Origin of the sequence: Vibrio ouci (assembly GCF_004551525.1) — a bacterium.
Classification (GTDB): Bacteria; Pseudomonadota; Gammaproteobacteria; order Enterobacterales; family Vibrionaceae; genus Vibrio; species Vibrio ouci.
The window spans coordinates 1-57,671 of the sequence record NZ_SATR01000030.1 but is presented as its reverse complement, the minus strand read 5'-3'; the positions used below and the strand labels follow the sequence as shown (position 1 = coordinate 57,671).

Genomic DNA, 57,671 nt, shown 5'->3' with positions numbered 1-57,671 from the left:
GTTCCGGGCTCAATTGGATTTACCATGTATGAGTCGGCGACGTTTGGTAGTGATTTTTACGAACAAAGCGCAAGTGTATTGATGTCTAGCGATCGTTCTAGTGGTGTTGCGTTAACAGGGGTGAATCGTACATGGGACGGACAAACTTCATTTGCACTCGCATATAACTCCACCCACGTTCTCGTTCAGAGTGTGAGCGGTGATTTTGCTGATCTACCTTATAAATCAGGAGTCAACAGCGGACAATGTCTGAGCAGAACAAGCTTTGATAGCTTCGTTCATCAATATGACTTATTTAACTCAACGACAGGAGCGCAAGTCCAAATTAACAGCGGATTCCCTATCAAGTATGACAGTGATGCGAATGGAAGCTATGACAGTTATGGTCATATTGGTTACTGGGGTGTTTGGACTGAAACTGAAGGTGCATTAACGAGTGGTGATACAGTGGTTCGTGACAACAATGGTGTCGAGACGAGCTATACCTACGTGAATGCCCCTGGACGTTTAATTAAAAATACGGTCAAGACATTAGCATTAGCGAATGCACGTGGTATCCGTTTCTCTTACTGGGACGATGCAATTTTCGCTGATAACAATTATGACCAGTGGGTAGTGAATTACTTAACGGTGGCGGATGATGCAGTTGGTAGTGACGGTTTCTATAAAACAGGCAAGCTATCGTGGGGAGAAAATGGTCCTGAGATCACAGAGCAAACACCAGATCAGATATTGCTGTCTGCGTTTGACTCATTGTACATGTACTCAGAACAGCTGGGCGGGGAAGTCAAATTCCTTCAAGGCCAAACTGCGTTGACATATTACGAGCAATCTTTTGTTAATGGTAGTGAGACGGGCAGTGGTGAGCTACTTCAGTCTGGTAGTGTGACTTTAACTTGTTATGACAACTGTCCAATCGGTACGTTGGAGCTGGCTGACCTAACTAACTACAGTGGGGCAGGGAGTCCATTTGAGACAACCTCTGGGCCATTCACTTATACCTTTTCTTCTTCTGGTGGTAATGCGTTGACGTTGGTCAGTACAAATAGCAGTGAGCCAGTTCGCTATGCAGCTTCTCTGACTCAGAGCAATATAGATTCGACACCGCATAGCTGGGGAGTACGCAGTGGACCAATGATTACGGGCTCTGTAAGTAATAGTTATGATATCTATGATCCAAGTATTGTTACGGAGTTCTACGTGTGGGAAACGGGTATTCAAACTTGGAATCAGTTGTCTACTGTACGTGATAGTTCGAATAATATTGTCAGCTTTGAAAAGCCGCTGCAATTGGTCTATCAGCACACTGATGCTAATGATCGTAGCGGCAATGCAGGCGATTATGATGGTCAAACTTTCCTAATTAATTATGGCGGTAACGGTAGCTTGTGGGGCATACCAAATGATTCCGGTTCAGGTCAATATCGCCCTGCTTTCTCGTTAGCCGATGGTGTGTTACTTGGTAGTACAAACCAATATGCTGTTAAGGCTCTCGACATTGAGCAAACGATGCAATTGGCATCCGGCCAATGTGGTGACTTGACGTTAACTGATCCTGCCGTTGACGTGCCAACAGGTGTCACTGGAAGTGCTGATATTGGAGATATGCCAATAGTAGAAGGTGATCCATCAGTCATAGCTGGTGTGACTCAATAATCGATCCCATACCCAACATGAGAACCAAACCACTGTGGCCGAATAGGCGACAGTGGTTTTTTTGAGAGGAAATGTTGGCTTAATATTAACGAACCTTGTCTTTTAAGCCAGTTCTTTTGTTTGAAGTTTCTCCGCATCATAGATGGTGTCGAAAGCAAACAAGGAGAAATGACATGGGAAGTGCAGTATCAAGAGTGGCAGCGGCAACCAGTGAAGAAGCACTGGCGCATTTTGAATCACTACTAAAATATGAGACAGATTGTTGGGATGTGCACCATGCGTTAACCAATGATTTGCAAAACTTTGTGTTGGTCGATGTACGCGGTGAAACCTTATATGAACAAGGCCATATTCAAGGCGCGATCAATATTCCTCACCCAAGGCTCAATGAAAAGCGACTTGCTGAATTTCCTCACGACACCTTGTTTGTCGTCTATTGTGCGGGACCGCATTGCAACGGCACGGAAAAGGCGGCGATTCGGTTAGCTAAATTAGGTAGACCCGTTAAGAAAATGATTGGTGGAGTAACGGGCTGGCTAGATGAAGGGTTCGAATTACAGTCACTAACCGATGTATGCAAAAAACGCATAGCCTAATTGATTAAAGATCATTTGAGTCATTGTGCGGAGATCTCTACACTTCGCGCTCTTTTTAAACCCATGCTGAGATTTAGAATCATGTTTTCTCAATCACTTTTCGCTCAGCTGATGAGAATGACCCTGCTATTGGGCTTGTCTCTTGTTGTTGTTCATCACTCTCCAACATTACTGGAGTTGTTAGCGCAACAGGCGATCAATAGCGGCTGCCACCAGACGACTGGTGGTGAACACGGCCATTCTCACCACCATCATCACTAAGGTTATGCGATGAGCATTTTTCGATTTCCAATCATTGTCTGGCTAGGGATCGCCATATTAATTACCTGTCTAGGTATCAGACAGTCTTTTGGCATTTTTATGATGCCGATTTCGGACCATTTTCAAACGGGCCGTGAGTTCTTTAGCTTTGCAATTGCCCTACAAAACCTATTGTTTGGTGTCTTCCAACCATTTGTTGGTATGGCTGCTGATCGATTTGGCGCTAAGCGTATCATCATCATGGGCGCGATCGCTTACGGGGTAGGTCTATATTTAACATCTATCGCAGTAGAGCCAAGCATGTTGTACCTATCGCTAGGCGTGTTAGTAGGCCTTGGTCTAAGTGCGACAAGCTATGTGATCGTGCTTGGTGCCGTCGCGAAAGTAGTCCCTGCTGAACATGCTGCAAAAGCATTCGGTTTGACGACCGCTGCTGGTTCGTTTGGTATGTTTGCGATGATTCCAGGCGCACAGACTATGTTGACTGAGTTTGGTTGGCAGGGTGCACTGCAGGGTTTTGCTATTCTTTGTTCGACCATGATTGCCTTTGCGCTGTTTATGCGCTCGCCTAAGCCGTCAGATAACACTGCGCAAACAGAAGAAGCACAACAAACGCTTAAGCAGGCGTTAAAAGAGGCATTTAGCCACAAAGGTTACTGGCTAATTCATGCGGGTTTCTTTGTGTGTGGCTTCCATGTGATGTTTATTGCAACGCACTTACCAAGTTACTTAGCTGATAAAAACTTGTCGGCTCAGACTGCGGCCATGGCGTTAGCTTATGTGGGTATCTTTAATATTTTCGGCTCTTATTTCTGGGGCGTGATGGGAGATAAATTCAGTAAGCGCCACGTGATGTCAGCCCTATACCTAATGCGCACAGTTGTGATTGGTGCCTTTGTAACGTTACCAGTTACGGAGCACACCGCCGCTATCTTTGGTGGTGCGATTGGTTTCTGCTGGCTCGGCACAGTGCCGTTAACATCAGGCTTAGTTCGTCAGATCTTCGGCGCGAAATACCTATCGACCTTGTATGGTTTGGTGTTCTTTACTCACCAAGTTGGCAGCTTCTTGGGTGCTTGGGCAGGAGGTCGTATTTATGATTACTACGGCTCATACGATCCGATCTGGTGGTCAACGGTAGTGCTTGCTTTTGCCGCAGCATTGATTCATTTGCCGATTAACGACAAACCAATCGAAAGAACTCTGTCTCCTACCACTGCGTAAGAAAACTGAATAATTTGTAAGCCCATCATTTTCATTTCGATTATGATGGGCTTAGTTTTTTCTATGATAATAAATACTTTATATGCTTGCTGAATGGATGACTCCCGAAGCATTGATCGCGGCCTTACTCATTTTCTTAGGCTCTTTTGTACAGACTGCGATTGGCTTTGGTTTAGCGATTGTCGCTGCCCCGTTATTGTTTTTGATTTCACCTGACTACGTGCCAGCACCGATTTGTCTTGTCGCGTTGTTTATCTCCATTCTTAATGCGATGAAGCATCGTGATAGTGTTGAGATTGGCGGGCTGAAAATGGCGCTTATCGGCCGAGTTCCTGGCTCGATTGCTGGTGGTGTACTGCTAGTGATGGTTTCAACAGACTTGCTAGCTCTATGGCTGGGCGCATTGGTGCTGTTTGCAGTGATCGTAAGCCTACTACCGTTTCGTATTGAACCAACGCCAGCGCGCATGACGATAGCCGGATTTTTCTCTGGTTTCTTTGGTACCAGTTCAGGGATTGGCGGCCCGCCGATGGCGCTACTGTTGCAGCATCAAGAAGCGAATCAGTTGCGTGGTAACTTATCCGCATTCTTTGTTTTTAGTTCGATGATATCCTTGATCATTCAGATGCCAGCGGGTTTCCTAACTATGCACCATGTGTGGATTACTGTGCCTTTGATTCCTGCAGCTTGGTTGGGGTATAAATTAGCAAGACTCACGACACAAACATTACCTAAAGAGAAGATTCGCATTGGTGCTCTGCTGCTTTGTTCTATTAGTGGAGCAACCGCAGTGTGGCAAGGTTTGCAATAAATTAGGTGATATTCATCTTACGTTAAGGAAAGATCATGATACTGGAAGTCGCAATCTTAGATGTAAAGCCAAATCTTGAGACAGAGTTTGAACACAATTTTGCAAAGGCACAGGCTATTATTTCAAGTATGAAAGGCTATGTGTCGCATCAGCTACAACGCTGTATTGAAAACCCAAGCCGCTACATTTTGTTGGTAAACTGGGAAACATTAGAAGATCACGAGCAGGGCTTTAGGCAGTCTGCTGAATATCAGGAATGGAAGGCTCTTTTACACCATTTTTACGATCCATTCCCAACTGTAGAGCATTATAAGCCGGTCTACAGTTAGACTTTGATAGGAGAAATAGAGTGCTTAGAGTTCTCGGTAATATAATTTGGTTTTTGTGTGGTGGTGTGATCATGGGGCTAGCTTGGTGGCTAGTTGGTTTGATTTGCTTTATCAGTATTATTGGTATCCCTTGGGGACGAGCATGTTTCGTTATCGGTAATTTCTCTTTCTTCCCGTTTGGTCAAGAAGTGATTAGCCGTGACGAGTTAACCAAAGAGATGGATATTGGTACCAGTCCACTTGGGACGATAGGTAACATTGTTTGGTTCTTATTGGCTGGTATTTGGCTTGCTATTGGTCATATTATGTCGGCAGTGGCGTGTTTCATTACCATCATCGGTATTCCATTCGCGCTACAGCATTTGAAACTGGCGTACATTTCATTAGCACCAATTGGTAAAACAGTGGTGTCGAAGGAAGAAGCGGCTATCGCGCGCTACAGTAAGTAATTTTAGAGTATTTTAAAGCCCGCTTAGAGCGATCTAAGCGGGCTTTTTTGTATCAACTTAATAGGCCTTAATACCAAATGCTTTTAGCCGCGCAGGTAGCACATCATCCAATTGGGCTACTTCTTCTGGCAGAACTTCAATTAAGGCGAAGTTGTGCTGCTCATAGATTTGTCGAATGGCCTGTCGCTCGGTTTCAGGTACCTCTCCGGTATCACTGCCCCAATATTGTAAATAGACTTTCCCGCTTGGTAGGTAGAAATCGCTCAATACATCTTGTTCGATCGGAAGTTGTCTATCGTATGCGTGGACGACGCCATTCATATACAGCCAATTGTCGATGATGAGCTCACCTTTGGAGCGAACATAATGGCCGTCTAAGGTGCGGTGTTTCGCTTCAAATTTTTGCCTGAAGCTAGAGAGTGACTTGTCGGTAGCATGTGCTTCGGCATCTTGCCCTGAGAACTCGACTACAGATTGGCGTAATCGCTTATTGCGTGCAATAGAGTCGTGCCAAACAGCGAATTTTTGACCACTCTCTTTGTCTTCGCGTTGATAACCACCAACAGTAAGCCCTGAGGCGGTGACATGCCAACCATCGTCGGTTTTTTCTATCCAGCCGAGTTCTTGAAGTAGTTGATTGATCTTCTTTGCGTTTAAAGAGAAGCGTTGGCCAATTTGAGTCGCACTTAGCGTCTTACCGCTGGTGGCATCGGTATCGATCAGCAGGTTCTCAGGCCAGACAATAAATTGACCAAACTTGGTGTGATTCACGTATTCGCCACCAAACTTACTGCCTAGTTCGGTAAGCACCCAGCCATCTTCACCACGATTAATGTAACCAGCGGTTTTTAACTCGTTGAAGAGTTCTTTTGCTTCTAGGCTACGTAGTTTGGCTAAAGCAGTGGTTGAGATTTTGTCAGACATGGATACCTCCGATTCGATATCGATATTGTTGGAGCAAAGGCCAATTTAATCAAGCAGATGAGTGCAAATATTGGAGAGGCGTAGCCCCAGTTTGCTGCTTGAAGAAGGTAATGAATGCACTGTCGCTGGAAAACTCTAGCTGATAGGCGACGTCATTGACTTGCAGACCTTGTGATAACAGTTCAATCGATCTCAATAATCGCCATTGTTGCCGCCAAGATTGGTAGGGCATACCGGTTTCTTTGTTAAAGATGCGGCTGATAGTTTTGCTGCTTGCGCCTACTTGATTGGCTAATTGGTTGAGAGCGGGAGCAACGGAGGTGGGGTGACCGAGTGAGTTAATCCACGTTATAAGCCTTGGATCTGTTGGAAGTGGCAATGAGAGAGATTGCTCTGGCGCTTGTTCGAGCTCTTCGATAAATAGGGCGAGCGTATTGCGCATTTCTGGCTCTGGCTTATCCCACGGCCAAAAAGCCATGCGCTCGATTAGCGCTTGCAGTAAGGAGTTCACTTCTACAACTTTGATTTGCTCAATAGGTGGCGTGATAGCGGGCGAGAAATAGAGTGAACGATACTCGACGACATTATTCATGGTTGCGCAGTGCTCAACACCCGCAGGAATCCAAGCTGCGCGCGTGGGTGGTAAAACACTTTTCTTCCCTTTAAGTTGAATGCTCATACACCCTTGTGGCGCATAGAGTAATTGAGCTTTGTTGTGGGTGTGCATGCCAGAATCATGCTTGCCAATTCTTACTGCAATACCAATAACTGGGCTACATAACTCGTCCGCATTGAAGCGAGTTGACTCATCAATTAGTGCCATTTGTCTCTATTTTGAAGTTTATTGTTCCAATGTCGTTATTTGGACTTTAGCACTCTTCATTAAACTGCGCTCACTTTTTAGAAACTTAGTGAGTAAGAGATGAATAAAATCCCTTCTGTTTGGCTCATGGTGGCGTTGATGATGTTTCCGCAAATCATTGAAACGATCTACAGCCCGGTATTGCCTCATATCGCCCAAGCGTTTGAGGTGAGCAGTAGTATGGCTGGCCAAACATTATCCATTTATTTTACTGCGTTTGCGGTTGGCGTGGTTTTTTGGGGTATTGCGGCAGACTATCTTGGTCGTAGGCGCGCGATGCTACTTGGTTTAACCGTCTATGGGTTGGCGGCGATAGGTGCTTTGTTTGCCAATCAATTTGAATGTTTGATGTTATTTAGAGCGTTGAGTGCTTTTGGTGCAGCTGTGGGCTCTGTGGTGACGCAAACCATGCTGCGTGATAGCTATGATGGGCCAGGACTCGCCAAAGTGTTCGGTTACATGGGAATGGGTATTTCGATTAGCCCAGTGCTTGGCTTAATGTCTGGCGGCTTGTTGTCTGAACTCGCTGGCTACCAAGGCGTATTTACTGCTTTGTCGTTATTGGCTTTAGTGTTACTGCTAGTATGTTGTTGCTGTTTACCTGAAACCAAAGCGGAACATATTAGCAAGCCTGACATCGTCGCTTTAGCTAAGCAGATGATACTTGATAAGAGCCTTTGGCTCGATGCTGTGATGGTTGCTGGCTTTAACATCTTGTTGTTCAGCTATTATCTTCAAGGTCCGTTTGTGTTTGAAACTATGGGACTAACCAGCCAACAATTTGGTTACAGTGGCGCAGTATTAGCCTTAGGCACTTTTATCGGTAGCATCATCAATAAGAGTTTATTGCAGCGTGAATGGCGATCTAGTTTGTTGGTCAGGCTAGCGGTCAGCGGGGCATTAGTCGGTGCGCTCGGTGTATGGGCACTGCAATCAAGCTTATGGTTCTTGGCTCCTATGTTAGTGATTGTTGCCTCGTTTGGAGTGGGAATTCCCAATCTATTAAGCGGCGCACTCATCAAGTACAAGGCTCAGGCTGGCAGTGCAGGTGCTCTGTTTGGATTGATGTACTATTTGATGATTGGTCTTGGCTTGTCAGCTGTCGGGGTAATGCAAGACCTTGGTATGGCGCTTAGCGTATTTGGCGCGGTATTGCTGGTGGCGAAGCTGGCTCGATAAACAAAAAAGGAGGCGATGGCCTCCTTTTTTAGTACAGCTTGCCATCTACGAGCACCGCCTGACTTCGGTAATCTTGGTCTAATACGGTCGCGGAGGCGCGGAAGCCACTCTTTAGTTCGCCAAGCTTTTCGCATTGCAGCGCTTGTGCGGGGTAGGTTGAAGCCATCTTGAGCGCTTCGTCCTCAGAAATCCCCCATTCAATGACGTTTGCGACTGACTCATCCATACCAATATGCGCGCCAGCGAGGCTGCCTCTACTGTTGACCAACTTATTGTCTACAACACGGATCACTTCGCCATCTAGCTCGAAATAACCTTTTTCGCTACCAACTGTCGCCATCGCATCAGTGACAATCAACATTTTACCTTGCGGTTTGGCTTTGTGGGCAAGTAGGAAGCTTTGCGGATGAACGTGGATATTATCGGTAATGATTGAACACCAAGCACTATCGGTATTTAGCGCTGTTCCTACCACACCAGGCTCTCTGCCTTCAAAGGGTGACATGGCATTAAATAGGTGGGTAAACCCGTCGACATAGCTGAGTTTTTCTTCGGTTAACTGTGATGCTTTGGCGTTGCTATGACCACAAGATAAGGTGAAGTTTTGTGCTTTCATCCAGTTCAAGGCACTTGGTTCGATGTTCTCTACTGCAGCGGTAACTAAAACCTTCCCCTGACTTGGCCAAGTAAACTGGTTAAGGTCTTCAACGCTTGGCGCATAAAACAAATTGGGATCGTGGGCCCCTTTTTTATCCTTGTTTAGCCAAGGCCCTTCAAGGTGGACACCCAGTAGACCGGCAATCTGATCGCTCATCCCTTGCTCTGTTGCATTGAGTGCCAATTGAATGTTTTCCGGTGTAGAGCTGATCAAAGTCGGTAGCAAATAGGCAGTGCCGTGTTTACGGTGAGCAGAGCAGATGGTGTCGATACCTTGTGGGGTAATGGTATTATTAAACATTACCCCTCCGCCGCCATTAACTTGAATATCGATAAAACCAGGGGCGATAAGTGCATCAGCAAAGTGTTGGTGCTCAATATCATCGGTCAACTCAGATATCGGGATGATGGTGTGAATATGTTCTTCATCCCAAACTAATGCAGCATCAGTATGGTTTTGATTACCGTCAAAAATACGTGGGGCCGAGATGGCTTTGAGTCCCATTCTTTACTCCTTAAATTGATAGGCTGCGCCAAGTAGACAAGCATCGTAGTTGCCGACTGCTTCAGTTACAGGGATTTGAAACGCATTTGGTCGCGTTTGAATCGCTTGTCTTACACGCTCTAAATAGCCTTTGGCGAGTCCAACACCACCACCTAGAACAATCACATCCAGATCCAGCGTCGCTTTTAAGTTACAGCATAGTGTAGCAATGGCTTGGGCACTGTGAGCGATGATCGCTTCGGCGATAGGGTTGTTGTCCGCTCGCTCAAAAAGGTCGATATTGCTAATGGGTGGATTAAACTCAGCATTGCTGGCTTTTTTAATCGCGGTACCAGAAGCGATCGCTTCCACACACCCTATCTGGCCACAACCGCATTGCGGGCCTTGGCTATCAATAGAGATATGACCGACATGCCCCGCTAAGCCTGCGCCGCCTTTATGTAATTTACCATCAATGATAATACCGCCACCAACCCCGGTAGAGACAGTAATGAACGCCATATTTTCCACCGCTGTATCAAGTTTAATAAACTCGTACCATGCCGCAGCTTGGGCGTCGTTGAGCATCGCGACTGGTTTATTGGTCAGTGACTCCAGCGCTTGGGCAAGTGGGAAAGGGCTTGGAAAAGCTAAGGTATCTGGGTTGATGGCTGAGATCCCGCCTTTGGTGACCAAGCCCGTTGTCGACACCCCGATATTGTTTATTGTTGGCAGCCACTGCTCTGCGCGCGCCAGTATGACTTGGGCAAACTGAGCTGCACTTTGCGCTTTAGGCGTCGGGATCTGAGCGCGTTCGATGAGCTCACCATTTTTGACTAAGCCTATGGCTATCTTGGTTCCGCCAATGTCGATGGCTAGTGTGTGCATTGCTTTTCCCCTACCGCTTGCGTTGCGGCATTAAACCAGTTGGTGACCACTTCTAGGCGAGTAATCGCTGAACCAACAGTGACCGCTACTGCGCCGGCTTCTATCGCTTGAGCCGCTAGCTCTGGTGTGTTGTAGCGACCTTCTGCCATTGTAAAGAATCCCGCTTGGGAAAACTGTTTCACCAATTGCAAATCTGGCTCTGTAGGCTCTACATCGCCAACATAGCCAGATAGCGTTGAACCAATGATTTCAACACCTTGTGAGTTGGCCCATTCGCCATCTTCAAAACAAGAACTGTCTGCCATCGCAAAGCAACCAGAGTTCTTAATCGCTTGTGCAATGTGTTCGCGGCTTTCTGGACGAACGCGATCGGTAGCATCAAAGGCAATGATCGTGGCTCCCGCATTCGCAAGGTTATCAACATCGCGGGCAAAAGGTGTGATGCGAACAGGACTGTCCTGCAAGTCACGTTTCACGATTCCAATAATTGGTACACTGACCGCTGCAGCCACAGCGGCGACATTTTCGACACCTTCGATACGAAGGGCTTTCGCTCCTGCTTGTTCTGCAGCCAGCGCCATCGCGACGATAAATTCTGTTTTTTCTAATGGACTACCAACAACAGGCTGGATAGAAACCACTGTTTGACCTAGCAAAGATGACTTTAACTCATTGATATTTGGGTTTTTTGTTCTCACGACGGGCCTCATAAATTAAGCGTTGAATTGCGGAGTGATGGGAAGAAAACGATCCATCACAATTCGTCTAATCAGTCTGCCAATTGATAACTCTGGCGAATTTTTGTCCGCGATCACATTTTGCAAAAAGTTGGTTTGAAAATAATCTTCACGGCAATAATAATCCATAACGAAGATTTTTTTCAAACAAAATAAAAGTTTTTTTTGAAATTGGTGAAACAAGGTAAAAATCGAATAAAAGGGAATAATATGAAAGCCATCAACAAACTTACTATCGCTATGCTGGCTCTTGGTTGCGTTGCTACAGTTAATGCTGAAACGACGCTAAAAATGGGTATGCAAGCTTCTGTTGGTTCTGTCGAATACACGTCAGCGAAGCTTCTAGCGGACACAATCGAAGAGATGAGTAATGGCGAGTTGAAGCTAGCACTGTACCCAAGTGCCCAGCTAGGCGATGACCGAGCAATGCTTCAACAACTAAGTATGGGTGATTTGGATATCACTTACGCTGAGTTTGGTCGAATGGGTCTTTGGATCCCACGTGCCGAAGCGGTAACACTGCCTTATGTTGCGCGCGACTACGATCACCTGCGTCGTATGTTCGACTCGGAATTTGGTCAAGGTGTTCGTGAAGAAATGCTGACTAAGTTTAACTGGCGTGCGCTAGATACTTGGTACAATGGTACGCGTGAAACCACTTCTAACCGCCCTCTAAATAACATTGAAGACTTTAAAGGTCTTAAATTACGTGTTCCAAACGCTAAGCCAAATCTGAACTACGCAAAACTGTCAGGTGCATCTCCAACACCGATGGCTTTCTCTGAAGTTTACCTAGCACTGCAAACTAACGCTGTTGATGGTCAAGAGAATCCGTTACCTACCATCAAAACCATGAAGTTCTATGAAGTTCAAGGCAACTTGGCGATGACTAACCACATCGTTAATGACCAGATGGTGATCATTTCTGAGCCGACGTGGCAAAAGCTTTCAGCAGAAGAAAAAGAGATCGTAAGCAAAGCTGTTGCTAAAGCGGGTGCTGCACACACTGCATCTGTGAAACAGCAAGAAGCTGATCTGATTTCATTCTTTGAGAAAGAAGGCGTGAACGTTACTTACCCAGACTTAGCGCCATTCCGTGAAGCAATGCAGCCGCTGTACGCTGAGTTTGAAGAAAAGATCGGCGCGCCTGTGGTTAAGAAACTCGCAGCTATGTAAGGAAATAGACGAGACAGTTTATTTCGATTATTCAGGCTGGCCGCACTTGGCCAGCCATGGAGCTAAAGATGTTTAAGAAGATAATTGAAAATATTGAAGAGATCATAACCGTACCTTTAATGGTGGTGCTGTTGGTTGTTCTGACCTGGCAGATTGGTACCCGTTGGTTACTCAATGACCCTTCTCTTTGGAGTGAAGAACTCGCCCGAGTTCTGTTTATGTATATGTCGTTAATTGGCTGTGCGATTGCGATTAAGCGCAATACACACGTCAACATCACTTTTTTCTCAGACAAATTGCCTGAAAAAGCCCGCTTGGCATTAGTGCTGTCATTAGAAGTTGCGGTGCTGTTTTCTATCATCGCCATCATCTATTTAGGCTACCAACACGTTCAGCGTACTGCTTTCTTCGAGTTGATTACTTTAGGAGTATCAAGCAGTTGGATGAACTATAGCTTGCCTTTAGGTGGACTATTTATGGTGTTCAGACAGCTTGAGAAAATGTTTGGACTTTCAAAGCAACTGTTTGGTTGCACTAAAGATGCTCAGGCATCTAACTCGCAAATGGCACAGAGGTAGGGAATCCTTATGGCAGGTTCAATTTTTGGCTGGCTAGGGCTGCTGTTTGCAGGTATGCCAGTAGGCTTTTCACTGATTTTCGTTGCGTTGGTGTTCTTGCTTGTTACCAATAGCACAGGTATTAACTTTGCTGCTCAACAAATGTTGGGTGGTATCGACAACTTCACATTGTTAGCGGTTCCGTTTTTTGTGTTGACTGGTCATTTGATGAATAGTGCAGGCATCACAGAGCGAATCTTTAACTTTGCTAAATCTATGGTTGGCCATATTACGGGCAGTTTGGGCCACGTAAACATCATGGCGAGCTTACTGTTTTCTGGTATGTCGGGCTCGGCTTTGGCTGATGCGGGTGGTTTAGGACAACTCGAAATTAAGTCGATGCGTGATGCAAAGTATGACGATGATTTCGCCGGTGGTTTGACTGCAGCCTCTTGTATTATTGGTCCATTGGTTCCCCCTTCAATTCCTTTGGTCATCTATGGTGTGGTTTCTAATACGTCCATCGGTGCTTTATTCTTGGCAGGTGCGATCCCTGGGTTATTGTGTTGTGCTGCTCTGATGACGATGAGTTACTTTATCTGTAAGAAGCGTGGGTATATGACATTGCCGCGTGCATCACGTAAAGCGCAGTTAAAATCTTTTAAAGAAGCGTTCCTATCTTTGCTGACGCCTGTGATCATTATTGGCGGTATCTTCTCAGGTAAGTTCACGCCAACGGAAGCGGCGGTCGTTTCTTCTCTATACGCTTTGTTCTTAGGTACAGTCGTGTACAAGCAACTTACGTTAAGCGGCTTTGTTGAAATCTTAAGAGAAACGGTTAACACCACGGCAGTGGTTGCGTTAATGGTGATGGGTGTAACGGTATTTGGTTGGATTGTTGCACGTGAACAGTTGCCACAAATGCTGGCGGATTACTTCCTAACCATCAGTGAGAATCCACTCGTTTTGCTACTACTTATCAACTTACTGCTACTGTTCTTGGGAACCTTTATTGAATCATTGGCGCTATTGCTGCTGCTGGTTCCTTTCCTAGTACCTGTGGCAGGTGCGGTGGGCATCGACCCAGTTCACTTTGGTGTAATGGCTATCTTGAACCTGATGATCGGTATCTTAACTCCGCCGATGGGCATGGCGTTATACGTCGTATCACGTGTAGGTGACATTCCATTCCACGTGTTAACGCGCGGCGTGATTCCATTGCTTGTGCCACTATTTATCGTGCTTGCACTTGTTGCCGTTTTCCCTCAATTCACTCTGTTGCTTCCTGAAATCTTCTTAGGCTACGGACAGTAGAAACAAAATTATTAAAGGTATTAAAAATGAATAAGTTAACTGGCCTAATTGCCGCTCCCCACACCCCGTTTGACGCAAGCAACAAAGTCAACTTTGCGGCAATCGACCAAATTGCCGAGCTACTGATTGAGCAAGGTGTAAAGGGGGCGTATGTATGTGGCACAACTGGAGAAGGGATTCATTGTTCGGTAGAAGAACGTAAAGCGATAGCCGAGCGCTGGGTGAAAGCGGCTGATGGTAAGCTTGATTTGATCCTGCACACTGGCGCTCTGAGTATTGTTGATACGCTGAACTTAACTGAGCACGCGGAGACTCTCGATATTCTAGCGACGTCAGCAATCGGGCCATGTTTCTTCAAGCCAGGTAGCGTTGATGATCTCGTTGAATATTGCGCGCAGGTTGCGGCTGCCGCCCCATCGAAAGGTTTCTATTACTACCACTCTGGAATGTCTGGGGTAAACCTCGATCTTGAGCAGTTTTTGATCAAAGGTGAGCAGCGAATTCCAAACCTTTCTGGTGCTAAGTTCAATAATGCTGATCTGTATGAGTACCAACGATGCGTCCGCGTTTCGGGTGGCAAGTTTGATATTCCTTTCGGTGTCGATGAGTTTCTGCCGGCAGGCCTTGCAGTAGGCGCCGTTGGTGCGGTTGGCAGTACGTATAACTATGCCGCGCCGCTTTATTTGAAGATCATTGAAGCGTTTAACCAAGGTCAGCATGATGAAGTGGCCGCATTAATGGACAAAGTCATCGCGATTATTCGTGTGTTGGTTGAGTATGGCGGTGTTGCTGCAGGTAAAGTTGCGATGCAACTGCACGGCATTGATGCTGGTGACCCTCGCCAACCAATCCGTGTACTAAGCGCAAACCAAAAAGCCGATGTATTGGCGAAACTGCGCGACGCAAACTTTCTCTAATTAAGTCATAGGGGGAGGTTTGCCTCCCTCATATTGATGCTTCTAATTCTCAGAGGTTTATATGCAGGGCATTTACCTTCCCTTGATGACACCATTTTCATCTAATGGTTTGCTGCAACTTGATAAAATCCCCGCGATGGTCGAGCACCATATCACGCAAGGTGTACATGGGTTCTATATCGGCGGCAGCTCATCTGAATGTTTTCTGATGAGCATTGATGAGCGTAAACAGGTGCTTGATGCGGTTTCATCAGTCAATAATGGACGTGTACCACTGATTGCGCATGTTGGCGCTATTGCATTGCATGAGTCTTTACAGCTAGTCGATAGTGCGGTTGCTGCGGGCTATGACTCCATTTCGGCAACGCCCCCCTTCTATTATGGTTTTAGTAAGTCGGAAGTGATTCATTACTACAAGAGTCTTGCTCAATACTCGCCGATTCCCTTGTTGCTCTACAATATTCCGGGTACGACGGGTGTTAACTTTGATCACAAAGAACTCCTCGAACTGTCAGAGCTAGAGAACGTGGTTGGTATCAAACATACCACTAACGATATGTTTTTTGTCGAGAGATTACGTCAGGCAAAACCGGAAAGTATTATCTTCCATGGTGAAGATACCATGCTCGTCAGTGGCTTACAGATGGGAGCCAGTGGCGGGATCGGCAGTACCTATAACTTGATGTCAAAGCAATACGTTGAACTTTACCAAGCGGTGCTTGAAGGTGACTTAGACAGAGCACTAGAAAAGCAAAAGCAGGTCAATCGAGTGACGGAAGTCTTGCTTGATGTTGGTGTTTACCAAGGCATTAAGTATGCGATGGGAGAACTCGGTATCGACTATGGCGAATGCAGAGCGCCATTCCTAGGGCTAGATAGTGAAGGTAAAAGCAAGATTAACACGATGATTGAAACTTTTAGTTTCAATAACTTTATGTGATTATCAAGCCTATGCTGGTGTTCAAAACAGACTGAGTTTGATACTTTTAGCTCAGCCAAATAAATGTAAAGAGGCCCTAGTGAATTCGCCTAAAAATCTATTAGTTCGATTGCGTTCTAATATTGAGCCGTTGAGCAAAAAACTAAGACTAGTTGCGGACTACGTGCTAGAAAACGCTCATGACGTTCAGTTCCAAACAATTACCGATCTTGCTCGTAATACTCAAACGAGTGAAGCAACGGTGGTGCGTTTATGTCGCGATATGGGCTACAAAGGTTATTCTGATTTCAGAATGGCACTGGCGGTTGATTTAAGTCAGACGGCCTCGCAGAATCAAACCCCAGTTGAAGGTGATATCTGCGATATCTCTGCGCAAAGTGCCGTAGACAGCCTGCAAGATACGGCTAAGCTGATTGACCGTAAATCATTGGCACGTATCTGCGAGTTGGTTCATAACGCTCGTTTCATCGGCTGCGTCGGTGTTGGTGCATCAAGTATTGTCGGGCGCTACTTAGCTTACCGTTTAGTGCGTATTGGCAAAAAAGCCATCATGTACGAAGACACGCACTTGGCCGCAATGAGTGCAGGCCGCAGTGACAGTGGTGATATGTGGTTTTCTGTGTCGAGTTCAGGTTCGACTAAAGAGGTTATCCACGCAGCGACACAAGCTCATCGACGCGGTGTTCCGGTTGTCTCATTGACGAATATTAGCCACAGCCCGCTATCGGCCATTTCCGATGAACTGCTGGTCGCAGCAAGGCCAGAAGGTCCATTGACCGGCGGTGCATTTGCTTCCAAAGTCGGCGCGCTCTTATTGGTTGATGCTTTGATCAACACCTTATTAGACAGCTACCCAGAATATACCGAATCAGTAATGGAGACGGCGGAAGTGGTTCTGCCATTAATGAAGTAACTCTATTTTATTGATTTAAAAGTCATTATTAAAAGCTCATCGAAATGATGGGCTTTTATTTTATTCAATGGTGAAAATATTTTTTATTGTTAAGTTGATCAAAGAAATATTTTTTCATTGATCAATAATTAGTATGAATTTTGTACAAAGGCGCAACAGGAAATGACTGCGCCAATCCATGACCGAATGAGTGGTAGGGTCACCCAATAAGGAAATAACAATAATGACTATCAAAAACTCAATACTTCATACACCTTTGCTTGCTGCTTCTCTGGCGTTGAGTGTTAACGCACTGGCTGCCAATGAGTGGCCTGATCTTCCTGTAGGTATTAAAAGTGGCGTGAGCGCCCAAGCGGGCAATAAAGTCTTCGTTGGACTCGGTTCGGTGGGACAGGACTTTTATATGCTTGATTTAAATAACCTATCTCAAGGTTGGCAAAAAAGAGCTGACTTTAGTGGTCCTGCCCGCAATGGGGCAACGGCATCTGTGATTGGCAACGAAATTTATGTCTTTGGTGGCTCGGGCAAAATCAACGCGTCTGATGCCGCGCCAATCTTGTTTGATAGCGTATATCGATATGACGTTGAGTCAGACTCTTGGGCGCAAGCGAATACGACTTCTCCCGTGGGTCTACTAGGCGCTGCGTCCTACTCGCCGGATAGCAAACAAGTGGTCTTTTTTGGTGGATACAACAAAGCTTACTTTGACCAGTATCTTCATGACGTACTGACGACGGACAAAAAAGCGGAGCCAGAAGCTTGGCAGAAAATCGTCGACGATTACATGGGGATGAAACCAACAGATTATAAATGGAATCGCCAAGTTTTAAGCTACCAACCTGCTACAGGCAAGTGGAGTGATCTTGGTCAGTCACCCTATCTACCAAATTGTGGTAGTGCGCTAGTCGCTAAGGGTGAACAGGCGCTTTTGATTAGCGGGGAAATAAAGCCGGGTCTAAGAACAGCGGAGGTTAAAACCTATCAATTTGGCCAACAGCAACCGTGGCAAAGCTTACACGCGATGCCTGCACCTAAGTCTTTAGATGTGCAAGAAGGGGTCGCAGGGGCGTTTGCAGGTGAGAGTAATGGTGTGGTGATTGTTGCTGGTGGAGCCAACTTCCATGGCGCTAAATCTGCTTTTGAGAGCGGCAAAATGTTCGCTCATGATGGATTCAGTAAAGCATTCAACCCAGAGATTTATGTGCAAAAAGAAGGCTTGTGGACACAAGTGAATAACCTGCCAGAGGGCCTTGCTTATGGTGCGTCATTCAATGCGTCGAAAGGGGTATTGATTGCAGGTGGTGAAAAGAGCGATCGCCGCGCAAGCAATAAGGTTTATATGCTGTCGTGGAATGGTTCATCAGTAGACATTAACGATTAAGGGGCTCATACAATGTCGTTACTCATTGAAGATTTTCCACCCTTGCCATTTGGGGTGAAAAACGGGGTAGGAGGTGTTATCGGCAACACACTCTATGCTGGTTTAGGGAGCGCAGGGAAGCGCCTATTTTTCTATGATTTAGATTGTCCTGAACATGGCTGGCAAAGCGCTGCAGAGTTTCCCGAAGTGGCTCGAAATGACGCGGCTTACACAGTGAGTAATGACAGACTGTATGTTTTCTCTGGAGCTGGATGTTTAAGTGCAGAACAGCCACCTGTGGTGCTTGATGATGGTTATGTCTATGACCCGAAAATCGATAAATGGGACAAACTGACCACCCAAACACCAGTGGGTTTCTTAGGCGCTTCAGCATGCGAGTTAGAGCCGGGTCGGTTGGTGTTTTTCGGTGGTTACTGTAAAGAGACATTTGATACGTTTCTCGCGGCAATTTCACAGGTTGATCCTAAGACTAAACCAGAAAAACATCGCGCTATGCTAACGGAATTTATGTCTCGTCCGATTGAAGCCTACGGGTGGAATCAAGACATCTGGCAGTTTGAAACGACTCTGCAGAAGTGGTCGATCGTCGCGGATAATATTTTTCCAGCTAACTGTGGTGCAGGGATCGTTCGTCAGGGTAACAGTATTACGCTGGTTGAAGGTGAAGTTAAGCCAGGGCTTAGAAGCTTAGAGACCAAGCGATTTGAGTTTCAATCTCCACATAGCCTTAGCTCTACAAAATTGCCCTCAATACAGCAAGCCGCTAACAACCATGAAGGCTTAGCAGGTCACTTCTGTGGCATGGTGAATCACCAGATTATTGCAGCCGGCGGAGCGTTCTTCATCGGCAGTCAACGAAATTTCCTGAAAGGGCAGTGGTACAGCCATCAAGGATTGACCAAACACTACAACAATCAAGTATGGCGATTCGATGGCAAAAAGTGGCACCAAGCGACCTCAATACCTGAAGGTGTTGCTTATGGTGTGTCGATTTCAACTAACAACAAAATGTACTTATTAGGAGGTGAAGGTAGTAACGGACAAGCTCAATCAAGTTGTTACACGCTAAGTTGGCGATAGTTTTCTCCCCCTATAGATAACTCGCTAAAACAGTCAAAGACCTAACAATTCTCCTCTGCATCATATTCGTATGATGTAGGGGCTTTTTACACCTTTTATTTGTCTTTGACACATCGTTCGAACACGGAAATAGTAAGAGGACATTCAGTAATGGAACAATTTCAAAAGAAGGGACTTTTGGCATTAGGACTACTAACTCTTGGGATGACTGTCGCCCCAATGAGTGCCCATGCCGTTGCACCTAATTTACGAGATGTAGTGGTATTTAAAGGTGGTGAAGGTGGAAGTAGCCACTATCGCATACCATCAATCGTTGTTGCTCAAGATGGGTCTTTAGTCGCTTTTGCTGAGGGGCGTGCTTCAAATAAAGATCCCGGTAGTGGCTATCCGACTAGCATCAAAAGTCGACGTTCCACTGACAATGGCGTGACTTGGAGTGATTATACCGTTATCCATGAAGTGGCTAATGAAGCCTATTCGGATCCTCGACCATTTGTTGATAAGACCACAGGGAGAATGTTTGTTTTCTACACTAAGTGGGATAACAACTGTGCTCAAAACGGAAATTGTGTTCCGTTTGATGATCCTAAACACAAACTGTTTTATCGAACCAGTGATGACAACGGACAGACATGGTCCGCAGCGATTGATGTGTTAGATCAAGTGAAAGACGTTAACTGGATGGCGAATGGGACCAACAGTATTGATGGACGTGCAACTTGGTCTGCGACACCGTCACAAGCCCAGATCGATCAAGCGAATAGTGATGGTTGGAGTTTGAGTTGGAATTCCCGTGTTGCAGATGGTTCTTGTAATGTGCAGTACTACGGTAACGGTAGTAAACGCTTCTTAGCCGACCTTCAAGTCAATGCTGATAAATCAGTAAAAGCCGTGTTGTACTCTGACGGTGCTAACCTTGAGTTTCCAATGGACTTCGATATCTCCGCCTACCATGATTATAAAATTGTCGGTCAAGGTAGCACGGCTAGTTTCTATGTCGATGGAACTCTCGTTGCGACAAATTGGTCTGGTCAAAGCCATTCTAGTAAAACAGTGACGTGGGGGAATGGATGTTCATCTACCAAAGGTGCCTCTGCTTATCACACGATAGATTTTTCCATTGCAGACAATCAGCAGTTCTATTTTGATGCGAGCTTAATGGAGCGAGTCAATGGGACTATTATTAAACACCCTGCTGAACAAGGCTGGGCGAAAACCAGTGCACGAAATGGTCGTGGTGATCCGGGGTGGAAGAGTATCAATGCTGGCCCAGGTCAGGGTATTCAGTTAACCAATGGCCGGCTGATCTTCCCTGCAATTATATTAGATGCGTTTACTCAGCTGTCGGTTGTATCCATTTATAGTGATGATCATGGCGTGACTTGGCACGCTGGGAATCAAACCCCAACCTATGCACTTGAGCCAAGTGAAGCAGATATGGTTGAGCTCAACGATGGTCGACTTTTGATGTCTGCTCGCAATGATGGAGCAACGGGCACTGGTAATTTTAACCGTTATCACTTTGTGAGTTCAGACCGAGGTGTTAACTGGACGATGATTGAAGAAGAGCGCCACTCAACAAATGGTGCGTTGTTCTTCAAGTTAGATCAAGTGGATATTGGTTTACTGCGCTACGGAGAGAATCGCGTCTTAATGTCAGGTCCTCAAGGAAATTCAGCCGTGAGTTCAGACCGAAATGATCTAGCGATTTGGAGTGCGGTAGATGATGGAGCAGGTAACTATAATTTTACTCAGAGAACTCAGTTTAGAGATGGCTATAGTGCCTATTCGGATCTCGTTCAGCTCCAAGACAAAGGGGCTTCAGGAAACGAAGATATTGGTGTGATTTATGAGGCGACATCTAGTACCGAGATTCGTTTTATGGTGATTGATATCGACAGTGTGAACTAAACGAAAAAGGGAAGTGCTCACTGCACTTCCCTTTATTTTTATGCTTGGAAGGTATTTAACACCACCTGGTTTCGACCCAATCCCTTGGCTTGATAAAGCGCTTTATCCGCTCGACCAATCGAGATGTGTTGGCTGTCTCGGTTGAGTGTAATACCGATACTGACGGTGTACTGCACAGGAACATCATCACAAATAAGCTTTGATTGCTCGACTAAGTGCCTAAACATTTCGCATTGTTCATAGGCATCATTTTCATCATTGGCTCTAAACAGGACACAGAACTCTTCGCCGCCAAAACGTGCCACACTCAATGAGTTGGGTTTTGGAAAGCACTTCTTCATTAAGTCAGCAGTGTGGATGATCACCTGATCGCCAACCAAATGACCTAAGCTATCGTTCACACGTTTGAAGTGATCAATATCGACGATGGCTAAGTAAACGTCTTCCTTATCGATGTGCTTATCAAGCTTTTCTCTCAGCGTGAGTTTATTGTCTAAATGAGTCATAACGTCTTTACTGCGCAACTTTTTGTGCAGCAGTAAATTGGTTAGCGCCACTTCCGAGTAATCGCGGATCATACGTAAAATGCTGCGATAGGTCGGGAAGGTGGCTTTCATGTAGATAACCCCAATCAGACTCTCTTTATCAAACAGCGGAATGGTGTAGTGACGCGAGTTAATCTGCAGCTTCTTCGCTAGAGGATCGGCGTATCGCTTCCCCGTGTAACTTAAAGAGCTTGGCGAAAAGTGCTTAGCAAGATTTCGATCTCTGAGAATAATATTAGTGTTGCCATGATAATCGACGGTAGTGAAGTGTCCGTAATCAGCATCGTAGAAGCAAAGCTGGACACCTTTGTGGTGGCAAAAGCGATCTAAGATCTCTCTTAAGTTGTGCTTAAAGTCGACCAGCTCTTCTTTGTTGTTAAGTTCGGCCAAACTGGTGTTTAGCTGATAGGTTAAATAGTTGATGACAATCGCCAAAAACAGCAGTGACGCTATAACGATGGCAGTCAATGAAAACTGATAAGAAGAAGAGAGAATATCTGAGCGATCTGTGCCTGAGATGAACACCCACTTGTATGGGTTGTCACCATCATAGACAGACATCTTGAACTGACCTTTGTAGTAGTACTCATACTTGCCAAACAACAAGCCGTGGTTGATTTGTTCACTGATCCCGGCGTGGTAGCTTACCGAAGGAGTGCCTATTCGGTTAGGATCTGGATGGAAGGCGAGTCTGCCTGTGGTGCTATCCACGACGAAAACGTAACCCTCATTCAATGTACGTAGTCCACGTAAACTTTGTGTGGTGTACTTTAAGTCGAACTCCAACCAAATTTCGTTAGCGTTGTCTTGGGTGTATTTGACTGCGAATACCCACTCTTTGGGTGTTTTTTGATAGATGGATGAGACGGCTAAGTGCTCAGCGATACCGTCGAGAGGGCGCCAAGTAATATCAGGATTTTTTTCAGCATCAGTAGAGTTGAGTAGTGCAGAACGATATTGGTTAGTTTCACGATTGACATAGATAATGTCACTGTATGTGGGCGTGTGTTTCAATATCCGTTTGGCGATGGAGTCGAACTCAGAGACTGAAGACGTGTCGTCCAATAAGTAGAGTTTACTTGAAGCCGCTTCAACTTGGGAAAAGATAAGCTCAGAACCGGTTTTGAGATTGGAATAGGATTGCTGATAAGCGATGTGTTCTGATTTATTGAGCTGTTGATAGGCTGCGTAAATCATTCCTATCACGAGCAGTATGATATACGGCCTGAGCGTGCGAATAAGAAACTTGGGTAAAGCCATTGTGTGCCAACCGATTGATTAGAAAGTATTGTAATTATGCGCCGTATAGTAAACGGATCTCGCAAGCACATCAATGCATATTAATCTAGCGAATGGGCTTTCTTTATTCATAAATTGAGTGATATGTCACCATATCACTCAATTTTGTGAAGTTAGGCGTTGGCGAAAAAGATCGCTAATGAAGATGGGGCAACAAGAACTTGTTTGTTATCAATGGTTTTATGCAGCTCGTGATCATCTGTATTACAGATCATCGTCCACTCTTTACCTTCAGAGGTAGGCAGAGTAAAACGAGCAGGGGCATTGGTTTGGTTGATGCAGTAAAACAGCTCATCTCCCTCTTTACCAATCCCTAAGTGCAGTGCGACAGAACTTAAGCGATTCCAGTCATCATGTTCCATGAAGCTACCATCAATTCTGCGCCAGAAGATACGGTTGTTATTACGACTTTCGCCACTGAACGCGCGAATAAATGGCACCATAAATTCTTGACGAGCTTTGACCATCTCGGCCAACCAAGCTTTAAACGTATCTTTCGACTCTGAGTTAGACCAGTCTAACCAGCTGAGTTCATTGTCTTGGCAGTAGGCGTTGTTATTACCTTGCTGACTGTGAGAAAGGACATCTGCAGTCAAGATATGTGGAATACCAAAAGCAAAAAGTAGACTCGCCATAAAATTACGTTTCTGCTTTTCACGCTTTTCCAAAACAGTTGGGTTTTCTGTTGTTCCTTCTATACCATAGTTATCTGAGCGATTGTCACCATGGCCATCGCGGTTTTGCTCACCGTTTGCTTCATTATGTTTGTGCTTGTAAGAAACTAAATCTTGCATGCAGAAGCCATCATGGTAAGTGATGTAATTGACGGTAAGTTTATAAGGCCAATTTGCTGCGCTATAGAGATCGCGAGAACCCATTATTCGAGTCGCAAACTCTTTTAGGAAGCCTTGAACGCCACGCCAGAAACTACGTGTTATATCGCGTAGACGGTCATTACACTCGTTCCAGCCAAACGGGAAGTTACCCACTTGATAACCGTTTGGGCCGATATCCCATGGCTCAGCAATTAACTTCACTTCACGTAGAACCGGATCTTGCGCCACGGCTTTAAAGAACGCAGACTCAGGGCTAAAGTGCTCGCCATGTCGACCTAAGGTGGCGGCTAAGTCAAAGCGGAAGCCGTCAACTTGATACTCATTGACCCAGTAGCGCAGCGTATCCATCACAAGGTTTAATGAAGGCTGGTAAGAAAGATCAACCGTGTTACCGCAACCAGTATAGTTAGCGTAATGTTCACCATGTTTGATGTAGTAATGATCGTCTAGTGCTTTTAAGTTGAAAATAGGCCCATCGGCTCCGCCTTCAGCGGTATGGTTGTAGACGACGTCCAGAATGACTTCGATACCGTGGCGGTGGAGCTCGCGTATCGCGGTTTTTAATTCGGTGACCGCATCTTTTTCGGCATACCTTGGGTCTGGCACCATAAACAGGTAAGGGTTGTAGCCCCAGTAGTTTACCTTGTCCATTTTAAGTAGGTGAGGCTCATGCATACACGCCGCGACCGGTAGCAATTGCAAAGTATTGATGTTCTGCTGTTTGTAGAACTCAAGCATTGCAGGGCTGACAAGACCAAGGTAGCAGCCTTGTTCTTGCGCAGGGATTTCTGGGTTGCGCTTTGAAACGCCTTTTACGTGTGTTTCAAATAAGACCATCTCTTCACGAGGGCGGTTCGGCTTCTCTACTCCTTGCCAATCAAAACTATCATCTACCACGACGCATTTTGCCAAGGTAAAGCTGGCTTCATTGTCAAAAGGGAGAATGTAGTGAAGCGGTTTTTCTAGTGCTTTGGCATAAGGGTCGGCAATGAGGAGTGGCTTACCGTTTTCCTCAACAACATAAGCGTATTTCTGGCCAGCTTTAATATTCGGTAAATAGGTGAACCGAACGCCTGCGTATTCTTGCTCTAATGTGAAGGTTTGGAATTCTCCGCTATCGTCAAAAATAGCGAGTTGGATGTTCTTAGCCTTTGGAGCGAATATGGAAAAGTTACACCCATGACTATCTGGTGTGGCACCCAAAGGGTACGGACGAGAGCACTGCATCATTATGGCTTACTAATAATTAAATTTATTACTTTAGCTTTAGTTAATAGGTTTGCTAACAGTAGGTCAAGCACCATTCTAAAAAAGAATAACTGTAATTTTGTTTCACTAATTTGATGTTATTTATATAAATAGTGAGCTACTTGGCATTTTGATCTAACTAATTTTCCTCTGGCGTTCGAACTCACCCCTATTATTGTGATTTAGTGCGTAAAAATATCGTTCTGTAAATTTTCTCATCCCTTCTCATCCCCCTAAATTATTTCTCATCTGGATGAGTTGGTTTTTCTACTCCCCAGTTAATCTTGCTGCAGTTGAAACAGAGAGGGACTAAGTCATGAGCCCTAGTCCCGCCTTACCTCTCTTTAGCAACACTCTGTTACTGCCTTACAGAATGGACCGAAAGAGAGCGAAAAATAAAAATCTCTAAATGGAGTTAATAATGAAAAAAGTAAGTGTAATTGCTGCTGCAGTGGCTGCGACTCTAGCTGCAGGTTCAGCATTCGCAGTGGATTTTAACGGCTACTTCCGTGCTGGTACTGGCATTAGTGGCAATGGTGAGTCTGATCTTTCTGTCAACAAAAATGGTGTTGGTCGTCTAGGTAATGAAAACGACAACTACTATGAGTTTGGCTTTGCTGAAGAGTTGAAAACAGGTGAGCAAACTTGGCGCGTAGAGTCGATGATTGCACAGGGCAATAGCGGTGCAAGCGGCTGGGAAGATGGCGATTTCAACGTTGCTCAGTTCGCTGTTAAAGCAAAAGGCTTAATTGCTGCTGATACAGACGCAACAATGTGGGCGGGTAAGACTTACTACCAACGTAAAGACATCCACATCACTGACTTCTACTACCTAAACACCTCTGGTACTGGTGGTGGTATCGAAAACCTATCAATTGGTGATCAAAAGCTATCTCTAGCACTAATCCAAGATGGTGAAGATGACAATGGCGCAGGTTACATCTTTGACGCTCGTCTAGCGAACATTGGCCTATGGTCTGACGCTTCACTAGAACTAGCACTTGCGTACAACTTCGCGACAGAAAAAGATGACAAGAACTACGACGGTGACGATGGTGTTCTTGCTACAGCAGTTGTCCACCAAGGTATGAGCAATGGCTTTAACCAAACTGTATTCCAATACGGTACAGCGGGTTACGGTGTTCAGGCTGCTAACTTCTGGGGTGCTGGCACTTACTACGACCGTTCAGGCGCTCATAACGACGCGACTGGCTTCCGCATTATTAACTGGGGTGTAATGAACCTTGGTGAAAGCTGGGAAATGGGTCATCAGCTAGCTTATCTAGCAGGTTCTGATATCGGTGGTACTGACTCAGATGGCAACATCACAGGTCAAAAACTTGATATCGACCAGTACTCGGTTGTTGTTCGTCCAATGTACAAGTGGAACGATACAATGCGCACTGTCTTCGAAGCGGGTTACAACGCGGGTGAGAAGATCGCAAGCAACGGTATGGAGAAAGAAGACTTCGGTAATACTAAACTGACTGTTGCTCAAGCATGGGCAATGGGTGACAGCTTCTGGGCTCGTCCTGAACTGCGCGTTTACGGTTCATACATTACTGATACTGAAAACGACGATGCATTTGGCACTGGCGAAGATTCTGAGTACGTAGTAGGTATTCAGGTTGAAGCTTGGTGGTAATAGACGGATTACTGTCCTAATCGTCTAGTCCATAATTTATTAGCCGGCTCTAATGTGCCGGCTATTTTCCTAAGTATTTGCAGGTAGGGTTTGATTGCTACAAGTTAGCCTCCCTTCGAGTTCTTAGCAAAATAACAAAAGGACAAACTATGTATTTACGTGCCCTCGTTCTTAGCAGCTGTGTTGCATTAACTGCTTGCCAAACAGCCCCGACTCCTGAACATGTTCAGCTATCCCAAGCTGAGCAAGTTAGCTCGATTTCCAATTTACAATCAGTCGTATTGAAGCTGCCAAGCTCTGCTACGGTAGAGATCACTGACAATTCTCAACATTTTAAAGGTATTGGCATAGATAGCCCGGTTGCGGTTTTTGAGCTGCCAGCAAACCGCGGTGAGTTTTCGATTGAAATCACCAGCCAGATCGGTGATACGGCATTTTCTCCACGAGCTGTTATCGTCGATAAATCGGGCAAGGTGCTAGAAACCTACGACAAGAACCACTTTGTTTATGAGAAACCGCGCTTAAATTTAGGTAATCGCTTAGTCGCTGAATTCGACTTTTTCCCGCCGACGGGAACTGAGTCGGTATATTTAGTGGTTTACAGTGATGATTCGGAATTGGGCAAGTTTACTAATGTCATCCACCCCGCTCGATTGGATGCAGAAGGTCGCGGTAACTATTTACCTGAAGTCAAAGACATCCCTATTCCAAACGCATTGGTGGGTAAAATAGAAGTTTCAATTGATCGTGTCAGCTTGTTTTCACTCTCTAGGCCGACAACAGATGATGCTCCACTCAAGCCGTCATTAGCATCAACGCCAGAAGTTATTCAGCCTGAAACACAAAGCTATTATCACAACGCGATCACTGCCGCAGTGAAATCTAATGATTTAGACAAAGCTTTGGCTCTACTTGAAGAAGCAAAAGCACTAAAAATTGATGATGCCCAACAAGTGTTTATTAAAGCGGTTAACGCTCAATAACGTATGAAAAATGTAGAATATTGAGTCGTGATATTGATTTATTGCGACTCATATTCTAGGAAAGTTCCCATAAAATAACAAAAACGTGACATGTGTCACTTTTTATTTTTGGTGCAAATATGACTCCAAAAAATCATAGATAATTCATATGGTTAAAAAGTACTGATATTTTTGCTGATTAGGTTATTTTGCGAAATAATCATTAATAAGCGCTTGGTTGCACTTCATTTTTTTTGTTTCCGTACTACGTTTTAGTTGTTCGTGCAGTTTTCGGTCGCTAGCGACTGATTCGAACGTGGTTAAACCAAATACGGACATTAAAAAATGAATACTAAATTATTAGCCGCAACCATCGCGGCAACAGCATGTGGTACAAACGCTTTCGCAGCCGAAATCTACAACAGCGAAGGTTCAACAATTTCTCTTGGTGGTTATGTCGATGTCGGCATCGGTGAATATTCCAGTGACGAAGTCGAAGTCCACCAAGTATCTCCTCGACTGAATGTGTCTGGAACACAAGATGTTGGTAACGGCATCACGGTCGATGCAAAAGGGGAATGGGCACTCAAATACCTTGATGGTGGTGATACTTCTTTCACAACTCGTCTTGGTTACATTGGTATGACGCATGATCAGGCGGGTCGTCTAGCGTTGGGTACACAATGGGCCCCTTACTATGACGTCGCAGGCGTGGCTGATATGCCAATTGCGTTTGCTAATGACTTTATATACTCCAACCACGGCAACCTAGGTTCTGGTCGTGGTGATAAAATGGTCACTTACCGTAAAGGCTTTGCCTTTGGTGATGATATGTCACTGGACTTTGGTCTAGGTTGGCAAGGTAAGCATACTGAAGCGGCCACAGTCTATGACGCGCGTGGCCAAATTGCGGTTTCCTTCTCTATGATGGGTATTGGCTTAGGGTATGTGTACAACGGTGGCGAGGTAGATAACGTTGATGCGGAATCTCATGCTGTTTCCCTTAAAGTAGGTAACTATAGTAATGGGCTATATAGTGCCGTTGTGTACGCAAACAATGACAACTTCTACGAATCTCTTTACGAGTCTGAGCAATATGAGGTGTTATTGGCTTATGGCTTAGGAAACGGACTTAACCTAAGTGTTAACTATGAAGCGGTGACCGGAAAAGCTACGGCTAACTCTAGTGACCTTACTCAGTTTAGTCAAAGTGCGCTTCAGGCTGAATATAACTTCACACCGAAACTGGTTGGTTTCGCTGGTTACCAGATTGATTTAGGTGATGACGATCCTGCGACCGAAGACGACGACAAATGGACGATCGGTGCACGTTACTTCCTATAACAACGATTCTACTGCCTTAACACAATAATCGTGTTGACGCCTATCCACACTTGGGTAGGCGTTTTTCTATCTAGAGAGTAAAGTTTATCTTGTCGCGATAACTATCAATATTGTTGGCATAGCTCTTAATTTTGTTTCGTAAAGCAACACTTTATCCTTGAGTTCGATTAGAATACGATCACTTTATCAATGACATCAAGGATGGTGAGATGACTTCAGTTAAACTTGGAAATACCCATGTTACGCCGACAAAAATAGTTTGTGTGGGCCGCAACTACCTAGAGCATATCCAAGAGCTGAACAATGCCATTCCTGAGCAAATGGTGGTGTTTTCTAAACCACCGACATCTATTTCCTCTCAGCTAAATGCCTTCCATCATGAACGCCTACACTATGAAGGTGAGATCTGTTTTATTGTTGAACAAGGTGAACTCGCAGCCGTCGGCTTAGGGTTAGACCTGACCAAACGTGAACTTCAGTCGAGCTTGAAATCGAAAGGGTTACCGTGGGAGCGAGCAAAAGCATTTGATGGCTCTGCGGTATTTAGCCGTTTTGTCCCGCTCGATGGGATTGACATTGAGTCACTCGAAATCGAACTCTTCATTAACTGTGTTCGAGTACAAAAAGGTTCGGTGAAGCAGATGATGTACTCGCCGCAAGCGATCCTAGATGAGTTGAAAACCTACACCACCCTTTGTGATGGTGACATCATTATGACTGGCACACCGCAAGGCGTCGGCGAAGTGCACGCCGATGATGTGTTCTTAGCACGTTTAAAGTTAGCTGAGACCACGTTGATTGAAATTGAATGGGTCGCGCAGTAAATCCCGCTTTACCTTCCCCTATGGTTAAGCTTTATCTTCAAATAAAGCATCAATCATAGGAGTTAGAAAAATGGGCTGTTGCAATCAAGCACCTAAAGGTGGAAGTACCAATCTTGGCTTGTTGATTAAAAGTATCGCAGCGTTGGCCGCGATACTTTTTTTATTAGCCGCACTCTTTGGCTAGAGCAGTTTTAAGCACAGAAAAAGCACCATGCTGACAATTGTAGTGAGCAAAACGTTCTTGGTTTTCCAAGCTAGCAGCGCTGCTGCAATTGCGCCAATTAGATAGGGGTTTGATGGTGCCAGCCATAGCTGTTTTTCTGGCATAAACACGATCGGCGCCCAAATAGCCGTGAGTACCGCTGGGCTAGAGTATGCCAGCAATCTTTGAGCAGCTGGATTTAAGCGTAAAGGCAGCTTGGGTTCAAGAAACAGGTAACGGCTTAAAAAGACCAATACTGTCATTGCTAGAATTGACCACATGATCATGATTGGCCTCCTTTTAACTGTTCCGCGCAGTAGCCAGCTAACATGCCAGCCACGCTTGCTATCATTAATCCTGATTCAATCCCCTGAGCGTAACAAAAGACAGATGTCACCAATGAAACGACGACCGCTATTAGGGTGGGAGAGGTTTTTACATTCGGCACGACAATCGCAATAAAGGTTGCTGCAACTGCAAACTCTAGCCCTAGCTCATTGAGGGCTGGGATATAACTGCCGGCAACGATTCCGGCAAAGGTCGCCATGTTCCAACACAGATAGAAACTCAACCCCGCACCTAATGCATACCAGCGATTAAACTGTTTTTCTGATTGCTGGCCGCATATGGCAAACAGTTCGTCTGTCAGCAGAAAGCCCAAACCTAATCGCCATCTTAACGGTAAAGGGGCGATCCGATCTCGCATGGAGACGCTATAAAGTAGATGACGCGAAGTAATAAACAGTATTGCAAGTAACATGGTGGCAAGCGACGCGCCCGCTTTGAACATTCCCGTGGCGACTAATTGTGCAGAGCCAGCGAAGAGAATCGCCGATAGTGCTTGGCTCTCGACAATGGTTAGCCCTGACTCTATGGCAAAAGAACCCGCCAGTAATCCCCAAGGAATGACTGCGACACTTAACGGCACCATCGCGAGCGTACCTTGCCAAAAGAGCTGTGAGCGGCTTAAGGATAAATTGGATTCAATAGTCATGGTACTCATGGTTATTTTCAGAGTTGGTGAGTGGTCAGGGTATTTACTCATGGAAGCGGTTTGTGGGCTTGTACATTATTGCCCACCCATTACAGACCTTTGCCTGTGAAGTTTAAGTTCCGATGAACTGTTTAGGGGTCACCCCCATAGCGCGCTTGAAGTGTCGATGAAAATGGCTTTGATCATGAAAGCCACATTCTTGCGCGACATCTGAAATCGTCAATCCTTTGCGAAGAAGCTGCTTCGAGACTCTTAACCTCGCTTGGATCTGATAAGCGTGTGGAGGCAACCCAAATGCTTGCTGAAAGCTTCGAGTGAGATAATACGGGCTCAGCCCAGCCAGTTTTGACAGGTCATCTAGACTGACATCCGCTTGAGGGAAGTCATCAATAAACTCTTTCACCAATAGCAATTGCTTTTGACTGCGAGTCTTTGGCTGCCAATCAAGTTTGGTTTTACTATGGCGAGAGACGAGTTTGACGAGCGTGCCGTAGATTAACGTCTCTCTGAGTAATTTATTGTCAGATTGCGCAAGCGTATCGAACACTAGCCTAAGTTGCTGAGCGAGTTCTGGATCATAAACCACAGGTTCCGGAAAGTAAGGAATAGATAACCCAGAGGTAAGCCCTTCAGTTATTTTTTCAAACTGCTCGGGTAAAGGGTACATGGCTTTGTATTCCCAGCCCCCTTCGCTTGCCGTCTGTCCATTATGTACTTCGTCTGCATTGACCAGAATAATGCTGTCTTGCGGGGCAATATGGTTACCACCAGTTCGATAAAAGCGCTGAGCCCCTTTTTCTATTACCCCAATGGTATAGCCTTCGTGACTATGGCGAGAAAAGTTCTGATTGGTGTATTTGGCATCAAGCAATTCAAGCCCACCTAGCTCATTAGCTAACTGGAAGCTGGCTGACTCTTTCTTACCGTGATTTGTCATGAGCTCTCCTTGCACTTTTCACATTACTCGGTGGACTGTTCAGTCTAGCTTAAAGCGATCCGTTATTTTTGTACAAAATTGCTCAATGTTACTGAAGTGATTTTAATTATGCGTATCGATTTATATACCAAGTTATTGATGTTGTTTTTATCGTTTATCATGGATTTTGTTGAACTAAAATCCTGTCCCTTCCTGTTCCTGTGAAATTATAACGATGATTGATTTTTCTGTACTGCCGGTCTATCTCACCGCAGTCGTCGCGCTCCTTTTGCTGCCTGGGCCTGATATGTTGTTGATTGCTAGCTCAAGTATGAGCTACGGTCGTAAAGTAGGTATTTTTGCCAGTTTAGGTAACGCAACGTCGGGCATCATCTTAACCTTACTTGCTGCATTGGGTGTCTCTGCTCTTATCGCAATGAGCCCTCTTGCGCTAAAAGCTCTGCATTTACTCGGTGGGGCATATCTGTTGAAAATGGGTTGGGACTGTTTACGTGCAAGTGCCGCCGATGCGCCGCAAATGGACGGAAGCAGTAAAGTTGCCGCCACCTTTTATCAGCGCGCTTTGGTGAGTAATCTACTGAACCCGAAAGCACTGGTATTCTTTGTTATGTTCCTGCCTCAGTTTGTATCGAGTAATATTGCCGCAAGTTCTGGCGAGCAGATGCTGGCGCTCGGTTTGTTGCTTAATGTGTTAGGCTTACTGTTCAATTTCTTATTGGTTGCGTTAGTTGGAACCTTAGGTAAACCTCTGTTAGAAAACGCAAAGTTTCGCACTTATCAGCATAAATTTATGGGGGCGGTATTTGTCGTTCTAGCCCTTTGGATGCTAAGCTCATTTGCGAGCTAACTCAGCCTGATACAGTTAAATTGAGCCAGCGTTCGCTGGCTTTTTTTGTGTCTAAGGGATAGGAAGTAAAGGAAGTAATTATGAATGTGCAGTTTACCCTCAACCCGCCAAAGAACATCAAAGATGTCATCTACAATGGACTTAAAGCATTCAACTTAAAGCATTTTCCAGATGAAGATGTGACTAGTCTAGCATGCTATATCGAAGATGAAGCAGGGGATTTTGTCGGTGGATTAACTGGTGAGATATTTACCAATACCTTGTTTGTTGAGTTTCTCTGGGTTGATGATCGCAAACGTCATGCGGGTATCGGTTCGATGCTGATGGAACGATTAGAAAAAGAAGCGGTCAAATTCGGCGTAACGGATCTTTATCTTGATACTTATAGCTTTCAAGCTCCTGATTTTTATAAGAAGCTTGGCTTTGTCGAAGTAGGGCGATTCACCAACTTTCCGACGGTAGATATTGATAAGGTTTTCTTACAAAAGAAAATTGTGTAGGGCGATTCTTGCAATACACTAACAATGTTTCTTATTAGCTTGTCATAATCCACAGGCATTTTTAACTGGCGATTGATTACTTTGCTCAAACACTTTGCTACGACTAAATCGGCGAAAATCACTCTGATGCTTATCGGATGGGTTTTTGCTATCTGTTTGTCGCAAAATGCAGGCTGGCAATCCGTATGCGAGTTTAAATATTCCGCTCTTGCTGACCTCGCCCATATCTCTAAATCTCCTTCTGATATTGGTGAACAATGTGATTTGACTGAAAAGCTATTGAGCAGCGCACAAGTGAACTTAGAGCATGTCGTCATCTCTATCTTTGTTGTTGCACTGATTGTCGTCGCATGGTTTGTCTTAACGCGAAGCGCCACACCTCAATTTACCGAGCCGATTGTCCCTCGGCGACGGCTACATTTAACTTTTTGTGTGTTTAGAGAATAACGATAGTTCCAACTAACTTTTTGTTAGGGCACTACTCTATCTGTTATTTTTTCACCCGCTTTGGGTGATGTAATTGGACACATAAATGAACAATCTAACGAATTCTTTACTTCGTGCCGCTCAGCGTATGTTGCTGCTGATGAGTGCACTGTTATTTTCTGTGGCGTCTTTCGCTCAGACTGAAACGGGTTGGCTTACCAGCCCAGATCACCCACCTGTTAAAACGAGATTTGTACTCACAGGGCAGGTTAATACTACTGATAAAACCGTTGAAGGTTTTTTGGAAGTCGAACTCTCAGGAGACTGGAAAACCTACTGGCGATCGCCGGGAGAGGGCGGTATAGCCCCAAGTATTAACTGGGATAAATCCAGTAACCTAGACAGTGTCGATTGGCATTGGCCTCATCCTGACCACTTTACCCTATTGGGTATCAATACATGGGGTTACAAAGGGGATGCGGTCATTCCAATGACACTGCATGTTGAGGATGTGAATAAGCCAGTGGTAGTTGATGCTAAGCTCACATTGTCATCGTGTACAACTATCTGTGTATTAACTGACTACCCGATTTACTTGTCGTTTACTCCGAGTGATCTTCGTATTGATGAAGATGCGATGTACATTCATGCTCAAGCGATTAGCGCAGTGCCTAAGCCATCTCCGCTTGTTACCAGTCAGCAAGCGACGTGGGATAAAACGACCAACCAGCTTGAAGTAAAACTGACCAAATCACTGGGTTGGCAATCACCAGAGTTAATTGTTGATAGCACTAACGAAGCAATTAGCGATTATAGCTATGTACAAACATCGATGAATATTGACGGCGATGTGCTCACCGCGGTGTTTGACATATCGACATGGCTTGGAGACATCGACCTAAGTGATCAATCTCTTAATGTGACGATAAAAGATACCGACTTTATTGCCGAACAGGTTGCTCCGGTTTCTGTTGGTGTCATATCGCCGGTCACTTCAGATCTTAGCTTACTTGAAATGATCGGGTTTGCTGTGCTTGGCGGCTTAATCCTTAACGTGATGCCTTGTGTGCTACCGGTTTTAGGTATGAAGCTCAGTGGAGTCATTGCAGCGCAAGGGCTTGAGCGTCGCAAGATTCGTTTGCAGTTCTTAGCCTCATCAGCGGGTATTTTAACTTCGTTCTGGCTACTGGCTGCGTTCCTACTGATCTTGAAACTCACCGGAAGTGCGATTGGTTGGGGTATTCAATTCCAAAGCCCATGGTTCATCGGCTTTATGGTGATGGTCACTGCGTTGTTTGGCGCGAATATGCTTGGCTTGTTTGAGATTCGACTCTCTTCCGGTACAAATACTTGGCTTGCATCAAAAGGCGATAATTCATACGGCGGCCATTACTTGCAAGGTATGTTTGCAACACTGTTAGCGACGCCATGTTCGGCTCCGTTCTTAGGCACAGCAGTTGCTTTCGCTTTAGCAGCCAGTGCGTTAGATATGGTGGCAATTTTCACTGCGTTAGCCATTGGTATGGCACTGCCTTGGATCGTGGTTGCGCTGTTCCCTGGCCTGGCTTCTTACCTACCTAAGCCAGGTGCATGGATGAATAAGGTCAAATTACTGTTTGGCATGATGATGCTTATCACCAGTGGCTGGTTGGTTTACCTTCTTGCCAATCACTTGCCTATCTTCTGGATAGTGATGATTGTGGTCATCGCATTCATATGGATCTTGGCGCGAATCAAACAGGTATATGGCAATAAGGCGTTAGCGATTTCTGGCTCGCTCTCTTTAGGGCTTTTAGCTGGTGGGTTAATTCTGGGTAGTGTAACCGCCGATCATTGGTCTACGCCATTGCCACAAGACCTTGCTTGGCAACCTTTATCAAATCAAGCGATTGATAATGCTGTTAAGCAAGGGAGAACCGTGTTTGTCGATGTGACAGCTGATTGGTGTGTGACCTGTAAAGCAAACAAGATTGGCGTGATCTTACAAGACCCAGTCTACTCTGCACTTAAGAATCCAAATGTAGTCCCTATTCAAGGTGATTGGACACACCCTGATGGAGCGGTCACTGCTTATTTGAAGGAAAATGGGCGCTTTGGCGTGCCGTTTAACATTGTCTACGGCCCAAATGCTCCAGAGGGCATTCCATTACCTGTGATCTTAACGTCAGATGCTGTGACCTCGGCGTTGAAAGCGGCGAGTGGTGAGGGAAGCTAATGAAAACCAAAGCACTACGTTGGGCAAGAGAGCTGTCTCTCTACTTGTTGCTAGCGATTGTTATTACGACTGCGGTTGATATTTATCGCAGTCAGAATGTGCCTATGGATAACACGCCAGAACTTGTCGGCTATGACCAAAACGGGGAAATGGTAGATGTGGTAGCGATTAGCTACGAATCACCTGTAGTGGTTTACTTCTGGGCAACGTGGTGCTCTGTCTGTCGCTTTGTTAGTCCGACCGTTGACTGGGTTAGCCAATATTACCCAGTGGTAGCGGTATCAGGAGCTTCCGGCTCGACCGCTAGGGTAGACGCTTTCAAGGCCGCAAAGGGATATCAATACACCAATATCAATGATGAAGAGTCACTACTGTTTCGACAGTGGGGTATTACTGTCACGCCAACCATATTTATAGTCAAAGATGGAACAATCCAATCCGTTACTACAGGCATTACCACTCCGCCTGGGTTGTTGGCTCGTCTTTGGTTAAATCAATAGGAAAAGAATTCATGTTAAAACAACTTACGTTAGCCTTAGCTATCAGCTCGCTTATTTCACTGCCAGCGTTTGCGGCTCCACAAGACAAAAAGATTGCTGAAATAGTAGAGATGTTAGAAGGCAACCCTCAGGTAGTCGATGCATTGCACGAAAGCTTAGGTATGTATATAAAGCAGCAACAGCAGTTTAGCCAGCTATTGGAAAGCAGTGATAAGTACCTTAACGACCCTAGTCATACTTATATGGGTGCTGAGAACGGTGACTTTACTTTGATTAACGTCACTGACTTTAGCTGTCCATATTGTAAGAAGCTAGATGCGGAACTAGAAAAACTGGTTGAGAACTACCCTAATATCAAGGTTGTTAACCTGTATGTTCCACTGAAAGAAGGGACTGACTCTCTAAATTCAGCGGCTTATGCGCTTAATGTTTGGAAAAACGATCGAGAAAAGTTTGAGCAAGTTAATGAGTTATTGATTGCCAAACCGGGCGTACACAATATGACATCACTGATGAAAATTGCGCAAAAAACCGGAACAACCGATCAGCTAAACGTTAGTGATGAGGTTAAGAAGCAGCTTGAGAACAACTACACGATGTTTAACGCTTTAGGCCTTCGTGGCACGCCAGCGTTAATCTATGGTGAACAAGTTATCCCGGGTTACGTACCTTACGATCAGCTAGAAGATGCGTTGAAAGAGCACTTATAATCGCATTGATAGGCTGCAAATAGGGCTAATTTCAATGAACCTTTAGATAAGGCGCTAGGTTACTAACCTAGCGCCTTTGTTTTAGGTGTATAGGGTCGATTGTAACAAAGGCATAGCACCATAAGTTATAGCGAGGAGGATACTGTTACTTGAACGATATCACAGAACAGGATATGGTCTGAGTACGGAATTTAACAAATCATCAACATGGAGTGTGGTGTGGTCCGAATTACATTAATAGCAATATTGAGCCTATTTTCGAGTTCTGCCTTGGCTCTCGAATTGTCTCCTTTAAGCTCACAGCCTTACGTTGGTGACTTTGAAAAGCTGAAAAAACGCGGTGTTGTTCGTGTCTTGGTGTCAGCCGATCTTGGCTTTTATTACATTGAAGGTGGCAAGCCAAAAGGCATTGTGGCGGAGATGCTTTATCACTTTGAAAAGAGCGTAAAAAAGAAGCACCCTAGCGTCAATGTGCAAGTTATTCCTGTTCCGAGAGATGACTTACTGCAATCGCTTAAAGTCGGTTATGGGGATATTGCGGTGGCCAACTTAACCATCACCGAGCGCCGAAAGCAGCAGATAGACTTTAGTGATCCCGTGATTAAAGATGCTCAAGAATGGGTCATTACCAACAAGTCGCAAGGCGAGTTTACTAAGCTAGAAGACTTAAGTGGTCAAGAAATTTGGGTACGTGGTAGTTCTAGTTATTTTGAAAGTCTGCAGAAGGTCAATCAATACTTGGATAGTGTTGAGTTGCCGCCAATCCACATCAATTTCATCGAAGAAACCCTCCAAGACTACGAGCTGGTTGAAATGGTCAACAAAGGCTTTATCAATGCCACAGTGTTAGATAGCCACAAAGCCAAAATGTGGCAGGGTGTGATGGAGAACATTCAACTGCATCGTCAGTTTCCGATTCGAGAAGGAAGCCAAATCGCTTGGGCTATTCGTAAACAGAGCCCGGATTTAAAACTAATTGTTAATCGCTATATTGGTAAATCTAAAAGTGGCACCCTACTAGGTAACGTAATTTATCGCCGATATATTGATGATACAGGCTGGTTAAGTCGCTCAATGGATGAGAACCAGCTAGAGCAGTTAGCCAAGCTATCTCATATCTTTGACCATTACTCCGATATTTATGGCTTTGACCCTTTGATGCTCTCTGCGCAGGGTTACCAAGAGTCAGGTTTAGATCAACGTAAAGTCTCTCATAGGGGCGCGGTTGGTGTGATGCAGGTACTTCCAAGTACCGCCAAAGATAAAAACGTCAATGTGAAGAACATCCATCAAGTCGATAATAATATTCATGCAGGGACCAAGTACTTAAGCTTCATCCATAAGCGCTACTTCAGTGATGAAGCAATCTCACCAGACGATCAAATGTATTTCAGTTTGGCAGCCTACAATGCTGGCCCAGCTAAGATTAGGAAGATGCGCAAGTTGGCAGCGAAGTATGGCTATGATCCGAATAAATGGTTTAAAAATGTAGAGATCGTGGCAAGGAAACATATTAGCCGAGAGCCAGTGCAGTATGTTACCAACATCAATCGCTATTATGTTATCTACAAACAACTGGCGCAGATAAACTTGGTGAATAATGGCAATGCCAAACTGCATGAGTTGCAATTGATTGACTGATTTAGACATAAAAAAATCCCTACGCATACGGTAGGGATTTTTGTTTGCATGGAGTATTTGAAGAGTTAGTCTTCAGTTGAACCTGCCATCGCTTTATAAACAATCGCACCAAGTAGGGCACCAACAATTGGTGCTACCCAGAATAGCCATAGCTGAGAGACTGCCCAGTCACCAACGAATACTGCTACACCAGTACTACGTGCTGGGTTTACAGAAGTATTTGTTACCGGAATACTGATTAGGTGAATAAGCGTTAGACCTAGGCCGATAGCAATTGGAGCAAAACCTTGAGGTGCGCGCTTATCTGTTGCACCTAAGATGATCACCAAGAATGCCATTGTCATGACAACTTCAGTCACTAACGCTGCGGTTAATGAGTACTGGCCTGGTGAATGTTCACCGTAACCATTTGAAGCAAAGCCTGAAGCTGCTACGTCAAAGCCCATTTGGCCACTTGCAATCACGTAAAGAACGCCGCCTGCAATCACACCACCAAGTACTTGAGCGATGATGTAAGGCACTAGCTCTTTCGCTTCAAAGCGACCGCCGGCCCATAGACCGATACTGACTGCTGGGTTTAAGTGACAGCCAGAAATATGGCCAATCGCGTACGCCATCGTTAGAACGGTTAAACCGAATGCGAAAGAAACGCCTAGCAGGCCAATACCGACATCTGGAAATGCAGCAGCCAGTACAGCGCTACCACAACCGCCGAGAACCAGCCAAAATGTGCCGAAACACTCTGCGATATATTTGTTCATAATCGTCCCTAAACAAAAATAAAAAAACAATAAAAAACTGATAGTTATCAGCAATGCTTAATTAGTAAAGTTCACTATTATGAATTCTGTGTCGGTGAATTGTTATTTTCTTGTAAAGTCTCATTAATTGGTCATATATGCAGCAATAAACTGACTATTTTGGATAAGCATTACATTTATTGGGCAGGTAAATGTAGGATTTGGCTGAATGCCCCAGTGGTAGGGGCATTCATTAATGAAGGGTTAGATCAGGCTATGCTGGTGTTCAGATATCAACATTCCCATTGACTCAGACGCTTTATCTTGAACATGTTCAAAAGTGTCTGATTCATCGAAAGACTCAATGACTTCGTAATAGCACTTGAGCTTAGGCTCTGTCCCTGAAGGTCGAACAATCACGCGCGCACCACATGAAAGGTGGTAGATCAATACATCACTGGCGGGTAGGTCGATACTTTCGCTACTGCCATCAGCAAGCTGACGAGTGAGTGATTTGAGATCTTCGGTGACCACAACTTTACTGCCTGCAATCATAGTGGGTGGGTTCGCTCGAAGTTTGTCACCCACTGGCGGCGCTTTAGGATCAAGGGCAATACTGCGCTGCGCATTTAGATACATACCATGTTGGCGATAGAGTGCTTCGAGCTGATCCCAAATGGTTTTGCCTTGGCTCTTCAATTCTGCCGTCAACTGCGCAAACGCGACTAGGGCAGACAAGCCATCTTTGTCCCAGACTTTATTACCGACGGTATAACCAAGCGCTTCCTCGTAAGCGAATAAGAACGCGCGATCCTCAGTTTGCTTTTGCATCGCGATGTTGGTCAACCATTTAAAGCCAGTCAAAGTTTGGTAGTACTCAGCGCCTTGGGATTGCGCAATTTTCTTAAGCAGAGTTGATGAAACAATCGTATTACCAACCAGCGATTTAGCCGCGTCAGATTTCGACAATAAGTAATGGCCAAACAGTGAGCCCACTTGGTCACCGGTGAGCATTTGATAGTCACCATCTGGTCTACGTACCGCGACAGCAAAACGGTCTGCGTCGGGATCGTTCGCACATGCTAGTTCGGCGCCGTGTTGTTTAGCGAGGGCCATAACCATATCCATTGCGCCCGCTTCTTCTGGGTTGGGGAAGTTAACGGTTGGGAAACTGCCATCAGGTTCTCTTTGCTCTTTGACGCTATACACTTGGGTAAACCCAGCATCAGCAAGCAGGGTTTCAGCCATATCTGCCCCTACACCATGCATTGCCGTGTAGGCGATCCCAATTGACTCTGGTTGAGTGTGGTTGGTGAGCAGAGCGTTGCTATTCATCGCTTGGCGATAAGTTTGGTAATAGTCCTCTTTGAGCCAAACAAGTAAGTCGTGTTTTTCTGTGTCATCCAGCGCCATTAATGGGATAGGCTTGGTAGCTGCGGTATCGATCTCTGCGGCAATACCTGAATCATGCGGAGGGATAATCTGCGCGCCGTTTTCCCAATAAACCTTAAAGCCATTATATTCTGGTGGGTTATGGCTCGCTGTTACCACAACCGCTGCTGCCGCGTTAAAGTGGTTAACACCAAATGCCACGATTGGTGTCGCTGCAACTGCGTGAGTTAAATATACTTTGATACCTAGTGCAGTGAGGACTGAGGCGGTGTCATGAGCAAATTGTTTTGAATCAGTGCGGCCATCGTAGCCAATCACAACACCACGATTCTTTGCGTTGTCCACTTGTTCAATCAGGTAGTGCCCAAGCCCTGTTGCGGTTTCTTGGATTACCAATCGGTTCATTCGATTTGGACCACAACCTACTTTTCCTCTTAGCCCAGCAGTACCGAACTCAAGCCGTTGGCTGAATCGGTCTTCCAGTTCAGTAAATGCTTTTTCATCAATAAGGTGTTGTAGCTCTTCTCTTGTCTGCGGGTCGGGATCTTTTTCTAACCAGTGGGTCACTTTTTCCATCATGATGTTTTTACCTTTTCATGCCTCAAGTCAGCTTTTAACTTAAGTCTATGTTAATTACACAAAGTTGTTAGATTTTAATTGATATTGATTATCATTTGCGAGAGCGCAATCGCTAAAACTTGTTTGGTTAGTTGAGTTGTCATTTCTAATTGGACTTTCTTGCACAATTTAAAAACGCCAACTAGGTTTTATTAACATAAATATAACAAATTACATTGAATTTGCTGTTTGAAAGGAAATAAATAAGTCCAAAGGCTGATTGGTACTTTCTTGCGTATTTAGGCACTCCAAGCGGGAATGAGTACTAGCATCACGGTTGATGACTCTGGCATAGGAGAAGTCTTTTGAAAAGTTCACCCGTTTCACTGTGGCGATTGAGTAGTATCTTGTTGGTTGGTTTTACCGCTTCTGTTGCTGCAGAAGAGAGCGCCTACAACATGACGCAAGGTGTGACCGACATCAGCGAAAAGGTCTATGACCTTCATATGCTGATCTTTTACATTTGTTGCGCCATTGCGGTCATCGTATTTGGTGCGATGTTCTATTCCATGTACCACCACCGTAAATCGAAAGGTGCGGTCGCTGCTCATTTCCATGAAAGCACCAAAGTCGAAGTCATCTGGACTGTCATCCCGATCATTATCTTAGTCTTGATGGCCATACCTGCGACCAAAACCTTGGTGGCGATGGAAGATACCTCCCAATCTGATCTGACGGTCAAAATCACCGGTTCTCAATGGAAGTGGCATTACAGCTACTTCGGTGAGGATGTTGAATTCTTTAGTCTGCTTGCGACCAGCCAAAAAGCCATCGACGGTATTGAAGAAAAAGGCGCGCATTACCTGCTCGAAGTTGATAACCCACTGGTGTTGCCAATCAATCGTAAAGTGCGTTTTTTGATGACGTCTGATGATGTTATTCACTCATGGTGGGTTCCAGATTTTGCGGTTAAAAAAGATACCATCCCTGGATTTATCAACGAAGCTTGGACACGCATTGATAAGCCGGGCGTGTACAGAGGGCAGTGTGCTGAGCTGTGTGGTCGTGCTCATGGATTTATGCCGGTAGTAGTGCATGCCATGGAAGAAAATGAGTATGACGAGTGGCTATTGGCGAAGAAAGCCGAGCTAGAGCAAGCCAAGCAAGAGGCCGCCGCATCACTGACCGCCTCTTTGTCGATGGATGAGTTGATGGCCATCGGTGAGAAAGTCTATGTCGACCGATGCGCCGTTTGTCACCAAGTGAGTGGCGCGGGGATTCCTGGGGCGTTCCCGGCGATTACCGGAAGTAGCGTCGCGACAGGCAGTGTCGACGAACATATCGACGTGGTGGTGAATGGTCGAGCAGGAACCGCGATGCAAGCCTTCGCAAACCAATTGACGGAAAAAGAGATTGCTGCGGTAGTGACTTACCAACGTAACGGTCTAGGAAATAGTGTCGGAGATATGGTTCAAGCATCGGATGTGAACCAATTTAAGGCGTCTAAGGAGGGACAATGAAAACGTCCAAACCTGATTCTGTAGTTGAAGATAAAACCAAATCCGCACCAGTCACCGACGCTGATATTACCCGCGCCAACAGTTCAATAGCGGCTGATGTGGATGAACATGATCACCATGAGCCGCCGAAAGGGATCACGCGCTGGCTCTATTCCACTAACCATAAAGATATCGGGACGCTTTACCTATGGTTTAGCTTCATCATGTTTTTAACTGGTGGTGCGATGGCAATGATCATTCGCGCGGAATTATTCCAGCCCGGTTTACAACTTGTCGAGCCACAGTTCTTTAATCAGATGACCACAGTTCATGGCTTGATTATGGTGTTTGGTGCGGTGATGCCAGCCTTTACCGGACTTGCCAACTGGATGATCCCAATGATGATTGGTGCGCCAGATATGGCGTTGCCGCGGATGAATAACCTTAGTTTCTGGATTTTGCCGTTTGCTTTTGCCATTTTACTAGCTTCGTTATTTACCGAAGGTGGTGGCCCAGACTTCGGTTGGACTTTCTACGCGCCGCTTTCCACTACCTATGGACCTGACAGCACCGCCTTGTTTGTTTTCTCAGTGCATATCATGGGGATCAGCTCGATCATGGGCGCAATCAATGTGATCGTGACCATCGTTAATATGCGCGCACCGGGTATGACTTGGTTCAAAATGCCAATGTTTGTTTGGACATGGCTTATTACCGCTTTCTTGCTCATTGCCGTGATGCCGGTACTCGCCGGGGCCGTCACCATGGTGTTAACCGACAAGTACTTTGGTACTTCATTCTTCGATGCGGCAGGTGGCGGTGATCCGGTGATGTTCCAGCATATCTTCTGGTTCTTTGGTCACCCGGAAGTGTACATCATGATTTTGCCATCATTTGGTATCATTTCAGCGATTCTCCCAGCATTTAGTGGCAAAAAGCTCTTTGGCTACCACTCGATGGTTTACGCAACTTGTAGTATCGCATTGCTGTCATTTTTAGTCTGGGCTCACCATATGTTCACCACTGGGATGCCAGTATTTGCTGAACTCTTCTTTATGTACTGCACCATGCTAATCGCCGTGCCCACTGGGGTTAAAGTGTTTAACTGGGTGGCGACCATGTGGCGCGGGGCGATGACGTTTGAAACACCGATGCTGTTTGCCATCGCCTTTATTATTCTCTTCACCATTGGTGGGTTCTCTGGCTTGATGCTGGCGATTGTTCCGGCGGATTTCCAATACCATGATACCTATTTTGTGGTGGCGCATTTCCACTATGTACTGGTGTCGGGGGCGGTGTTCTCGATTATGGCGGCAGCGTATTACTGGCTACCGAAATGGACCGGACATATGTATGACCACAAACTGAGTCTATGGCATTTCTGGTGCTCTGTGATTTCAGTCAATGTGTTGTTCTTCCCGATGCATTTCTTAGGACTGGCGGGTATGCCAAGACGAATACCTGATTATGCTATTCAGTTTGCTGACGTGAACCAGATTGTATCGATCGGTGGTTTTGCTTTTGGATTATCGCAGCTGATCTTCTTATGGCTGGTCATCAAATGCATCAAAGGTGGTGAAAAAGCAACAGCTAAACCTTGGGAAAGAGCAGAAGGTTTAGAGTGGACCGTGCCGAGCCCAGCTCCTCATCATACCTTCTCTACGCCACCAAAAGTGGACTAGGTGGCGACCATGGAAGGACAAGCGAAATCAAATCATAAATTGACCTTAAAACTGTGCGTTGCGGTGCTAGCGATGTTTGGTTTTGGTTTCGCCCTTGTGCCTCTTTACGATGTGATGTGCGATGCGCTCGGTATCAATGGTAAGACCAACAGTGAATCGGTTCTGCAACCGCAGGGTATGGTACCTGATACCTCTCGGCTGATTCGAGTCGAATTCATGGCCCACAATAATCAAGGTATTCCTTGGTCATTCACGCCAGTACAGACTTCAATGGATGTTCATCCTGGCCAAGTTATCCAAACGGCTTACTTGGCAAAAAACCTTTCTAGCCAAGAGATTGTTGGCCAAGCCGTGCCATCGGTTTCACCTGGCTTAGGCGCGACCTATTTTAATAAAATCGAATGTTTTTGTTTCAACCAGCAACCATTGCAGGCACAAGCAAACGCTGAAATGCCTCTGATATTTTATATCGAGCCTGATATTCCCGAATCTATTCATACGCTAACGCTGTCTTACACCCTTTACGACATTACCGATAAGACAGCTCCGCAAGAGATAGCGAACACTTCACCGGTTATCACCACGGAAGTGATGCAAGGAGCAACACAATGAGTTCTAAACATCAGCCTTATTACGTTCCCGCTCAAAGTAGTTGGCCAATTGTTGGCGCGGTATCTTTATTCCTTATCGCAGTCGGCGCCGGACTGACGGTACAGAACATGGCAGAAGGGGGCGATGGGAGCGTCTTCGGTAAGTTGATTTTGTTATCTGGCTTTCTGTTCTTGCTGTATATGTTCGCAGGTTGGTTTAGTAACGTGATTACCGAATCAATGAGTGGCAAATATTCTGCTCAGATATCACGCTCATTTCGCCAAGGAATGAGTTGGTTTATCTTCTCTGAGATTATGTTCTTTGGCGCATTCTTTGGTGCCCTATTTTACGCGCGAATCATTTCGGTGCCTTGGCTAGGAGGCGCTGGTAATAATGAGATGACGCATGAGGTGTTATGGCCAGCCTTTGAAGCATTGTGGCCACTAACGTTGACTCCCGGAGGCGATACGACCACGGCTATGTCTTGGCAGGGGATCCCGCTGATCAATACGCTGTTACTATTGGCGTCGTCAGTTACACTGCACTTTGCTCACGTTAGCTTAGAAAAGAACAAGCGAATGGCGCTCATCGTCTGGCTTGAAATCACCATCGTTCTAGCGTGTTTCTTCTTGTATTACCAAGGGGTTGAGTACGCTCATGCTTATCAAGATTTAGGGCTGACATTGCAATCAGGCGTCTATGGCAACACCTTCTTTTTGTTGACGGGTTTCCATGGCATGCACGTATTTCTGGGTACGACCATTTTGATTGTCTTGCTAGCTAGGGTTGCTAAAGACCACTTCACGCCAAAAGACCATTTCGCTTTTCAAGCGGGGAGTTGGTACTGGCACTTTGTTGATGTGGTATGGCTGTGTTTATTTGTCTTCGTTTATGTAATTTAACGTTTAGATAAGCCGCTTAATATGGTCGGACATTAGGTTCGATAAAACCAGAAAGTAGAGCAACAACCATTAATACGACAGCGAGGGCAGAAAGAAACACGCGACGACCTAAATAGAAGCTCATCGGTTTGTCCTCTTCTAGCGAGTCGTCGGACTCTTCTTCATCGTTTGAGTTGGGATCTTTGACCATTTCAAACATTGCTCGACCAAGGTTGATTAGGATGAAAAGCAGTAGCAGCACTAATACCAGTTTAAAAATGAATACCATGAGGAGCTCCTTTTTTGCTCAGCTCAATACCAGACGTTTTTGGATTGTTGTTCTTTTAACTGTGGTTGCCTTTTCAATATTGGTCAACTTAGGCTTGTGGCAGCTTTCGAGAGCTGAAGAAAAAAGAGAAATAGAACAGCAAGTTAGTCAAAGAGATTCGCAACAGTGGATTTCGTTAGGGCAAATATCGGCAGATCAGCTAGCGATACCTACTGGCGTAAAGGTCGAGTTTCAAGCACTGCCAGTGAAAGATAGATATTTGTTACTCGATAATCAGAACTATCAAAGTGAGGTCGGTTATATCGCTTTGCAACTGGTTAAAGCGCAGAGTGGCGAATCGGTACTGCTAGAGAGAGGCTTCATTCGTGCACCTAAGTTAAGAACTCAATTACCTGAGGTGAATTGGCTGGTGGAACCAATGAAGGTACAAGGGCGTTTATATCGAAAGTCGCCGAATCCACTTAGTCAGGATTTGTACCTCGAGTCAGGCGTCCCAAGTCGGATTCAGAACTTAAACTATGCTCAGCTAGAGAAGAGTTGGGGCATCGAACTAGCAAGATATGTTGTACAGCCCCAAGTCGACAACTGGCCTTACCCGCAACCTTGGCAACCTGTTGCGATGAAGTCGGAAAAACACCATGGATATGCGGTGCAATGGTTCTCAATGGCTGCCGCCCTATTACTGCTAAGTAGCATTATTTTGATTCGCCTGTTTAAGCAAGGAGCGCAAAGATGATTAATAACCCAGTCTATCGTGGCCGCATCATTTTCATCAGTCTTGTTGTGATGTTTGCGCTACCAGCCATTATGGCGAAAACAGTCCTTAGCCAGCATTGGTATAACTCAGGAGTGACCAATAAAGGAGAGCTGATTGAGCCACACTCGACACTCGACTCTTTCGGTTTAACCAATCCATATCAGCAACAGCAGTGGCAACTGGGCTATGTTATTCCTGATAAATGCGATGAGTTTTGCCAGCAGCAAATTTATCTGCTTGGGCAAAGCCATATTGCGCTAGGTAAGTACCAGCAACGTGTTCAACCTGTGCTTCTCATTACCCCAAATAGTGATTCGATTGAAACACCTCAAGGCAGCTATCAGCGACTGGAAGTCAATCAAGAGTTTGCCCAAGTTGTCGGGCAGTTTGAATTTGTAATTGTTGACCCGTTAGGGCAACTGGTTATGCGTTATCCGAAAGTGGACTCGACAGCAGAATTGGTTCCGCAGAGCAAAGGCTTATTGGCAGATCTACGTAAGCTTTTAAAACTATCGCGTGTTGGGTAACGGGGAGGGCTTGGGTATGAAGCTGATTACTCTTATTCGTTTTAGCCTGTTTCTCACCTTTGTCGTGGTGATGCTGGGAGCATACACAAGACTTGCAGATGCCGGTTTGGGCTGTCCTGACTGGCCCGGTTGTTATGGCCAACTTACCGTTCCGAGTGAGCAACATGAAATTGCTCTAGCCAAAACACTTTATCCTTCTTTGATAGTTGAAGCAGACAAAGCTTGGCTTGAGATGATTCACCGCTATTTTGCTGGCACTCTGGGGCTTATTGTCTTTGCCATCACCTTAGTCGGTATTCGAACTCAGATGCTTTCAACATTGTTGGCGACTTCGCTTTCAATTGTGGTGGTACTCCAAGCCTTACTCGGAATGTGGACAGTGACTATGAAGTTGATGCCCTTGGTGGTGATGGGACATTTACTGGGTGGCTTTACCTTATTCAGTTTGTTAGCGCTTGCTTACTGGTCAGTTAAATACAATAAGGCCCTTGAAAGTTATACCTTGCAGAACCTAGGTTGGGTAAAACCACTTGCAATAGTGACTCTATTGGTGGTGATTGGCCAAGTGGCACTAGGTGGTTGGACGTCCTCAAACTACGCTGCACTGATGTGTACGAGCTTACCAATTTGTCAGGGCGATTGGGTGTCCCACTTAGACTTCAAACATGCCTTCGATTTGATTCAGCCTGAAAAAGAGAGCTATGAATTTGGCACACTCGATTACGGAGCGAGGATGACCATTCATGTTACCCACCGGATTTGGGCTGTGGTGGTAACACTTTTCACCGTGGCACTGGCAATACAGTTGATTCGATATGGGAGTGATTTGGTTCGCCGTAACGGTCAAATCATCTTAGCGCTGTTAACGTTACAAATCGCGCTAGGGGTAGGTAACGTGGTATTGAGCTTACCGCTGGCCATTGCTGTGGCGCATAACCTAGGTGCTGCGATGTTGCTACTTTCAGTGTTGAGGGCGAACTACCTAATCTGGCAACTTTCAAATGTTTACTCGACACGACCTGTGGAACAACAAGGAGAATACTCATGAGCAAATCGATAAGTGTTACTTCTATCCCCCATAAAGCCTTATGGCGAAGCTATTTGTCACTGACGAAGCCGAAAGTGGTCGCCTTGATGTTGCTTACCGCACTGGTTGGTATGTGTTTAGCGGTTCCGGGAGCACTGCCGATTCAAGGTACTGTTCTTGGCTTGTTAGGGATTGGTTTGATGGCAGGTTCAGCGGCTGCGTTCAATCACCTGATTGACCAAAGAATCGATGCGATTATGGCGCGTACTTACAAGCGTCCATTGCCTTCCGGTGAGATCAAATCAAGCCATGTGTTTGGCTTTGCGTTGGCAATCGGGGTGGTTGGATTTGCTGTCCTATATGCGGGGGTTAACGCTTTAACCGCTTGGCTCACGTTCGCAAGTTTACTCGGCTATGCTGTGGTCTACACACTTTATTTGAAGCGAGCAACGCCGCAAAATATTGTCATAGCGGGGATTGCTGGGGCAATGCCGCCGTTATTGGGTTGGACTGCCGTGACGGGTGAGCTGCATGCTCATGCTTGGTTACTGGTGATGATAATTTTCATTTGGACGCCACCACATTTTTGGGCGTTGGCGATTCACCGTAAAGATGATTACGCCAAAGCCGATATTCCGATGCTGCCAGTAACACATGGCGTGGAGTACACCAAAACGTCTATCTTGCTTTATACGATTCTGTTGTACCTAATATGCCTGTTACCCGCTTTGGTCGGTATGACTGGGATCTTCTATCTTACTTCATCGACGGCACTGTGTTCGTTGTTTGTCTGGCATGCATGGAAATTGAAGTACACCAATGACGAGAGTCGAGCAATTAAGACATTTGTCTTCTCCATCTACCATTTGATGCTGCTTTTTGTGGCTTTGTTGATCGATCACTACATTATGTAGCCAGCGGCTTACCAGCTTAAGCATCTTATCGCTGCAGGTGCTTAAGGCTACGTTTTTCAATGCGTTTAAAGATAAAAGAGAGTATTAGGCACAAGATTAGATATGCGAGCCCGACGATGAGCCAAATTTCAAAAATCAACCCAGACGAGTTTGCCATTTCAGTGCCAACGAATGTCATTTCTTGAATCGAAATCAGCGACACAATTGAGGTGTCTTTTATTAGTGATATCGCTTGTCCTGCAAGAGCGGGAGTGATTGCCGCCAATACTTGAGGGGCAATGACATAACGGTATTTCACCCAAGCGGATAAACCTAACGAGTCTGCCGCTTCCCACTGGCCTTTCGGGATGCTCGTTAAACCAGAGCGTACCACTTCTGCAACATAGGCAGAAGAAAGTAACCCGACACATAAGATCCCTGAAAGTAGGTTTTCCCACAAGTTAGCTGGACCAAACAGAACGCCTTGAATACCGTTAATTTCACCATTGTGATTGCGCAGTAAATCGTTGAGACCAAGCAGAGGGATGAGCTGATTGGAAATGAAAAAATAGAAAATAAATACAAATACCAACGGCGGTATATTGCGAATGAGCTGGATGAATGCATTGGCTGGAAGGCGCAAAATGGCGATGCTCGATTGCCTTGCAACACCAAGCGCAGTCCCCAAGCTTAACGCGAGTAACATCCCCCAAACGCTGATGCGCAGTGTCGAAATCAGCCCCTGGATAAAATATGGCAGTGAGCCATCAGAGCGAGGCGTAAAAATTAATGTCAGTGCCTCTTGCCAGCGCCAGTTGTAGTTCACTCCCACAGCAGAGCGGCCATAGAGCCAATACCCTACGGCCAATAGAATCAGAATGAGCACCACATCGAGTTTATTGAGTGTGCGTTTGGATTCATTTGACGTTGGGTGCGGGAGTAATTTAGCTTTTGACACGTTGAGTGATTTCCTAGCGTGATTTCTTAGCAGCATGGCCCTACCCATTTTACTGGGTAGGGCGGCCGCAATTATTGACCAGAGGCGATTTGATTTTGCCAATCAAGGGTAGAGAACCAGTATTCGTAGCGCTCTTTCAACCAGCCATCGTCGGTACGGGCTTGGATCCAAGCGTTGAAGAAGGCTTCTTTGTCAGCTTCGCCTAAGCGTACTGCAAACGCTTCGTTACCTTTAGATAGTCGTTCAGTGAAAGGAATAAACAGTTTATCGCTGTTTTTCACTGTTTCATGTTCTGGCTTAGGGCTAGAGGCGATAACCGCATGAGCGTTGCCATTTAGCACTTCTTGGAAAGCTTGAGCATCGTCGTCAAATTGAAGAATTTTTGCTTTCGGGAAAGTTTCACGAGCCACTTGAACAGTATGAGCACCTCGGCGAGCAGCAATTTTTACGCGACGCGAGTCAAAGTCACTAAACTCAGAGAAACCCTCTGCCAGCTCTTTGTTGGCAGCAACCTGCACACCAGAATGAGAATATGGAGAAGTAAATAGCACGCTCTTAGCACGTTCTGGGGTAATGCTCATTCCGCCGATGATAACATCAAATTTTTGCGCCAATAGTGCTGGAATGATGCCATCCCATGCGGTTGGAACAAACTCTACTTTCCAGCCGGAATCTTGAGCCAGTCTCTTAGCTACATCAATTTCAAAGCCGATTAAGTCACCTTGCTTGTCTCTCATCGCCCAAGGGACGAAGGTCGACATTCCAACTCTCAATGTTCCACGATCATTAATTTTATCGAGGTTAGGGGTTTCAGAGGCGATGCTCGGTAAGCTGATCGCCAAGCCTAGTAATGCGGTAATAGCGGCTTTAAAACCTTTACCCTTTAACAAAGCTCTTCCTAAGTTTTGCATAGTTATTTCCTTTATTGTGAGCGCCAACTAGCGCCAAGTTTATGTTCCATCCAAGCAGAAAGTCCTGACAACATCAGCGTCAGAGAAAGATAGATAGCGGCCACAGTGAACCAAATTTCAAAAGGCATTGCGGTTTCTGAGACGATGTTACGTCCCTCAGTTGTTAAATCAAAAATGGCCATCACACTCACTATTGAAGAGTTTTTGATAAGTGAGACCACTTCGTTGGTGAGCGGCGGTAAAGTTCGCTGCAACAGCTGCGGGAGAATAACGTCATAGAAAGTATAAAACGGGTTGAGTCCAAGTGACTTCGCTGCCTCAAATTGCCCTTTAGGAATGCTATTTAAGCCACCACGGAATATCTCAGCGGTGTACGCGCCTTGGAAAAGAGAAAGAGCTAATACAGCGGTCGAAAAGCGGTCAAGACCAATCACCGGACCAAATACGAAATAGAGCAGATAAATTTGCACTAGCAGTGGGGTGTTGCGAATTAGCTCCACGTAGACGTTCGCGATACCTCTACCCACCCATGAATCAGATAGTTTGAGCGCGGCGGTTGTTAGGCCAATCAATAGCGTAAAGCACAGGCTTAAAGCTGAGATCTTAATCGTCACAACAAGACCATCTAACAGTTCAGCCGGCCACCACTCACCATCTTCAAAAAATAGGATGTAATCTGGTACGCGTTCCCATTGCCACTGGTAGCCCATGCTCCTTGCACCGGAATCTAACAGCCACACAATGCCTATCGCTAAAAGGGCGATTTGCAGTAGCGCAGATAAAACAGGCTTAAATACGTTCATCATGCATTAATGGCTCAAAATTTGTTGCAGGAACTGCTGAGTTCTTGGATGACTCGGGTTAGAGAACAATTGTTGTGGCGAGTTGATTTCGAGGATCTCTCCTTGATCCATAAAGATGACTCTATCGGCCACTTTGCGTGCAAATCCCATTTCGTGAGTAACACACATCATAGTGATGCCGTCATTAGCCAAATCAACCATAACATCTAAGACTTCTTGAATGGTTTCTGGATCCAAGGCAGAGGTCGGCTCATCGAACAGTAAAATTTCTGGCTGCATACAGAGAGAACGCGCAATGGCGACTCGTTGCTGCTGACCCCCTGATAATTGTATCGGGTATTTGTTGGCCTGCTCTTCGATGTTCACGCGGCTAAGGAAATGCATCGCACGCTCCGTTGCTTCCGCCTTAGATAAGCCGAGAGTGCGAATTGGTGCGAGAGTTAAGTTCTCGATAACAGTGAGGTGCGGGAACAAATTAAAGTGTTGAAAAACCATCCCCACTTTGCCTGCTTTCGGAGCAAGTTCGCTACTGCCAAGCACGGAAATGTTGCCGTTAGAGATAGACTCTAGTCCATTAACAGTACGGATTAAAGTGGACTTTCCAGACCCTGATGGACCACAGACAACCAGTATCTCGCCCTTCGAGACACTAAGGTTAATCCCTTTTAGCGCTTGAAATGTGCCATACCATTTGTCGACATTATTAAACTCTATGGCGTTCATGCCTATTCTTATATTGATTCTATTTATACGCTTACCTTAGCAATATCAGCAAGATATTGCATCTTGTGTGCTAGCTAATGTACGTAAATCCTCCAAGGGATCGATCAATTTTATGGTTGTAATTTATTTTTTACACTTTGTGTAAATCGTAAAAATATAGAAAATATTGCCTTTTGTTCAAAATAGTGCTTGCAAGCTAAGTTTTTGCTAGATAAGTTACACAGAACAGGAACAATAAAGCATGAGCGTTTTTTCACCACCTCATTTCGGTGTAGCGTTCAAGTCGAGAGAAATAGGAAGAAGTAAGCGATGTTTCAAACTGATGATGTACGAATTAATAAATCAAAAGAATTATTACCACCAGTTGCGGTTTTAGAGAAGTTTCCAGCAACTGAATCGGCTTCTTCAACAACATTTCGTTCAAGAGAAGCGATCTCAAATATTTTAAAGGGTGATGATGACCGCCTGCTAGTTATCATTGGTCCATGTTCTATCCATGATCCAGAAGCTGCGATCGAATACGGTAAGCGCCTGAAAGTTCTTCGTGATGAGCTAGGTGACCGCCTTGAAGTTGTGATGCGTGTTTACTTTGAAAAGCCACGTACAACAGTTGGTTGGAAGGGTCTGATCAATGACCCGTACCTAAACGATACGTTTAAGATTAACGACGGTCTGCGCATGGGTCGTAAGCTACTGCTAGATCTGACAGATATGGGCATGCCAACGGCAAGCGAATTCCTTGATATGATCACGCCTCAGTACGTAGCAGATCTGATCAGCTGGGGTGCGATTGGTGCGCGTACGACTGAATCGCAAGTACACCGTGAACTAGCATCGGGTATTTCGTGCCCAGTAGGGTTTAAAAATGGTACAGATGGCAACATCAAGATTGCATCTGACGCGATTCGCTCTGCAAGTGCTTCACACCACTTCTTGTCGGTAACTAAGTACGGTCACTCTGCAATCATTGAAACAGCAGGTAACCCAGATTGTCATATCATTCTTCGTGGTGGTAAAGAGCCTAACTACAGTGCAGACCATGTGGGTGCCATCAAGCAAGAACTTGAAGCATCTGGCCTACCACAAAAGGTGATGATCGACTTTAGCCACGCGAATAGTTCTAAACAGTACCAGCGTCAGATGGTTGTTGCTGAAGATGTAGCGGGTCAAGTTGCAGGTGGTGAAGATTCGATCTTCGGTGTCATGATTGAATCGCACCTTGTTGAAGGTCGCCAAGATTTAGTTGAAGGTGAAAAGCTTACTTACGGTCAATCTATCACTGATGCATGTATCGGTTGGGACGACACAGAGAAAGTACTTCGCCAGCTAGCTGATGCAGTTGCTGAGCGTCGTAACAACAAATAATTGCGCTGTTAAATAAATCCTAGTTATAAAAATTAAAAGCTCCTTCGGGAGCTTTTTTTGTTGTACCAGCAGTGTGTGACTATATAATCTGCGGGTTGTTGTTATTTGGGGTGGTGTTATGTGGCGAAAACTTTCTTTAGTCTTATTGAGCTTAACAGCGGTAAGTAAAGTGACCGTTGCATCGGAAGATCTTTTCTTATACTCACTTCCCCAGCCGGATGATGTTCCAGCGTTAGAAGATCCACTTAGCCCGAATTCTAAACTATCAATGGATGCAGAGCATACCAGCGAACTCGATTTAGATTACTCTGAGCCATGTGGTGTCAAATGTGGTTTAAGCAATACAGGACTATTTTTACTGCAAATGGTCGTTGAATCTAAAGCAGATCAAGAGTATCGCTATCAACTTATGAATCCGAACTACGAGCCATAACCAACCCACTTCCTCAATAGAAATGTCGGCTAATTATTTAATTAATTGGTATGAAATGTTGCAAATTATTTATAGTGCGATATACTTTTTGTCGTAATGGTTCTCAGCGTAATGGACTGCGCATTTCAGGCTTTATGTTAGTTGACATATCAATCGGGCATGTATGCCCGTTTTTTTTGTCTTCCGTAGCTCAATTATATTCACTCTGTTTCACTTCTTATTTGCATTCTCACTTTTGAAACAAGCTACACATTTTTCATCAGCATGTATGTGCAGATCACTAAATATTTCAAAAATCTCCTTATATTACCTATACTTATAATTAACTGATACTGAGTGCATAATTGGTGTAATTGACTGAAAAATAAGAAGTATGTGCTTTATTGTGTTACTCTTGGTTACAAAATTTATAAAAAATAAATCAGTTTAAAGGTTCTAAGTGTTTGAGGAGACCTTATGGACGTGGAAGTTGTACGCCAAGCTGCGATTGTAAAAGAAGTTTTCGGGGATGTTATTGGGGTTAACCCAGATGGTAAAGCGCATAAGTTGAACGTTGGTGATCAGATAAACGCTGGCGAAATTGTTATTACATCTAATCGCTCGACTCTCGTGATTGAAACTGCACACTCTGACTTTCAGTTTGGGGAAAACTGTGTCGCATGTGAACAAGAGCCGAATGTTTGGGGGAATACACCAATCGCAGCTGAGGTGAGCTTCGACATCCCGCAACTCGATTCTGCGTCCTTTGGTGCTGAAGATTTAGCTGCAATTCAACAAGCTATTTTAGAAGGTGCCGACCCAACTGAATTACTTGAAGCAACTGCCGCTGGTGGAGGCGTAGGCTCTGCAAACGCGGGTTTTGTTACTATTGACTATAATGGTGCTGAGGTGCTCGCAAGCACGTTCTTTGAAACGTCGGGCTTTGCCAATGACGATGACACCATTATTCGAGATGACGATATAGCGCCGTTAATTCTTGCTGATGGCGGGGAGAGCTTAACTGCTCAGTTAACCGAAGGTGACTTATCCGACTCTACCTATCCAGTTTCAACAACAAGCTCTGCGACTATATTTGCGGGTGGTTTGGCTCTCGACCCTAGTTCATTTGTCCCTGACACTCTTTCTCTTTCCTCTCTCCTCAATGAACTAAACTCGGACATTACTTCAAACGGTGAAGCGGTTTCATTTACCAATGCTGCAGATAACGCAATTGTCGGTGTATTAAACGGCGAAGAAGTACTTCGTATTGATATCGATGTTACCAGTGTTGGCAAAGATGTAAGTATAGAACTGACTACTACCATCTCTCAGCCTATTGACCATGTACCTTCCGTTGGAGGTGGTCAAGTTGCCTTCTCTGATGACCAAATTACAGTCTCGTTTGAAATCACAGGTACCGACGTGGGTGGGAACCCGATTGAAGCGCCTATTGATGCCCAAGTATCGATTAATGATGGTTCTGCGCCTGAGTTTACCTCAATTGATGCCGCTGATGTTTATGAAGCGGGCTTAGATGATGGCTCGAAAGTTGGCCTAACAGATATCGTTAGTTCGGGTACTTTGACTGGCGAACTTGGTAGTGACACGGTTACCGAGTTGCAAATTGATGTTGATGCGTTCAATACCTCCCAGCAATCTTCACCAATTACTTCTCAAGGTCAAACTATTGTTCTTGAAGCAGTGGCAGGCCAACCTGGTAGCTATGTAGGTTATATCACCCTAGAAGGCGTTCGCGTTGACGTACTTAAAGTCGCTATTGGTGGTGTAGCAACGACAGACACCTCTTTCAGCGCAAGCTATCAAGTTGAACTACTTGAAGAAATTGACCAAGCTGAGCAAGGCAGTGCTGTTCAAGGGGACATTGTTTCTATTCCGCTGCCGGTGTTTGCTATCGATGCTGACAACGATCAGTCGGCACGTTCAGATCTAATCGTCAACGTTGGCGATGATATCCAAATTGTTGCCGATGGCAGTTTAAGTGTTGTCGAGCCGGTAGTTGGTGATTCTGCTGAGAGTAATAGTATTAACGTTATTACCCAAGCGGGTGCAGACCAAGGTCAAGTGACGTCATTTACTTTTGATGGTGATGAATACACCTTAGAGCAAGGCAAAACCGAGTACCCAGTGACCGATGGTAAAGTGGTTATCACACCAGAAGGCACGCTCTCATTTATTCCAAACAGTAATGTTGATCACTCTTCAAGTGACCAAGTGAAGCACACCATTGTGGTGACCGTGACGGATAACGATGGCGATAGCTTAACCAGTCAGGTAGATCTGACCATTACTGATGGTAACGATCCGGTGATCACGCAAATTACCGAAGCTAACGTCTATGAAGCAGGTTTGGGTGATGGCTCGGGTGTCGGCTCAACGCAGACAAGTGCGAGCGGCACCATCACCTTTGAAACAGGCAGTGATTCCGTTACAGCACTGAAGATTGATGTCGCTGAATTTAATGGTCGAGCGGCTGGAGAGGGCATCTTCTCCGGTGGGCAGCGAGTGATCTTAGAAGAGAGCTCGGATGGCGTATACCGCGGTTATATCACAGTGACAGAAAACGGTGTCACCAACCAAGTTGATGTATTGAGTATCACGTTAGACCAATCGAGCCTTGGTAACTACTCCGTTACCTTGTTGCAAGAGCTTGACCATAGCGTACAGGGTCAAGACAACCTCGAAGTGCATCTTCCTGTTTATGCGCTAGACAGTGATAACGAC

Annotated in this window: 56 protein-coding genes (1 of these 56 running past the window's edge); 39 read left to right on the top strand and 17 right to left on the bottom strand. The window is 45.3% G+C overall.

The window, feature by feature from the left end:
* The 7 genes from ELS82_RS17560 to ELS82_RS17530 form a co-directional block, all read left to right on the top strand.
* Nucleotides 1-1,656, top strand: the 3' portion of a protein-coding gene (locus ELS82_RS17560; RefSeq protein ID WP_134836632.1) for a hypothetical protein. Its footprint begins 537 nt before the window's first position; 1,656 of the gene's 2,193 nt are visible here — the last part of the coding sequence; its start codon lies beyond the left edge, outside the window; it ends in the stop codon at nt 1,654-1,656.
* Nucleotides 1,657-1,829: 173 nt separating this feature from the next.
* Complete coding sequence (locus ELS82_RS17555) at nt 1,830-2,252, top strand: rhodanese-like domain-containing protein (RefSeq protein WP_134836631.1); 423 nt, start codon at nt 1,830-1,832, stop codon at nt 2,250-2,252.
* Nucleotides 2,253-2,333: 81 nt separating this feature from the next.
* Nucleotides 2,334-2,513, top strand: coding sequence for a hypothetical protein (locus ELS82_RS17550; protein ID WP_134836630.1), 180 nt, complete (start codon nt 2,334-2,336; stop codon nt 2,511-2,513).
* Between the two features lie 9 nt (nt 2,514-2,522).
* Nucleotides 2,523-3,737 carry an MFS transporter gene (locus ELS82_RS17545; protein WP_134836629.1) on the top strand — a complete coding sequence of 405 codons (1,215 nt, stop codon included), beginning with the start codon at nt 2,523-2,525 and terminating at the stop codon, nt 3,735-3,737.
* 82 nt (nt 3,738-3,819) lie between these two features.
* Nucleotides 3,820-4,548 carry a sulfite exporter TauE/SafE family protein gene (locus ELS82_RS17540; RefSeq protein ID WP_134836628.1) on the top strand — a complete coding sequence of 243 codons (729 nt, stop codon included), beginning with the start codon at nt 3,820-3,822 and terminating at the stop codon, nt 4,546-4,548.
* Nucleotides 4,549-4,583: 35 nt separating this feature from the next.
* Complete coding sequence (locus tag ELS82_RS17535; protein WP_134836627.1) at nt 4,584-4,877, top strand: antibiotic biosynthesis monooxygenase family protein; 294 nt, start codon at nt 4,584-4,586, stop codon at nt 4,875-4,877.
* Nucleotides 4,878-4,897: 20 nt separating this feature from the next.
* Nucleotides 4,898-5,326 carry a YccF domain-containing protein gene (locus tag ELS82_RS17530; RefSeq protein WP_134836626.1) on the top strand — a complete coding sequence of 143 codons (429 nt, stop codon included), beginning with the start codon at nt 4,898-4,900 and terminating at the stop codon, nt 5,324-5,326.
* A 57-nt stretch (nt 5,327-5,383) separates the two neighbouring features.
* Here ELS82_RS17530 and ELS82_RS17525 read toward each other — a convergent pair whose 3' ends face one another.
* Complete coding sequence (locus tag ELS82_RS17525; protein WP_134836625.1) at nt 5,384-6,250, bottom strand: glycerol kinase; 867 nt, start codon at nt 6,248-6,250, stop codon at nt 5,384-5,386.
* Between the two features lie 49 nt (nt 6,251-6,299).
* Nucleotides 6,300-7,073 carry an AraC family transcriptional regulator gene (locus ELS82_RS17520; protein WP_134836624.1) on the bottom strand — a complete coding sequence of 258 codons (774 nt, stop codon included), beginning with the start codon at nt 7,071-7,073 and terminating at the stop codon, nt 6,300-6,302.
* A gap of 99 nt (nt 7,074-7,172) precedes the next feature.
* Between ELS82_RS17520 and ELS82_RS17515 the strand changes: the two genes are divergently transcribed.
* Entirely contained in the window at nt 7,173-8,291 is a 1,119-nt protein-coding gene (locus tag ELS82_RS17515) for a multidrug effflux MFS transporter (protein WP_134836623.1), read from the top strand.
* Between the two features lie 28 nt (nt 8,292-8,319).
* Here the strand turns inward: ELS82_RS17515 and nagA are convergent, their stop codons facing one another.
* From nagA to ELS82_RS17500, 3 genes are read right to left on the bottom strand one after another with little or no spacing between them, the layout of a single operon-like run.
* Nucleotides 8,320-9,453, bottom strand: coding sequence for an N-acetylglucosamine-6-phosphate deacetylase (nagA, locus tag ELS82_RS17510; RefSeq protein WP_134836622.1), 1,134 nt, complete (start codon nt 9,451-9,453; stop codon nt 8,320-8,322).
* Between the two features lie 3 nt (nt 9,454-9,456).
* Nucleotides 9,457-10,320 (bottom strand): N-acetylmannosamine kinase, encoded by an 864-nt coding sequence (locus ELS82_RS17505; RefSeq protein WP_134836621.1) that lies wholly within the window; start codon nt 10,318-10,320, stop codon nt 9,457-9,459.
* Nucleotides 10,308-11,030, bottom strand: a complete 723-nt coding sequence (locus ELS82_RS17500; protein WP_134836620.1) for a putative N-acetylmannosamine-6-phosphate 2-epimerase — start codon at nt 11,028-11,030, stop codon at nt 10,308-10,310. Before ELS82_RS17500 ends, ELS82_RS17505 begins: the two co-directional genes overlap by 13 nt.
* 237 nt (nt 11,031-11,267) lie before the next feature.
* Between ELS82_RS17500 and ELS82_RS17490 the strand changes: the two genes are divergently transcribed.
* The 9 genes from ELS82_RS17490 to ELS82_RS17450 all read left to right on the top strand — a co-directional run bounded on the left by ELS82_RS17490 (nt 11,268) and on the right by ELS82_RS17450 (nt 21,246).
* Nucleotides 11,268-12,233 (top strand): sialic acid TRAP transporter substrate-binding protein SiaP, encoded by a 966-nt coding sequence (locus tag ELS82_RS17490; RefSeq protein ID WP_134836618.1) that lies wholly within the window; start codon nt 11,268-11,270, stop codon nt 12,231-12,233.
* A 68-nt stretch (nt 12,234-12,301) separates the two neighbouring features.
* Nucleotides 12,302-12,811, top strand: a complete 510-nt coding sequence (locus tag ELS82_RS17485) for a TRAP transporter small permease (protein ID WP_038135089.1) — start codon at nt 12,302-12,304, stop codon at nt 12,809-12,811.
* Nucleotides 12,812-12,820: 9 nt separating this feature from the next.
* On the top strand, nt 12,821-14,104 hold the full coding sequence (gene siaM / locus ELS82_RS17480; protein ID WP_005470240.1) for a sialic acid TRAP transporter large permease SiaM: 1,284 nt from the start codon (nt 12,821-12,823) through the stop codon (nt 14,102-14,104).
* A 26-nt stretch (nt 14,105-14,130) separates the two neighbouring features.
* Entirely contained in the window at nt 14,131-15,021 is an 891-nt protein-coding gene (locus tag ELS82_RS17475; protein WP_134836617.1) for a dihydrodipicolinate synthase family protein, read from the top strand.
* Between the two features lie 61 nt (nt 15,022-15,082).
* Entirely contained in the window at nt 15,083-15,961 is an 879-nt protein-coding gene (locus ELS82_RS17470; protein WP_134836616.1) for an N-acetylneuraminate lyase, read from the top strand.
* Between the two features lie 79 nt (nt 15,962-16,040).
* On the top strand, nt 16,041-16,874 hold the full coding sequence (locus ELS82_RS17465; protein ID WP_039477473.1) for a MurR/RpiR family transcriptional regulator: 834 nt from the start codon (nt 16,041-16,043) through the stop codon (nt 16,872-16,874).
* 223 nt (nt 16,875-17,097) lie between these two features.
* Complete coding sequence (locus ELS82_RS17460; protein ID WP_134836615.1) at nt 17,098-18,255, top strand: N-acetylneuraminate epimerase; 1,158 nt, start codon at nt 17,098-17,100, stop codon at nt 18,253-18,255.
* A 12-nt stretch (nt 18,256-18,267) separates the two neighbouring features.
* Nucleotides 18,268-19,335 carry a YjhT family mutarotase gene (locus ELS82_RS17455; RefSeq protein WP_134836614.1) on the top strand — a complete coding sequence of 356 codons (1,068 nt, stop codon included), beginning with the start codon at nt 18,268-18,270 and terminating at the stop codon, nt 19,333-19,335.
* Nucleotides 19,336-19,485: 150 nt separating this feature from the next.
* Nucleotides 19,486-21,246, top strand: coding sequence for an exo-alpha-sialidase (locus ELS82_RS17450; protein WP_244230804.1), 1,761 nt, complete (start codon nt 19,486-19,488; stop codon nt 21,244-21,246).
* Nucleotides 21,247-21,284: 38 nt separating this feature from the next.
* On the opposite strand, the gene ELS82_RS17445 is transcribed toward ELS82_RS17450, so the two are convergent.
* Nucleotides 21,285-22,988, bottom strand: a complete 1,704-nt coding sequence (locus tag ELS82_RS17445) for a sensor domain-containing diguanylate cyclase (protein ID WP_244230803.1) — start codon at nt 22,986-22,988, stop codon at nt 21,285-21,287.
* A 215-nt stretch (nt 22,989-23,203) separates the two neighbouring features.
* The gene (glgX, locus tag ELS82_RS17440; RefSeq protein ID WP_208733203.1) at nt 23,204-25,153 is read right to left on the bottom strand and encodes a glycogen debranching protein GlgX; all 1,950 of its coding nucleotides are present in this window, start codon (nt 25,151-25,153) and stop codon (nt 23,204-23,206) included.
* Nucleotides 25,154-25,595: 442 nt separating this feature from the next.
* Between glgX and lamB the strand changes: the two genes are divergently transcribed.
* The 4 genes from lamB to ELS82_RS17420 all read left to right on the top strand — a co-directional run bounded on the left by lamB (nt 25,596) and on the right by ELS82_RS17420 (nt 29,949).
* Nucleotides 25,596-26,819 (top strand): maltoporin LamB, encoded by a 1,224-nt coding sequence (lamB, locus tag ELS82_RS17435; protein WP_167489358.1) that lies wholly within the window; start codon nt 25,596-25,598, stop codon nt 26,817-26,819.
* Nucleotides 26,820-26,968: 149 nt separating this feature from the next.
* Nucleotides 26,969-27,802, top strand: a complete 834-nt coding sequence (locus ELS82_RS17430) for a MalM family protein (RefSeq protein WP_134836610.1) — start codon at nt 26,969-26,971, stop codon at nt 27,800-27,802.
* Nucleotides 27,803-28,126: 324 nt separating this feature from the next.
* On the top strand, nt 28,127-29,125 hold the full coding sequence (locus ELS82_RS17425; protein ID WP_134836609.1) for a porin: 999 nt from the start codon (nt 28,127-28,129) through the stop codon (nt 29,123-29,125).
* A 209-nt stretch (nt 29,126-29,334) separates the two neighbouring features.
* Nucleotides 29,335-29,949: a fumarylacetoacetate hydrolase family protein gene (locus ELS82_RS17420; RefSeq protein ID WP_134836608.1), complete on the top strand. Its 615-nt coding sequence runs from the start codon at nt 29,335-29,337 to the stop codon at nt 29,947-29,949.
* Nucleotides 29,950-30,129: 180 nt separating this feature from the next.
* On the opposite strand, the gene ELS82_RS17415 is transcribed toward ELS82_RS17420, so the two are convergent.
* The 3 genes from ELS82_RS17415 to ELS82_RS17405 all read right to left on the bottom strand — a co-directional run bounded on the left by ELS82_RS17415 (nt 30,130) and on the right by ELS82_RS17405 (nt 32,082).
* Nucleotides 30,130-30,438 (bottom strand): AzlD domain-containing protein, encoded by a 309-nt coding sequence (locus tag ELS82_RS17415; RefSeq protein WP_134836607.1) that lies wholly within the window; start codon nt 30,436-30,438, stop codon nt 30,130-30,132.
* The gene (locus ELS82_RS17410; RefSeq protein ID WP_134836606.1) at nt 30,435-31,154 is read right to left on the bottom strand and encodes an AzlC family ABC transporter permease; all 720 of its coding nucleotides are present in this window, start codon (nt 31,152-31,154) and stop codon (nt 30,435-30,437) included. Before ELS82_RS17410 ends, ELS82_RS17415 begins: the two co-directional genes overlap by 4 nt.
* Before the next feature lie 103 nt (nt 31,155-31,257).
* The gene (locus tag ELS82_RS17405) at nt 31,258-32,082 is read right to left on the bottom strand and encodes an AraC family transcriptional regulator (protein ID WP_134836605.1); all 825 of its coding nucleotides are present in this window, start codon (nt 32,080-32,082) and stop codon (nt 31,258-31,260) included.
* A 214-nt stretch (nt 32,083-32,296) separates the two neighbouring features.
* Between ELS82_RS17405 and ELS82_RS17400 the strand changes: the two genes are divergently transcribed.
* The 7 genes from ELS82_RS17400 (at nt 32,297) to ELS82_RS17370 (ending at nt 38,921) form a co-directional block, all read left to right on the top strand.
* Nucleotides 32,297-32,929 carry a LysE family translocator gene (locus ELS82_RS17400; protein WP_134836604.1) on the top strand — a complete coding sequence of 211 codons (633 nt, stop codon included), beginning with the start codon at nt 32,297-32,299 and terminating at the stop codon, nt 32,927-32,929.
* Between the two features lie 80 nt (nt 32,930-33,009).
* Nucleotides 33,010-33,429, top strand: a complete 420-nt coding sequence (locus ELS82_RS17395) for a GNAT family N-acetyltransferase (protein WP_134836603.1) — start codon at nt 33,010-33,012, stop codon at nt 33,427-33,429.
* A 126-nt stretch (nt 33,430-33,555) separates the two neighbouring features.
* Complete coding sequence (locus ELS82_RS17390; RefSeq protein WP_244230802.1) at nt 33,556-33,876, top strand: hypothetical protein; 321 nt, start codon at nt 33,556-33,558, stop codon at nt 33,874-33,876.
* A gap of 85 nt (nt 33,877-33,961) precedes the next feature.
* A complete protein-coding gene (locus tag ELS82_RS17385; RefSeq protein WP_134836601.1) occupies nt 33,962-36,070 on the top strand; it encodes a protein-disulfide reductase DsbD family protein in 2,109 nt (702 codons plus the stop codon).
* Nucleotides 36,070-36,570 carry a protein disulfide oxidoreductase gene (locus ELS82_RS17380; protein WP_134836600.1) on the top strand — a complete coding sequence of 167 codons (501 nt, stop codon included), beginning with the start codon at nt 36,070-36,072 and terminating at the stop codon, nt 36,568-36,570. Before ELS82_RS17385 ends, ELS82_RS17380 begins: the two co-directional genes overlap by 1 nt.
* Before the next feature lie 11 nt (nt 36,571-36,581).
* Complete coding sequence (locus ELS82_RS17375) at nt 36,582-37,280, top strand: DsbA family protein (protein WP_134836599.1); 699 nt, start codon at nt 36,582-36,584, stop codon at nt 37,278-37,280.
* Between the two features lie 219 nt (nt 37,281-37,499).
* On the top strand, nt 37,500-38,921 hold the full coding sequence (locus tag ELS82_RS17370; protein ID WP_370447480.1) for an MltF family protein: 1,422 nt from the start codon (nt 37,500-37,502) through the stop codon (nt 38,919-38,921).
* Between the two features lie 65 nt (nt 38,922-38,986).
* Here the strand turns inward: ELS82_RS17370 and aqpZ are convergent, their stop codons facing one another.
* Nucleotides 38,987-39,682, bottom strand: coding sequence for an aquaporin Z (aqpZ, locus tag ELS82_RS17365; protein ID WP_134836597.1), 696 nt, complete (start codon nt 39,680-39,682; stop codon nt 38,987-38,989).
* 243 nt (nt 39,683-39,925) lie between these two features.
* Nucleotides 39,926-41,632 carry a phospho-sugar mutase gene (locus tag ELS82_RS17360; protein ID WP_134836596.1) on the bottom strand — a complete coding sequence of 569 codons (1,707 nt, stop codon included), beginning with the start codon at nt 41,630-41,632 and terminating at the stop codon, nt 39,926-39,928.
* A gap of 374 nt (nt 41,633-42,006) precedes the next feature.
* Between ELS82_RS17360 and coxB the strand changes: the two genes are divergently transcribed.
* The 4 genes from coxB to ELS82_RS17340 are packed head-to-tail and all read left to right on the top strand — an operon-like array spanning nt 42,007 to nt 46,285.
* Nucleotides 42,007-43,131, top strand: coding sequence for a cytochrome c oxidase subunit II (gene coxB, locus ELS82_RS17355; protein WP_370447481.1), 1,125 nt, complete (start codon nt 42,007-42,009; stop codon nt 43,129-43,131).
* Nucleotides 43,128-44,792, top strand: coding sequence for a cytochrome c oxidase subunit I (ctaD, locus tag ELS82_RS17350; protein WP_134836594.1), 1,665 nt, complete (start codon nt 43,128-43,130; stop codon nt 44,790-44,792). The genes coxB and ctaD overlap by 4 nt, the downstream gene beginning before the upstream one ends.
* 9 nt (nt 44,793-44,801) lie before the next feature.
* Nucleotides 44,802-45,404 (top strand): cytochrome c oxidase assembly protein, encoded by a 603-nt coding sequence (locus tag ELS82_RS17345; RefSeq protein WP_134836593.1) that lies wholly within the window; start codon nt 44,802-44,804, stop codon nt 45,402-45,404.
* Entirely contained in the window at nt 45,401-46,285 is an 885-nt protein-coding gene (locus ELS82_RS17340; RefSeq protein WP_134836592.1) for a cytochrome c oxidase subunit 3, read from the top strand. The genes ELS82_RS17345 and ELS82_RS17340 overlap by 4 nt, the downstream gene beginning before the upstream one ends.
* A 16-nt stretch (nt 46,286-46,301) precedes the next feature.
* Here the strand turns inward: ELS82_RS17340 and ELS82_RS17335 are convergent, their stop codons facing one another.
* Nucleotides 46,302-46,553 carry a DUF2909 family protein gene (locus ELS82_RS17335; RefSeq protein WP_134836591.1) on the bottom strand — a complete coding sequence of 84 codons (252 nt, stop codon included), beginning with the start codon at nt 46,551-46,553 and terminating at the stop codon, nt 46,302-46,304.
* Here ELS82_RS17335 and ELS82_RS17330 point away from each other — a divergent pair.
* The 4 genes from ELS82_RS17330 to cyoE are packed head-to-tail and all read left to right on the top strand — an operon-like array spanning nt 46,552 to nt 49,778.
* Nucleotides 46,552-47,289, top strand: a complete 738-nt coding sequence (locus tag ELS82_RS17330; protein ID WP_134836590.1) for an SURF1 family protein — start codon at nt 46,552-46,554, stop codon at nt 47,287-47,289. The genes ELS82_RS17335 and ELS82_RS17330 overlap by 2 nt on opposite strands.
* A complete protein-coding gene (locus tag ELS82_RS17325; RefSeq protein WP_208733201.1) occupies nt 47,289-47,837 on the top strand; it encodes a redox-active disulfide-containing membrane protein in 549 nt (182 codons plus the stop codon). The genes ELS82_RS17330 and ELS82_RS17325 overlap by 1 nt, the downstream gene beginning before the upstream one ends.
* Nucleotides 47,838-47,853: 16 nt before the next feature.
* Nucleotides 47,854-48,885 carry a COX15/CtaA family protein gene (locus ELS82_RS17320; RefSeq protein ID WP_134836588.1) on the top strand — a complete coding sequence of 344 codons (1,032 nt, stop codon included), beginning with the start codon at nt 47,854-47,856 and terminating at the stop codon, nt 48,883-48,885.
* Complete coding sequence (gene cyoE, locus ELS82_RS17315) at nt 48,882-49,778, top strand: heme o synthase (protein WP_134836587.1); 897 nt, start codon at nt 48,882-48,884, stop codon at nt 49,776-49,778. Before ELS82_RS17320 ends, cyoE begins: the two co-directional genes overlap by 4 nt.
* Before the next feature lie 25 nt (nt 49,779-49,803).
* Here the strand turns inward: cyoE and ELS82_RS17310 are convergent, their stop codons facing one another.
* The 4 genes from ELS82_RS17310 to ELS82_RS17295 all read right to left on the bottom strand — a co-directional run bounded on the left by ELS82_RS17310 (nt 49,804) and on the right by ELS82_RS17295 (nt 53,152).
* Nucleotides 49,804-50,715 carry an amino acid ABC transporter permease gene (locus ELS82_RS17310; protein ID WP_134836586.1) on the bottom strand — a complete coding sequence of 304 codons (912 nt, stop codon included), beginning with the start codon at nt 50,713-50,715 and terminating at the stop codon, nt 49,804-49,806.
* Between the two features lie 71 nt (nt 50,716-50,786).
* Nucleotides 50,787-51,626 (bottom strand): transporter substrate-binding domain-containing protein, encoded by an 840-nt coding sequence (locus ELS82_RS17305; RefSeq protein WP_134836585.1) that lies wholly within the window; start codon nt 51,624-51,626, stop codon nt 50,787-50,789.
* A gap of 11 nt (nt 51,627-51,637) precedes the next feature.
* On the bottom strand, nt 51,638-52,432 hold the full coding sequence (locus tag ELS82_RS17300; RefSeq protein ID WP_208733198.1) for an amino acid ABC transporter permease: 795 nt from the start codon (nt 52,430-52,432) through the stop codon (nt 51,638-51,640).
* 3 nt (nt 52,433-52,435) lie between these two features.
* A complete protein-coding gene (locus tag ELS82_RS17295; RefSeq protein ID WP_134836584.1) occupies nt 52,436-53,152 on the bottom strand; it encodes an amino acid ABC transporter ATP-binding protein in 717 nt (238 codons plus the stop codon).
* A 309-nt stretch (nt 53,153-53,461) separates the two neighbouring features.
* Between ELS82_RS17295 and aroG the strand changes: the two genes are divergently transcribed.
* The 3 genes from aroG to ELS82_RS17280 all read left to right on the top strand — a co-directional run.
* Entirely contained in the window at nt 53,462-54,517 is a 1,056-nt protein-coding gene (aroG, locus tag ELS82_RS17290) for a 3-deoxy-7-phosphoheptulonate synthase AroG (RefSeq protein ID WP_134836583.1), read from the top strand.
* A gap of 118 nt (nt 54,518-54,635) precedes the next feature.
* Nucleotides 54,636-54,950 carry a hypothetical protein gene (locus tag ELS82_RS17285; RefSeq protein ID WP_134836582.1) on the top strand — a complete coding sequence of 105 codons (315 nt, stop codon included), beginning with the start codon at nt 54,636-54,638 and terminating at the stop codon, nt 54,948-54,950.
* A gap of 456 nt (nt 54,951-55,406) precedes the next feature.
* Nucleotides 55,407-57,671 (top strand): retention module-containing protein (locus ELS82_RS17280; RefSeq protein WP_134836581.1); only part of this gene is annotated, 2,265 nt, incomplete at its 3' end.

Excerpts from the sequence above, each read along its gene's own strand:
- ELS82_RS17555 (WP_134836631.1), top strand. The coding sequence starts at position 1,830 with ATGGGAAGTGCAGTATCAAGAGTGGCAGCGGCAACCAGTGAAGAAGCA.
- ELS82_RS17550 (WP_134836630.1), top strand. The coding sequence starts at position 2,334 with ATGTTTTCTCAATCACTTTTCGCTCAGCTGATGAGAATGACCCTGCTA.
- ELS82_RS17545 (WP_134836629.1), top strand. The coding sequence starts at position 2,523 with ATGAGCATTTTTCGATTTCCAATCATTGTCTGGCTAGGGATCGCCATA.
- ELS82_RS17540 (WP_134836628.1), top strand. The coding sequence starts at position 3,820 with ATGCTTGCTGAATGGATGACTCCCGAAGCATTGATCGCGGCCTTACTC.
- ELS82_RS17535 (WP_134836627.1), top strand. The coding sequence starts at position 4,584 with ATGATACTGGAAGTCGCAATCTTAGATGTAAAGCCAAATCTTGAGACA.
- ELS82_RS17525 (WP_134836625.1), bottom strand. The coding sequence starts at position 6,250 with ATGTCTGACAAAATCTCAACCACTGCTTTAGCCAAACTACGTAGCCTA.
- ELS82_RS17520 (WP_134836624.1), bottom strand. The coding sequence starts at position 7,073 with ATGGCACTAATTGATGAGTCAACTCGCTTCAATGCGGACGAGTTATGT.
- ELS82_RS17515 (WP_134836623.1), top strand. The coding sequence starts at position 7,173 with ATGAATAAAATCCCTTCTGTTTGGCTCATGGTGGCGTTGATGATGTTT.
- nagA (WP_134836622.1), bottom strand. The coding sequence starts at position 9,453 with ATGGGACTCAAAGCCATCTCGGCCCCACGTATTTTTGACGGTAATCAA.
- ELS82_RS17505 (WP_134836621.1), bottom strand. The coding sequence starts at position 10,320 with ATGCACACACTAGCCATCGACATTGGCGGAACCAAGATAGCCATAGGC.
- ELS82_RS17500 (WP_134836620.1), bottom strand. The coding sequence starts at position 11,030 with ATGAGGCCCGTCGTGAGAACAAAAAACCCAAATATCAATGAGTTAAAG.
- ELS82_RS17490 (WP_134836618.1), top strand. The coding sequence starts at position 11,268 with ATGAAAGCCATCAACAAACTTACTATCGCTATGCTGGCTCTTGGTTGC.
- ELS82_RS17485 (WP_038135089.1), top strand. The coding sequence starts at position 12,302 with ATGTTTAAGAAGATAATTGAAAATATTGAAGAGATCATAACCGTACCT.
- siaM (WP_005470240.1), top strand. The coding sequence starts at position 12,821 with ATGGCAGGTTCAATTTTTGGCTGGCTAGGGCTGCTGTTTGCAGGTATG.
- ELS82_RS17475 (WP_134836617.1), top strand. The coding sequence starts at position 14,131 with ATGAATAAGTTAACTGGCCTAATTGCCGCTCCCCACACCCCGTTTGAC.
- ELS82_RS17470 (WP_134836616.1), top strand. The coding sequence starts at position 15,083 with ATGCAGGGCATTTACCTTCCCTTGATGACACCATTTTCATCTAATGGT.
- ELS82_RS17460 (WP_134836615.1), top strand. The coding sequence starts at position 17,098 with ATGACTATCAAAAACTCAATACTTCATACACCTTTGCTTGCTGCTTCT.
- ELS82_RS17455 (WP_134836614.1), top strand. The coding sequence starts at position 18,268 with ATGTCGTTACTCATTGAAGATTTTCCACCCTTGCCATTTGGGGTGAAA.
- ELS82_RS17450 (WP_244230804.1), top strand. The coding sequence starts at position 19,486 with ATGGAACAATTTCAAAAGAAGGGACTTTTGGCATTAGGACTACTAACT.
- ELS82_RS17445 (WP_244230803.1), bottom strand. The coding sequence starts at position 22,988 with ATGATTTACGCAGCCTATCAACAGCTCAATAAATCAGAACACATCGCT.
- glgX (WP_208733203.1), bottom strand. The coding sequence starts at position 25,153 with ATGCAGTGCTCTCGTCCGTACCCTTTGGGTGCCACACCAGATAGTCAT.
- lamB (WP_167489358.1), top strand. The coding sequence starts at position 25,596 with ATGAAAAAAGTAAGTGTAATTGCTGCTGCAGTGGCTGCGACTCTAGCT.
- ELS82_RS17430 (WP_134836610.1), top strand. The coding sequence starts at position 26,969 with ATGTATTTACGTGCCCTCGTTCTTAGCAGCTGTGTTGCATTAACTGCT.
- ELS82_RS17425 (WP_134836609.1), top strand. The coding sequence starts at position 28,127 with ATGAATACTAAATTATTAGCCGCAACCATCGCGGCAACAGCATGTGGT.
- ELS82_RS17420 (WP_134836608.1), top strand. The coding sequence starts at position 29,335 with ATGACTTCAGTTAAACTTGGAAATACCCATGTTACGCCGACAAAAATA.
- ELS82_RS17415 (WP_134836607.1), bottom strand. The coding sequence starts at position 30,438 with ATGATCATGTGGTCAATTCTAGCAATGACAGTATTGGTCTTTTTAAGC.
- ELS82_RS17410 (WP_134836606.1), bottom strand. The coding sequence starts at position 31,154 with ATGAGTACCATGACTATTGAATCCAATTTATCCTTAAGCCGCTCACAG.
- ELS82_RS17405 (WP_134836605.1), bottom strand. The coding sequence starts at position 32,082 with ATGACAAATCACGGTAAGAAAGAGTCAGCCAGCTTCCAGTTAGCTAAT.
- ELS82_RS17400 (WP_134836604.1), top strand. The coding sequence starts at position 32,297 with ATGATTGATTTTTCTGTACTGCCGGTCTATCTCACCGCAGTCGTCGCG.
- ELS82_RS17395 (WP_134836603.1), top strand. The coding sequence starts at position 33,010 with ATGAATGTGCAGTTTACCCTCAACCCGCCAAAGAACATCAAAGATGTC.
- ELS82_RS17390 (WP_244230802.1), top strand. The coding sequence starts at position 33,556 with ATGCTTATCGGATGGGTTTTTGCTATCTGTTTGTCGCAAAATGCAGGC.
- ELS82_RS17385 (WP_134836601.1), top strand. The coding sequence starts at position 33,962 with ATGAACAATCTAACGAATTCTTTACTTCGTGCCGCTCAGCGTATGTTG.
- ELS82_RS17380 (WP_134836600.1), top strand. The coding sequence starts at position 36,070 with ATGAAAACCAAAGCACTACGTTGGGCAAGAGAGCTGTCTCTCTACTTG.
- ELS82_RS17375 (WP_134836599.1), top strand. The coding sequence starts at position 36,582 with ATGTTAAAACAACTTACGTTAGCCTTAGCTATCAGCTCGCTTATTTCA.
- aqpZ (WP_134836597.1), bottom strand. The coding sequence starts at position 39,682 with ATGAACAAATATATCGCAGAGTGTTTCGGCACATTTTGGCTGGTTCTC.
- ELS82_RS17360 (WP_134836596.1), bottom strand. The coding sequence starts at position 41,632 with ATGATGGAAAAAGTGACCCACTGGTTAGAAAAAGATCCCGACCCGCAG.
- ctaD (WP_134836594.1), top strand. The coding sequence starts at position 43,128 with ATGAAAACGTCCAAACCTGATTCTGTAGTTGAAGATAAAACCAAATCC.
- ELS82_RS17345 (WP_134836593.1), top strand. The coding sequence starts at position 44,802 with ATGGAAGGACAAGCGAAATCAAATCATAAATTGACCTTAAAACTGTGC.
- ELS82_RS17340 (WP_134836592.1), top strand. The coding sequence starts at position 45,401 with ATGAGTTCTAAACATCAGCCTTATTACGTTCCCGCTCAAAGTAGTTGG.
- ELS82_RS17330 (WP_134836590.1), top strand. The coding sequence starts at position 46,552 with ATGAGGAGCTCCTTTTTTGCTCAGCTCAATACCAGACGTTTTTGGATT.
- ELS82_RS17335 (WP_134836591.1), bottom strand. The coding sequence starts at position 46,553 with ATGGTATTCATTTTTAAACTGGTATTAGTGCTGCTACTGCTTTTCATC.
- ELS82_RS17320 (WP_134836588.1), top strand. The coding sequence starts at position 47,854 with ATGAAGCTGATTACTCTTATTCGTTTTAGCCTGTTTCTCACCTTTGTC.
- cyoE (WP_134836587.1), top strand. The coding sequence starts at position 48,882 with ATGAGCAAATCGATAAGTGTTACTTCTATCCCCCATAAAGCCTTATGG.
- ELS82_RS17305 (WP_134836585.1), bottom strand. The coding sequence starts at position 51,626 with ATGCAAAACTTAGGAAGAGCTTTGTTAAAGGGTAAAGGTTTTAAAGCC.
- ELS82_RS17300 (WP_208733198.1), bottom strand. The coding sequence starts at position 52,432 with ATGATGAACGTATTTAAGCCTGTTTTATCTGCGCTACTGCAAATCGCC.
- ELS82_RS17295 (WP_134836584.1), bottom strand. The coding sequence starts at position 53,152 with ATGAACGCCATAGAGTTTAATAATGTCGACAAATGGTATGGCACATTT.
- aroG (WP_134836583.1), top strand. The coding sequence starts at position 53,462 with ATGTTTCAAACTGATGATGTACGAATTAATAAATCAAAAGAATTATTA.
- ELS82_RS17285 (WP_134836582.1), top strand. The coding sequence starts at position 54,636 with ATGTGGCGAAAACTTTCTTTAGTCTTATTGAGCTTAACAGCGGTAAGT.